This window comes from Caballeronia sp. dw_19, assembly GCF_018449515.1.
Taxonomy (GTDB): domain Bacteria; phylum Pseudomonadota; class Gammaproteobacteria; order Burkholderiales; family Burkholderiaceae; genus Caballeronia.
The window spans coordinates 1-57,671 of the sequence record NZ_JAAVUQ010000039.1 but is presented as its reverse complement, the minus strand read 5'-3'; the positions used below and the strand labels follow the sequence as shown (position 1 = coordinate 57,671).

Genomic DNA, 57,671 nt, shown 5'->3' with positions numbered 1-57,671 from the left:
TGATGAGGATCAAGCCCCACCAGAAGATCGGCATGGAATAACCGGTGAGCGCGGTGCCCATCACGCCATGATCGACGACCGTGCCGCGCTTCAACGCAGCGGCCACGCCGGCCGGCAATCCGATCACCAAAGCGAAAATCATCGCGCAGATCGCGAGTTCGAGCGTCGCCGGAAAGCGCGCCATGAATTCGCCCATCACGCTCGTATTCGTGATGATCGACATGCCGAGGTCGCCTTTCAGCGCGTGTCCGACATAGTGGAAATATTGAACAGAGAGCGGCAGGTCAAGCCCGAGCCGCTTCATTGCTTCGGCGTGCATTGCCGGGTCCACGCCGCGCTCGCCCATCATGACTTCAATGGGATCGCCCGGGATCAAGTGGATCAACGCGAACGCCAGGATCGTGATGCCGATGAACGTCGGGATCACCATGCCTATGCGCCGCAGAACGAATCGGAACATGGTTCGTCTCTTTGGGGAGGAAAAACGCGACCGGCGACGCGGGCTTGTGACCCTTGTCGCCGGACCTTTTCGACTAGTTTTAGTTTTGGTGCATCAAGCGAAGCGTACTGCTACCAGCTTACTGCACGCCGACACCGTCGAAACGCAGGTAACCCAGCGGCTCGATCTTCATGCCGATGACCTTCTTGCTCGTCGGCTGATACACCGTGGAGTGAGCGATCGGCGAAAACGGCAGTTGGTCAGCGAAAATTTGCTGCGCCTGCATATAAGCCTCCGTGCGCTGCGCCTGGTCGGACGTATTGCGGCCCTTGATGACCAGGTCATTGAACGGCTTGTAGCACCAGTGCGAGAAGTTGCTGCCGTTCACCGCTTCGCAGCCGAGCAGCGTGCCGAGCCAGTTGTCCGGATCGCCATTGTCGCCCGTCCAGCCGATCAGCATGGCGTCGTGTTCGCCTGCGTGGCCGCGCTTGATGTATTCGCCCCACTCATACGACACAATATTCGCCTTCACGCCAATCTTCGCCCAGTCGGCCTGGATCATTTCGGCCATCAGACGTGCGTTCGGGTTGTACGGACGCTGGACCGGCATGGCCCACAGGTTGATTTCGAAACCGTTCGGGAAACCAGCCTTCGCGAGCAGCGCCTTGGCCTTCGCAGTGTCGTACGCCTGAACCTTCAGGTTCTTGTCGTAGGACCATTCGGTCGGCGGAATTGGCGCAATCGCGGCCTGACCTGCGCCTTGATACACCGACTCAATAATCGCCTTCTTGTTGATCGCCATGTCCAGCGCGCGGCGGACATCGACGTTATCGACGTTCTTCTTCGTCGTGTTGTACGCCACGTAACCTTCGTTGAAGCCCGGTTGCGACGGCGTGTCGAGGTTCGTGTCGGCCTTCAGCGGTGCAATATCAGCCGGACGCGGATAGGCCATCACCTGGCATTCGTTGTTCTTCAGCTTTTGCACGCGCACGGCGGCATCCGGCGTGATCGAGAAAATCAGCTTCGAGATTTTAACTACGCCGGGCTTCCAGTAATCAGGATTGCCGTCGAAACGGATGGTCGCGTCTTTCGTATAGCTGCGGAAAATAAACGGACCCGTGCCAACTGGCTGCTGATTGATGTCCGACGCCTTGCCCGCTTTCAGCAGTTGCTGAGCGTATTCATCCGACTGGATCGACGCGTATTCCATCGCCATGTTCTGGATAAACGGCGCGTTGACTTCTTTCAGCGTGAACTTGACCGTGTACGGATCGACTGCTTCGATCTTCGTGATCAGCTTGTCCAGGCCCATGTCCGTGAAGTACGGGAACGACGTCGGGTAAGCCTTGCGGAACGGCTGGTTCGGATCGAGCATGCGGTTGAACGTGAAGAGCACGTCGTCCGCGTTGAATTCGCGTGTGGGCTTGAAGAATGAGGTGGTCTGGAACTTCACGCCATGACGGAGATGGAACGTGTAGGTCAGGCCATCGGCCGACACGTCCCACTTTTCCGCGAGGCCCGGTTCTACTTTCGTGCCGCCGCGCTCGAATTCCACGAGGCGGTTATAGACCGTGAATGTATTCGCGGTGAAATCGGTGCCCGTGGTGTATTGCGCGGGATCGAAACCGGCCGGACTGCCTTCTGAGCAGTAGACGAGCGTTTTGTTGGGAATGGGTGCTGCATGAGCGACGCTCGCGGTTACGAGCGACGCCGCGATGGCGGCGCTTAAAGCCATCGACAGACGAGCGCCTCGTAACAGGCCAATTTTCTTCATGTTTCCTCCAGGATCGATGCCGGCTAAAACCAGCGTAGCGCGATATTACTGAGCTTTGCCGGGGGGAACAAGGCGACGAAATTCCCTATGGGAATTAGCTTCCGCGCGCGTGTCCGGCAAGCCAGGCAACAGGGTTGAAAAGGCCGTGTTTTCGCTTAACTTCTACGAGTCGGGAGATTTTGGGGCGATTCAGCGCGGTTTTCATCGATTCACGCTTTGTCGGCAAACTCACGCGCGACGGCAAATTCGGGCGCTACCGTAGCACGAAAGAAATGTAAATTTAAGCTAAAGATCAGGATTGTTGCGCGCCGAAAACATGAGTCCATCATGTTTCGTTATGCACCTTGTTTCAAGGTGATTGAGCGAGGGACGGGGAAATACGAAAAGCACAGAAGAACCGCGCGGCGAATGCCGCGCGGGTTATTCGATCTTTAGCGCGTTTTGCAGTTGCACTATGGCGATAGTTAAGACGCTCACGACTCCACGTCGACCCGTACTTCGTAATCGAGTACTGGATATGGGGCTCCATCGATCAGCGCTATTTCCAAGGCGGGCGAGCGCGACGCCCATTCCAATCGGCGAGTCACCGGCTTGAGATCGGGCGCGCCAAACACATAGCGCTCCTCATACCGTAAATAGAGCGCCTGAAAAAATTGCTCGATCCGAAGCGGACTATCTTGAGGCGGGAAATCGCCCAGAATGTAGCCGGCGCGGCCTTCCGCCATATCGACCATTGCTAATGTGACTGCTTCATACCCGCTCACATCATCTCGAATGCCACGACGGCCCGTTAGTTCTCGCAGTGCCGAATGAAAGCGGAAGATTGATTCCACAGGTTCGCCACCTTCGCGAACCGCGATGTCATTGGCAAGAAGTTGACGCGCTGGGGTCTCTTCCGACTCGAGACCTTCCGCTAAAGCAACCATCGTACGATTTGCACGTATCACGAACATGTAACCGAACACCATGGCGGGATACGTGATGTGAAGGTTCGTGCATTCCCCGATAGTCTCTTCCATGCGATTGGTCAGGTTGCGAAACGCACCCATCATCCCTTTGCACGAAATCGCCAGGACCGGACCAATCCCGTCCTTAGTCACGACCACATCGACATTTTTGGTCTTCAAGCCCCCGAGAATCGTTCTTTCAGAACCCGTCGCCAAGGTCGGATCAAAATGCAAATAAGACCTGCCGCTCCGCGTGACAACGGAAAATGGCGGGCGAGGCGTGATGTCGTCTGGATGGAAGCCCCCTTCAAGGACCAACCGACATGCGACATACCAATGCAAAGGTTTTATATGCTGCTGACTTTGCGTCTTGCCGTCATAAGTCGCAAAGTGATGAAGCGCTTCCCGCTGGTTTATCCATTGGCAAATGCGTGAGTCACCATCGATCGCATCTCTACGCAGTGGCATAGTGCCTCCACTCGCGCAGCGTCGTCAGCGCCTCTTCCACGATGGCAACATCTACATGCTCAAGGGTCGTTTTCTCTGGAAAAGCAATTTGGCTGGCTTCGCGCGGTTCAAGTTTCAGCATGCCGCCACCGAGCGGATGCCCCTCGATCTCGGAACTCAATTTGATAAACGGCGACTCCCAGATATCGAGAAGGTGCGACGAATCCACCCCCTGCCGCAATCGAACGCTATGAACGGAGTTCGTGCAGGTGCACCCTGCTTCATTTCGGACCAGATTGGCTTCCAGCCCGGACATGTACGAAAGGAAGAAATCGGGAACTTGCACATCGGGCACGGAATACCAAGGATCACGAACTCTGCATTTGTAGGCCTCGCGCGCTTCGACGCCGGCATCGGAGTCAAGGTATCGCGCTACCGAGGCCGGAACCGGTCCCGACTTCGGCATACGCAGCAGAAGAATTGGCTCGTCGTTTTCCTTCCACATCCCCACTGTGGAGGCGGTGAGCCGCTGCTTCGGAAGTGCACGACCATTGCGAACAGTTGGATGCAACAATTGCTTCGGAATGCGAAGACGACTTGCCTCCGACGGACGTAGGTGAAAAAAACTGTTGGCTCCTGTTACGTAGCCGATTCCGATGTTCGCCAACTCACCAAAGCGCTTCGTTTGGTCGTCCTCCACCACACCGCGGTATAGCTTGCGAGCGTTGGCCTGCATCAAGAAGGGACGAAGCCGACAGCCCCAGGCACGCCAGTCGATCATTGGCACGCGAATAAACGTCTTTGGGGGTACTCCCATCCGCTTGAAACGCGGCATGGATGAGAATCGAATTTCCGCCGTGCTCTGACCGAAGCCTTCGGCGAAAATCAGCCAGCAGTCTTCCGAAAGCTCAGGGAAAAGCTTGTCCCTTACGGCGACGATATGCAGCACCGCAAAGTGCGATGCAAAATACTCGATCAATGGCGCCGAGTATGGCGCGTGCCCGATTTCCGCAGGTACGACAAACGCCATCCGGCCACCGGGTTTCAGTAAGGTTGCCGTTGCGACGAGAAAAGGCGCCCACGACGAGCTCAGGCCGCTAAAGCGGGCTCCGGCCCGTGCACAAAGTGCTGTCGCCCGGTTTCGAACTTCACCTTTGAAAGTTTGATACCGAATGAACGGCGGATTACCCGCCGCGCAGTCGAAGCGCTCTTTCGCGGTCGACGCCCAGTCGAAAAAATCACCCTCGTGAATCGATGCCCACGGAGCACGCTGAGAGGCTAGTTTTCCCGCAGCCGAGTCCTGCTCAATGCCAACACTATTACGATGTCCGGCAATGAATTGTCCGTCGCCGCAGGATGGATCAAGCAGCCGATCACTTTCGCTGCGTATCGCCCAATGAAGTAGAGTCTCGGCGACTCCGTCGGGGGTGTAATACGCACCCGAATCCTTTTGGGACAGGGGCTTTGCGGATGGTTGTTCTTCCACGTCATTGAGAGGGACGCGGGTTGAGTGGGCAGCGTCGCGCTTGCGCCCGCCTGCTGCTGATTTTTGGTTGGTAACGGTAAGTTGCAAGGTGCAATACGCCTCGGTTAATAAATCGGCAAGCTAGTTCAGCAAGCATTGCCCCTTCAGCGTTTGTCCAGCCGAAAAATCGGCTGGACGGCCTGACTTGACCGGTACTTTACAACACAAAAATGGGTCTGGTCGTCGCCTTGAGTAGTCAAAGTTTCTGATACCCCGTAATGACAATTGCTCGTCAATTGGCGCCTCACGAGCGCATCTACCCGCACGTGAAGATCGTTAGTTGCCAACGGCTTTCGTTTCAACAAAAAAGCGATCGCGATTTGCGAGTCGCGATCGCCCCACTTTCAAATTGCGCTCCACCTGCAGCGGCACCCGAGAAGCCCAGGCGTCGTTATTGCCCCTGCAACGCCAACCGCTCGCAAATCGTCTTGCTCGCGGCCGCGCCATTCAGCGTATAAAAATGCAGCCCCGGCGCGCCTTCCTTCACCAGCCGCTCGCACAAACCGGTCACTACATCCAGTCCGAATGCGCGGATCGCTTCTTTATCGTCGCCATAGCTTTCCAGCCGGCGCGCAATCCACTTCGGCACTTCCGCGCCGCACATCTCGGAGAAACGCATCAGCTGCGAGAAGTTCGTGATCGGCATGATGCCCGGCACGATAGGAACCTCGACACCCAGCTTGCGGGCGTCATCGACGAAACGGAAATACGCGTCCGCGTTGAAGAAGTACTGCGTGATCGCCGAGTTCGCGCCGGCCTGCACCTTGCGCACGAAGTTTTCCATATCGGATTTGGGCGAGCGCGCCTGCGGGTGATATTCCGGATACGCCGCGACTTCAATGTTGAACCAGTCGCCATGCTCGGCGCGAATGAAGCCGACCAGTTCCGACGCGTACCGCAACTCGCCGACTTCACCCATGCCCGAAGGCAAATCGCCGCGTAACGCGACAATATGACGAATGCCATGCTCACGATACGCGCCGAGAATGGCCCGCAGACTCTCCTTCGACGATCCGATGCACGACAAATGCGGCGCCGCTTCGAGTCCCTGCTTCATCATCTCGACGACGGTATCGAGCGTGCCTTGCTGCGTGGAACCGCCCGCGCCGAACGTCACGGAGACGAACTTCGGGTTGAGCGCCTTGAGCTGCGCGCCAGTCGCGCGCAATTTCTCGATTCCTTCCTGCGTTTTCGGCGGGAAAAACTCGAATGAGAGTTCGATCGGTTTCATGGGAGGAGTGGAACGCGCGCGCAAGGCACTCGCGTTCTTAGAAGTTGCGCTGACCGAGGATCAACGCCGACAGCAGCCAGGACACGATGCTGTACAGAATCGAGCCGAAGAAAGCCGACCAGAAACCCGACACCTCGAAGCCCTTCAGCAACGAAGCGCACAACCAGAAACACAGCGCATTCACGACGAGGATGAACAACCCGAGCGTGAGAATGGTCACCGGCAGCGTGAGCAGCACCAGCAACGGACGCAGGAACGTATTGATCAGCCCGAGCACGATCGCGACGATCAGCGCGGTGCCGAAACTGCGGATGTGAATCGATGGCACGAGGTAAGTGATGATCAACAGCGCGAGCGCGTTGATCAGCCAGGTCAGCAGCACGGACATCGATGGTCTCCTGGTACTTGAAGTTTCATGCGCATGGGCTTGTTAAAACCCATGCGCACGCGCTGAGTGCTACGACACTACCGCCGCAATCAATAACGGTAGTGATTCGGCTTGAACGGACCCATCTTGTCCACGCTGATATAGCTGGCCTGATAGTCGGAAAGCACGGTCAGTTCAGCGCCGATACGGCCCAGATGCAGACGCGCAACCTTTTCATCAAGGTGTTTCGGCAACACGTAGACCTTGTTTTCGTACTTGTCGCCGTGCACGAACAATTCGATCTGCGCGATCGTCTGGTTGGTGAACGATGCCGACATCACGAACGACGGGTGGCCCGTCGCGCAACCCAGGTTCACCAGGCGGCCTTCAGCCAGCAGGATGATGCGCTTGCCGTCAGGGAAAATGATGTGATCGACTTGCGGCTTGATGTTGTCCCACGTGTACTGGCGCGTGGAGGCAACGTCGATTTCCGAGTCGAAGTGACCGATATTGCAGACGATTGCGTTGTTGCGCATCGCCTTCATGTGGTCGTGGCCGATCACGTGGAAATTACCCGTAGCGGTCACGAAAATGTCGGCCTTGTCGGCGGCATATTCCATGGTCACTACGCGATAACCTTCCATGGCTGCCTGCAACGCGCAGATCGGGTCGATTTCCGTGACCCACACCGTCGCGCCCAAACCGCGCAGCGATTGCGCGCAACCCTTGCCCACATCGCCGTAACCGGCGACGACCGCGATCTTGCCGGCGATCATCACGTCGGTGGCGCGCTTGATACCGTCCACCAGCGACTCACGGCAGCCGTACAGATTGTCGAACTTCGACTTCGTGACCGAGTCATTCACGTTGATGGCCGGGAACGGCAGGCGCCCTTCCTTTTCCATCTGATACAGACGATGCACGCCCGTGGTCGTTTCTTCCGTCACGCCCTGAATGTGCACGAGGCGCTTGGAATACCACGTCGGGTCGATGTCGAGGTGAGCGGCAATCGACTTGTACAGCGCGATTTCTTCTTCGTTTTCCGGCTTGGCAATGACCGAGCGGTCCTTTTCCGCCTTCGAGCCGAGGATCAGCAGCAACGTGGCGTCGCCGCCGTCGTCGAGGATCATGTTGGCGAATTCGCCATTCGGCCATTCGAAGATGCGGTGGGAGAATTCCCAGTATTCGTCGAGCGATTCGCCCTTGAACGCGAACACCGGCACGCCGCCTTGCGCAATGGCCGAGGCTGCGTGATCCTGCGTCGAAAAAATATTGCACGATGCCCAGCGGACGTCCGCGCCCAGTGCGGTCAGCGTTTCGATCAACACGCCGGTCTGGATGGTCATGTGCAGCGAACCGGCAATACGCGCGCCCTTCAGCGGCTGCGATACCTTGTATTCCTCGCGCGTTTGCATGAGGCCGGGCATTTCCGTTTCAGCGATGTTCAGTTCCTTGCGGCCCCAGGCAGCAAGCGACATATCGGCGACGACGAAATCTTTGTTGGTGTTTGAATCGAGAACTGCGGCGTTCATCACGCCCTCCTTTCTAAATGGAAATATAGAAATTTGACGTGAGCGCCGTTCGATGCGGTGGTTCAACAAGCGCTTACTTCTCTGAAAGCGCCGGTCACTCCGTCCGATTGAATGCTTCGAGCCTGGCGGCCTTCGTTGTTGAAAGCCGTCGCAACGCTCCTCGAAGCGAGTTGGGATTGTAGCAAATTGGGATGGAGGAAGCGCGTTTGAGCGCGGGCTTTGTTTTGCCCGCGTTCGTAGTAGTTCGCCGGGCGCGGACCACAATCCCGGCGCGCCTTAGAACGGTAAAAACGCCAATGCCGGCGCCAGTAACACCATGACGACGCCGGCGATCATCATCGTCAGGCTGGCGACTACGCCCTCTTCGCTGCCGAGTTCGCGCGCTTTCGCCGTGCCCACGGCATGCGCGGCCGCGCCAAAAAGCGCACCGCGCGCCAAGCGTGATCTTAAAGGTACAAGCGCCAGCACGATTTCACCAAACAGCATGCCAACCACGCCCGTCGCGATCACGAACAACGCGGTGAGATCCTTCGGCGCATGAAGCTTGTCGGAGACAGCGAGCGCAAAAGGTGTCGATACCGATCGAGTAGCGAGGCTGCGCTGCAATTCCGGCGACAAATGCAGCAATTTCGCCAGCATCAACGACCCGCCGACCGCCACCAGAATCCCAACCGCCACCCCCACCGATAACGACAACCAATGCTTTCTCAGCAATTGGCGGTATTCAAAAATCGGCACGGCGAACGCAACGGTAGCGGGCCCGAGCAGCCACATGAGCCAGCGGGTATCGGCGAAATAAACAGGGTATGGAATGCGTGCGCACAACACCACGGCGACCAGCGCCGCCGGAACTGTCAGCAAGGGCGAAAGCCACGGGCGCGGGAAACGAGCGTAAAGCCGCTTCGACGCGAAATACAGCAACACCGTCAGCACGAAACATCCCGCCGCGATTGGGCGCGCGGCGGCATCGGCGAACAGGAAGTCGTAGAGAGGGGTCATCGCGATGGCAGTAAACATTAAACGTCAGGCGCGGGCGGCGTGGCGCACACTCCGCGCACCCCGCACGTCCATCAGGCGGCGCAATTCCAGCCAGCGTTCAAGCCTGGAAGCCCGTTCCACGGCAAACGCGACGGCGACCATCACCATCAGCGTGCCGAACACCACGACCAGTGCCAGGCGCCAGCCGTCTTCCCGGAACAAGCCACCGTATTGAACGGCGGCAACCGCGGCCGGAATGAAGAACAGCAACATGTCGGTGAGCAGCCAGTCCGCGCCGGCCTTGACCCAGCGCGGCGCAACGCCGCCGCAGAACAGCAGCGCGAGCAAGATCAGCAATCCGACGACACCGCCCGGCACCGGCAAGTGGAAGGTGCGCGCAACGAAATCCGCGACCAGCCAGATTGCCGCAAGTCCGGCGCTCTGCAGCGCGATGCGCGCAAAGCGGCTGAACGCGCCGCGTGACTGAGCCACAACGCCAGCATTAGCGGATTGTCTCGATGAAGGCAAAACATCGGCAGGAAGGGGCATGACAGATCTTTCAGCTCATTGATAGGGTTAACCTTTAGCCAAATATAGCGCGCGCCACACCATAATCAAAGTGACTTAAACTTATCAAATGCATTCCAATTTGGAATTCGAGGGGTTTGTATGGAATTGCGATCGTTGCGGTATTTCGTCGAGGTCGTGAAGCAGAAAAGCTTCACCGCTGCGGCGGAGAAAATGTTCGTCACGCAGCCGACCATCAGCAAGATGGTGAAGTCGCTCGAGGACGAAATAGGTTCGCCACTGCTGCTGCGCGAGAGCCGCCAGATGGTGCTCACCGACGCCGGCCAGATCGTCTATCAGCGCGGACTCGACGTACTGGCGGCGCACGCGCAACTCGAAGCTGAACTCAACGATCTCGGCAAACTCGGGCGCGGCACCCTCACTATCGGGATTCCGCCCATGGGCGGAACGCTGTTCACCCCGGCCATCGCCACATTCAAGAAGCGCTATCCGAAGGTGGAGTTGAAGCTGTTCGAGCGTGGCTCGAAGGCGATCGAGGCGGCGCTGATCGATGGTGAACTGGAGCTTGGCGGTGTGCTGCAACCGGTCGATCTCGCCACGTTCGACGTACTGCCGATCAGCCGCCAATTACTCTGGCTCGTTGCGCAGAAAGGCTCGCGCTGGGACGCGCTGGTGGACGTGCCGCTCGCCGATCTCGCGCGGGAACCGTTCGTGTTCTACGGCGAAAGCCTCGCGTTGTCAGATCTCGTGCTCAATGCCTGCCGCGAAGCGGGGTTCGCGCCGGCTATCGTGGGGCGCAGCGGCCACTGGGATTTCATGGCGGCGCTGGTGCAGGCGGGCGTCGGTATTGCGTTGCTGCCCGCGCCGTATTGCCGGCGGCTCGATGTCAACGCATTCACCTGCCGGCCGGTGATCGCGCCGGAAATTCATTGGGACATGGCCGTGGGCTGGCGGCGCAACGGCTATTTGTCGAACGCGGCACGCGCGTGGCTGGAGGTCGTGCGGGAAACACTGCCGGCCAATCTCGGCGATGACTTCCTTCAAGGCCCGGCTGAACGATTTCCTGCTCGCGTGCGCAACCCTGCACCGAGATAACGCGTCGGGTCGCGACTCAAGGTCGTGACTCACCAAGCGCCAAAAGAAAACCCCCTGTCCCGCTCGCGCGGGACAGGGGGTTTTCGTTGCTACGTCGATACCGGACCTTCGTAGCGTCCGGTCAATCGATTATTGCTGCACAGCGAAGTCGATCCGGCGGTTTGCGAAACGTCCGCTGGCCGTTGCGTTGTCAGCGATCGGATTAGCATCGCCGAAACCTTGCGCCGTCAGCGAATCAGCAGAAACGCCATGCTTCACGAGGAACGCGCGCACTGCTTCCGCCCGCTTCTTCGACAACGCCAGATTCGTGCTTGCCTGGCCGACATTGTCCGAGTAACCACCCACGGTCAACTTCACGGCCTTGCCCTTTCCTTCGCACGTCTTCAGCACTTGTGCCGATTTTGCCAACGCCAGTTGCGCGTCTTGCGGCGGCACGTCAGAGCCCGTGCGGAAGTTGATGACTTGCAGGTTCAGCACTTTGGCGATATCTGCCGCAGAGCAATCATCGCTCAACGACGAGAACGCGCTCATGAACGAGTCTTTCGCGCTTTGGACTGCTTGCGTGACATTGAAGGTGCCGATGGTAAAGCCCGCGCCGAACAACGTCTTCAGCTTGTCCATCCAGCCATTGCGCACATCTGCAGCGGTACCGCTCAACTCGATCTTCTCACCCGACAACTTGGCTTCCGCGCCCGGCAATTGCATCAGCGGCAACAGGCCGTCGAGCTTGTCGAGCCAGCTAGCCGGCTTGGTGTCCGGGTCAACGGTAATGGTCGCGTTCAGATGGTCCGCGCCGAACTTCGCCGTCAGGGCGGCGAGCAGCTTGGCCTTCTCTTCTTCGCTGCCGACCGTTGCGTGAATGGTCGGTGCGCCCAGCTTGTCGACGGTGAACGTCAGCAGTGCGTCCTTCGTGGGCGCCGGAGCAGCAGCAGGCGCCGAGGCCGGAGCGGCTTCCGAAGCCACTGCCGAAGCCGCTTCAGCAGCAACCACCGGAGTCGATGTAACCACGGGCGCTGCGGCGGACGCTGCAACAGGAGCCGCAGCGGGTGCCGGCGCCTGTGCCTGCTGGTTGACGCAGCTGCGGCCGAACAGCAATGCGAGCAGCGCGAGAGCAGCGGCGACAGCAAGCCACCACCATTTCTTCGATCGAGCCTTCTCTTCCACCACGATCCGGTCGAGCGAAGGGTTGATGGCCGCCGATGCGCCGCCGACCATTGACGGGTGCTCAAGATGCGACGACACCGCTTTCATCTGCGCGGCCACGCCGGACAGGAAACTGGCGGCGCCGCCCAGACCCAGCGCGCTGGCGACTTCTTCGGTCATGCTTGCCTTCACCATCGGCAACTGATGGCCGAGGAGCGTAGGCAACTGGCCGACATTGCCGCCCGACTTCGTGAAGTAATGCTTTAGCACGCCGAACAATGTGGTCGTGACGATGCCGCCCAATGCATGCGTGGCGCCAACCGATACGCCGGTCTTCGATGCCACCGCGTTGCTCAGCGCGTTCACGCGTTCTTCTGACGCCACACCGCTCGCGAGCCGCGTACCCGACGCGAGCAACGATTGCAGGCCGTCGCCGTGGACGAGTTGCGGCAGCATATCGACGATATTGGCGTTCGCATCCGGTGACATGATCGATGCGAACAAGCTGCGCGCGCCTTCAGGCGATGCGGCTTTGTTCATCAGCGACCCGACGAGTGCGGGCGCGATCATGCCGACCACGCGCTTCGCCGCTTCGGGAGCGACGCCCAATTTTGTTGCGAGTTGTTGCAACACGCTTTCGGTCAAAGCGCCCTGTACTAGCTGAATAACATTGATGCTCATTTAAATTGCCTTTTCCTTACTTGCGTGATTGCGCTAATCGCCCAAAGTGAGCGATGCAGATTATAGATTCGGCATTGGAGAAGCAAGGACTGCGGATTAAAAATCGGAAATACCTCAAAGCGGAAAATTTGAGACGATTCTTGAAATATCTCGAATTACTAATTAATTTGATTGCATCGATGCAGTAACCGAAGCGCAAATTTTGAATGAACGTTAAATCGCACTATCCATTTCATTTAACGAAGCCGAGGAACATGACGGTGATCAAGGTTTTTGCAAAAATTGAGATGAGCGGGCAAACTGAATAAATGCATGAGGGAGACAAACGATGCGCTCATCCACTTACGGCCAAACACACGAAGTCACAAATCAGGCTCCGCCGCTCGAGCGCTACAACGCGCTCTCGAGCGACCCGGCGCTAGTCAGCGCCATCCAGCGCGAAGGCGCGGCGTGGCACCTCGATGCCCTCACCCGCGACGGTCTGGCGCTCACCCATCCCGATATTCTTGCGCTCGCCGATCTGGCCAACCGGCATACGCCCGAACACCATCCGTTCAGCGCGCGCGGGGAGCGAATTGATGCAATCGAATTCCATCCCGCCTGGCACACCCTGCTTTCGATGCTGCGCGAGCAGGGCCTTCATTCGCTGCCGTTCGAAACGGCTTCGCCGAAAACCGGTTCGATGGCTGCGCGCGCCGCCGGATATTTTCTCCACGCGCAACTGGAAAGCGGTTCGTTGTGCCCGCTGACCATGACCTTCGCCAGCATTCCCGTGCTGCAGCAGGAACCCGCGCTGTACGCGAAGTTGAAAGCGCAATTGCTCTCGCGCCAGCACGATCCACGCGATATTCCGCTTGGCGCCGGCAAGCAGTCGATGATGATCGGCATGGGCATGACCGAGAAACAGGGCGGCTCGGACGTGCGCAGCAACCGGACCCGCGCGGTCCCGGAAGATGCGGGCGGACGGGGCGGCGAGTATCGGCTGATCGGCCATAAATGGTTCTTCTCGGCACCGCAATGCGACGCCCATCTCGTGCTCGCACGCACCGGTGACAACGCCCAGGAAAACGGCCCGGTTTCCTGCTTTTATGTCCCGCGTTTCGCGCCGGATGGATCGAAGAACGCCGTGCAGGTCCAGCAACTCAAGGACAAGCTCGGCAACCGCTCGAACGTCAGCAGCGAAGTCGAATTCCTCGACGCCTACGGCATCATGATTGGCGACGAAGGGCGCGGTGTACCGACGATCATCGAAATGGCGAACTTCACGCGTCTCGATTGCGTGATCGGCAGCGCCGCGTTGATGCGCGCCGCGCTGATCCAGGCGGTTCATCACGCGCGGCATCGGCGGGTGTTCGGCGCAAAGCTCATCGACCAGCCGCTGATGCGCAACGTTCTCGCCGATCTCGCGCTGGAATCTGAAGCGGCCACCGTGCTGTTCATGCGGCTTGCGGGCGCCTTCGAGAATTCAGCGAAGCCGGAAGAACGCGCGTGGCGCCGTATCGTGACGCCGGCGGCGAAGTTCTGGGTCTGCAAGCGCGCGCTGGAATTTACCGGCGAGGCAATGGAGGTCTGGGGCGGAAACGGTTACGTCGAAACGGGACCGATGGCGCGGTTTTATCGGGAGGCGCCGGTGAATTCGATCTGGGAAGGATCGGGGAATGTGATGTGCCTGGACGTGCTGCGTGCATTCGAGCGCGAACCCGATGCGGCCCATGCGCTGTTCGATTCGTGGCAGGCGGTGGCGGGTGAACATCGCGTTCTCGGCGATGCGTTGAAAACGCTGCACGTCATGCTGCAAGGTGACCCGGCTACGCGGGAAGCATCGGCGCGGGGGATCGCGCAGCAACTGGTGCTCGTCGCGCAAGGGGTTCTGCTCGCGCAGCACGCGCCGCCGGACGTGGCGGCGGCGTTCATGGAAACCCGTCTCGACGATGCCCGTGGTTCTGTCAATCGCGTGTATGGAACGCTGCCGGCCACGTTCGATTTCAACGCAGTGATCGAGCGCGCGTTCGCGGAGTAGGGATGGTGCTCGCGGATCAGGTCCGTGGCGTGCACGCCGCCGCCATGGAATTTGCGGCTCCGGCCAGCAGCGGTTGATGAGCAAAAGGCTTGGGGATAACGCCGAAAACGCAGCGCTCGATGAATCAAGCCGGGCGGCGGCGGCCCTTGCGCACCGGAATTGCAGGGTCCACTTCGGGCGGCGGACCCGCCTCCACCCCGTTCTCCAGCCGATACAACCACGCGAGCAGTTCCGCCACGGCCTGATAAAGCGCCGGCGGAATGCGCGAGTCCAGGTCGACCTGCATCAGCAGCGACACCATCTCCGGCGATTCATGCACATACAGCCCCGCGTCCTTCGCGCGCTGCACGATCATTTCCGCGACCAGCCCGTAGCCCTTCGCGACCACACGCGGCGCGGCGTCGGCGTTTTTGGTGTCGTAGGCGAGCGCGGTCGCCTGCTTGCGCGAATCGTTGCGCGGACTCACGTGTCGCTCCCAGCCGATGGCAATGTCGATGCCGGTGGCGGCACCGCCGGGCTAGCAGCATCGATGAAATGGGGGAACGCCGGGTCAGCGGCCAGGTCAGCCAGCGCGTCGCGGGCGTGCACGGTCAATCCTGCGAGCTGCAATCCCGCCGCGTCGAGTTGTTGCTGGAAATGATGACCATCGGCGGCAAGACGGGCGGCGCCGCCCTCGCTCGCATTCAGGCGCACCACCAGTTGCTGGCCGGTGAGCACGAGATCGGCATCCACATTGCCGAGCGTGGGCAAGCTCAGCGTGACACGCGTGTGCCAGGCGCGATCCGTATCGGTGGAACCGGCGCCCGCGCCGCTCTCCTGGAACGCATCGCGCCCATAGGGAGCGCGGTTCTGCGGCTGGATTTCCCACTCGAACTTCGCGCCCGGCCACGCTTCGCCGGACCAGCGAAACTGATCGGAAGCGAGCACGTCGAGCTGTTGGCGGACCAGCGGAATAGTCGATGGATGAATGCCGGAGGCAATCGCCGCCTGCACGGCCGAATCCTGCAGATGCGCGGCCGAAGGCGGCGCGCTTATTCCGCTTCCCTGCGCCGTCGATGAAAACAGGCTCGTGGGCATCGCGCGCACCGATGCCGCCAGCGCCGCCGCCTGCTGCGGCGTTTGAGGCGTAGGCACGGGACGCATGGGATTGGGCGCGTCGGGGGTATCGGCGGCGGCGAAGGTGGGCGGCAGCAGCGTTTCATCGATCCAGGCGTCAGGCGCACCGTCAGCCGCAGCCAGGAAAGAATCCGACGGCAATTCGCTTGCCAATTTGTCCACCCGCCCCTGGGGCTCATTTCGCAGCGACGCGAGCGAACGCTGTCCGCCCAGCCAGAGCGCGATATGGTTTTCGTAGAAAAGGCCGCTGTCCGCGACGGTCCGGGCCAGCATTGCCGCCAGCACGGGCGCGGGCAAAGGCGGCGCGGGCGGGTTGACCGCGCTCGCGGCATTCGCCGAGCTGGAGGAAAACAACGACCCGGACAGGCTCTCGAAGGCGCTCGCGGCCACGACCAGGCGCGGCGCGGTCGGCCACAACGGCACGGTGCCAGGCAAAGCGGGCGTCGTGCTGCCGCCGAACCGCGAAATGATGTCGAGCGTGCGCGCGATCTCGCTCAACGCGGTCTGCGTCGACGGGCCGGACACGGCATACGCGCTGATAACGGCCGCGGGCGTGGCGACCTTGGGGGTATCGACTAAAAGTTGCGAGGTATTGGCTTGGGGCGCGGTCGAACTGGTCTGCGTATTGAGCGCGGACAACAGCATGTCAGTGCGGCTGGCAAGCAGCGCAGCGACGGCGGAGTCCAGTCCAGTCATGCCAGTATCCTCGGGTCAGCAGTCCAGCCGAACGGCCGGCCACCGGTTTCAACGAGCCGCGAACGCGTCAAACACGCCCTAGCGGAACCCGATCATCTTCTTCAAAACTCGCACTGGCCTGTTCACGGTGAATAACGCTGCGGACAAACGCGCGAGGCTGGGGGTGCTGAGATCGCGAATGGCGGCGTCGTCGGCAAGAATCCGGCGCACCAGTTCGAGCTTGCGGGCACGCGCGGTGTCGTCCAGTTCGGAACGGGGATCGACCTCTCTCAAGCCGTCGACCAGATCCCGGTACGCGCCCTGCATCGTCTTCAGTTCACCCCATTCTCCACTGCGTGCTGCGGCCAGCATGCACGTAGAAAGTGCGGCAATCGCTTCATAATGAGCGAAATATTCTTGTGTGGTTTTCATTATGGGCAAGCATGTTTCGCGGCTTCACGCCGCAGCCATTTTTGCTGCATCGGGTGCAATCGCCATCCAGGCTTCCTCCAGGGTCGCCAGCAGGCCATCGATCTCCACCAGCACCTCTTCGCTCTGACGCACATTCGCTTCCAGCAAACGATGCGACATGTACGTGTACAACGCATCCAGGCGGGCCGCGATGTCGCCGCCCACGTCCATGTTGAGCGACTGCTGCAAACCGCTTTCAATAATGCTGATCGCTTTCGTGATCGCTTCGCCGCGTGCCGGGATATTGCCTTGCTGCAGGTACATCCGCGCTTGGGCAATGGCCTGTCGCGCACCCTGATACAACATGGCGACCAGCCTGTGCGGGCTCGCGCCCATTACCCCTGTCTGAACGCCGACGCGCGCATAAGCGTTAGCCCCACCGTGTGCCTGGGAAAACATCCGACCCTCTCCTTACTCTGGTCCCATGCAAGTTGGTTGCCGTGGGCGTTTCGCGCACAACGCGCTGCCCGCCGGCGCACTTATTGACGGTAACCGTGATGAACCGATGCCGATGAACTGATCGAGACCCTTCTATTTGTCTGACCGTTTATCGTGCTGCTATCCGGGTTATCGGAGAAAGCGGCAAAAGCTTTAGGCGTGCTTTGCGTCACAGCGAATTCCAGGAGGGGAAATAGTCGGCGGATCGACGATGCGGAAAAACCGGCGCAGCGCTCAGACCGCGATGTTCATGATGTCGCTATAAGCCGACACGAGCTTGTTGCGGACCTGCAAACCGAACTGGAATCCCACGTTCGCCTTCTGCATGTCGATCATCACGTCGTTCAGCGAAACGTTTGGCGCGCCCACTTCGAACGCCTGCGCCTGGTTGATCGCGTTGTTCTGGCTGCTGCTGATGCTGTCGAGAGACGACTTCAGCGCGTCGGCGAAACTGCCGGCGCTCGCTGCACCCGATTCGGGCACGACGCTGCCGCTCGCGACTTGGCCGGCGCCGCCTGCAGCCTGCGTCGCCATGACCTGCATTTGCTGGAGCGCCGAACTCAACGGGCTGATAGGAGCATTCATAGGGTCTCCAGAAGGAACGGAAAGGAACTGAAAATCGGTGAAACATAGGGATTGCAGCACTTCTGGGACAATTCGAACCGGAGCCTGTCCCGGGCCTCAGGCCGGCGTCTGCGCCGGAACCTGAGCGGTTCGCCATATGGCCTGACCGACTAGGAAAAAGTCTAGCAGCAGCGTCATTTCGCAAAGCGGTGAAAGGAAACCAAAACTCGCTTCTGTTCGCTGAATCGACTTACCTCTCCTTACGGATAATTCCTCTCATGAAAGTGCCTGTAGTGCGCACGGCTATCGCCGGTGCGCGCTGCAGAAAACGCAAGACTCGGAGAGTTTCGAAGCATGGATTCCACAACCAACCTGATCAACCCGGACGCCCGCATGGGTCTGACTGGCGCGCAGCCAGGCACCGCCGGGTCGATCGCCGCAGGTGCGGGCGGAGCCGGCTACGCGGGCGGCGCGGACTTCGGCGGCAGCGGCGGCTTCAGTCCGCGCATACCGACGCTCAACCAGTTTCGCAACAACCCGCGCATGCCGCTGATCATCGCCGTGGCTATCCTGGCCGTGGTGGTAGCGGGCCTCGTGATGTGGTCACGCCAGCCGGATTACCGGGTGTTGTTCAGCAATCTCTCCGACCGCGATGGCGGCGCGATTGTCGCTGCGCTGCAGCAAGGCAACATTCCCTACAAGATCGCCGAATCGGGCGGCGCGATCCTGGTTCCCAGCGACGCGGTGCACGAAACCCGCCTGCGCCTCGCGTCGCAAGGTCTGCCGAAGAACGGCTCGGTCGGCTTCGAATTGATGGATAACCAGAAGTTCGGCATCAGCCAGTTCGCCGAGCAGGTCAACTATCAACGCGCGCTGGAAGGTGAGCTGGAAAAAACCATCGGCTCGATTTCCTCGGTGCGCGAAGCCCGCGTCCATCTCGCCATTCCGAAGCCCACCGTGTTCGTGCGGGAAAAGGAACTGCCGACCGCGTCGGTCATGCTGAATCTCTACCCCGGCCGCGCGCTCGATGAGGGCCAGATCATCGCGATTCAGCACATGGTGTCGTCCAGCGTGCCGGATCTGCCGGTGAAGGGCGTGACCATCGTCGATCAGGACGGCAACCTCCTCACGCAGCAAAGCTCGGCGAACGGCCTGGACGCGTCGCAGCTCAAATATGTGCAGCAGATCGAGCGCAACACGCAGGGGCGTATCGACGCCATCCTCGCGCCGCTGTTCGGCGCCGGCAACGCGCACTCGCAGGTGAGCGCGGATATCGACTTCTCGAAGCTCGAGCAAACCGCCGAAAGCTACGGCCCGAACGCCAACCCGCAAAACACGGCGATCCGCAGCCAGCAGTCGAGCGTTTCGAATGACACCGCGGGCGCGAACGTGGGCGGCGTGCCGGGCGCGCTGTCAAACCAGCCGCCGGCTGCGGCGTCTGCACCTATCGACGCAGCCGCCAGCGGCGCGGACGCCGGGAAAGCCGCGCCGATCAGCATGCGCAAGGACACCACGACCAATTACGAAGTCGACCGGACCGTGCGCCACTATGAGCAGCCGATGGGCGGCATCAAGCGCTTGTCGGTTGCGGTGGTGGTGAACTACCAGAAACAAGTCGATGCCAAGGGCGCCGTGACCATGCAGCCGCTGCCTGCCGACAAGCTCGAGCAGGTGCAGCAACTGGTGAAAGACGCAATGGGCTACGACGAAAAGCGCGGCGATTCGGTGAACGTGGTCAACAGCACCTTCCTGGTGGATTCGACCGTGATTCCCGACGTACCGTGGTGGCGCACGCCAGACATGATTGCGCGCGCCATCCAGCTCGCGAAGTACGCGGGGATCGGTGCAGTGGCGTTGTTCCTGTATTTCAGCATGGTGAAGCCGGCGCTGCGCCGCGCGTTCCCGCCGCCGCCTCCGCCGCCAGCGCTCGCCTCACCGGATGACCTGTCGCTGCTCGACGGGCCGTCCATGCCGAAGTCGCAGCTAGAAGACGAAAAGGATGCCGAGGTCAGTTTGCTCGGTCACGAAAGCAACAAGGCCAAGTTCGAACGCAATCTCGACTACGCGCGCATGGTTGCGCGCCAGGACCCGAGAATCGTCGCGACGGTCGTCAAGAACTGGGTGTCCGATGAACGCTGAAGGCCTGAATAAAGCCGCTCTCCTGCTGATGTCGATTGGTGAATCGGAAGCGGCGGAAGTGTTCAAGTACCTCGGACCGCGCGAGGTGCAGAAGATCGGCGCGACCATGGCGACGTTGAAAAACGTGACGCGCGAACAGCTCGATAACGTGATGACCGAGTTCGTCCAGGAAGCCGAGCAGCACACCGCGCTGTCGCTCGATTCGAGCGAATATATCCGGGCGGTGCTGACCAAGGCGCTCGGCGAAAGCAAGGCGGGCGCGCTGATCGACCGGATCCTGCAGGGCAGCGATACCAGCGGCATCGAAGGCCTGAAGTGGATGGATTCAGCCGCTGTGTCCGAGCTGATCAAGAACGAGCATCCGCAGATTATCGCGACCATTCTGGTTCACCTGGACCGCGACCAGGCGTCCGAGATCGTGGCGCTGATGAGCGAGCGGTTGCGCAACGACGTGTTGCTGCGCATTGCCACGCTCGACGGCATCCAGCCGGCCGCGCTGCGCGAACTCGACGACGTGCTGACCACCCTGCTCTCCGGCAGCGACAACCTGAAGCGCGCGCCGATGGGCGGCATCCGCACGGCGGCGGAAATCCTCAACTTCATGTCGACGGCGCACGAAGAATCCGTGATCGAAAACGTGAAGGAATTCGATGCGGAACTCGCGCAGAAGATCATCGATCAAATGTTTGTGTTCGAGAATTTGCTCGAACTTGAAGACCGCGCAATCCAGTTGCTGCTGAAAGAAGTGGAATCTGAAACGCTGATTGTCTCGCTGAAAGGCGCCCAGCCGCCGCTGCGGCAGAAGTTCCTCGCGAACATGTCGCAGCGCGCCGCCGAACTGCTGGCCGAGGATCTCGACTCGCGCGGCCCGGTGCGGCTCTCGGAAGTCGAAGCACAGCAGCGCAAGATCTTGCAGATCGTGCGCAACCTGGCGGAATCGGGTCAGATCCAGTTAGGCGGCAAGGCCGAGGACGCGTATGTCTGACGCCGCCGAAGCCGCCAAGAAGGCTCACGCTACCGACGCGGCCAAGAAGGCTCACGCTGCCGATGCGGCCAAGAAGGCTCGCATGTCCGCTTATCAGCGCTGGGAGATGGCGTCGTTCGATCCGGTTCCGGTCGATCGCAGCGCCGCCGATCAGGCCGCGCTGGCACAGCACTTGCGCCGTGTTCGCGATGAAGCGCACGCGCAAGGGTTGGCGTCGGGCCATGTGGCGGGTCAGGCAATGGGCTACAAGGCCGGTTACGACCAGGGTTACGAACAAGGTGTGGAAGAAGGCCGCCGCGACTCGCGTGCGGAAGCCACGCGGCTGGCGCAGATGGCCGATACCTTCAAGATCGCGCTGCAAGCCGCAGACGCGGTAGTCGCCGAGGCGCTGATGGCGCTGGCGCTGGACATCGCGCAACAAGTCGTTTCGCAACATCTGACACTCGATCCGACCGCGGTGCTGGCCGTCGCGCGCTCGGTGATCGCGGCAGAACCGGCATTGGCGGGAGCGCCGTATCTGACAGTGAATCCGGCGGATCTGCCGATTGTCGAAGCGTATTTGCTGGAAGAACTCCAGGCGGCGGGATGGTCGGTCAGGACCGATCCGGATATTGAGCGTGGCGGTTGCCGGGCGCATGCGGCAAGCGGTGAAATCGATGCAACCAATGTCACGCGCTGGGAGCGCGTAGCGGCGGCGCTCGGGAGATCACAACCATGGTGAATTCAACCCATGTCAATGCAAGCGCCACGCGCCGCGTCACGCAGGAAGGGTTGAGCGAGCTCGAACAGGAACTGGCGCGCGCGTCGTTCGGTCCGCTCGCCGCGGACGACGACGCCGAACCGACGATCGAAGAAATCGCGGCCCGGACCATCGTCGATCTCGCCGATATGGCGAACAACCCGCATCTGGATGGCTGGCGCGCGCAACTTGAAGCCAGCAAGGCACGCAGCCAGATATCGAAACCGTTGCGTGCGTGCGGGCGTCTCACGCGTGCAGCCGGCCTGGTTCTGGAAGCCGTGGGATTAAAGCTGGGCGTGGGCTCGGAATGCATGATCGAGTTGCCCGCCGGCAGTTCGATCCCGATGGCCGAGGCCGAAGTCGTTGGTTTCTCCGGCGACAAGCTGTTCCTCATGCCGACCACCGAAGTCTCCGGCCTGTTGCCCGGAGCCCGGGTGTATCCGCTGGAAAGCGCACCAATCAATGATCCGATGGCCGGCGCCAAGCGTCTGCCGGTCGGCTGGGAAATGCTCGGCCGTGTGGTCGACGCGTCGGGCAGGCCACTCGACGGGCTTGGGCCCCTTGGCTCGAAGATCGATGCGCCGCTGACCGCGCCGACCATCAACCCGCTCAATCGCGAGCCTATTCACAAGGTGCTCGATGTCGGCGTGCGCGCGATCAATGCGTTGCTGACCGTGGGACGCGGCCAGCGCATGGGCCTGTTCGCGGGCTCGGGCGTGGGCAAGTCCGTGCTGCTCGGCACCATGGCGCGCTATACGAGCGCCGAAGTGATCGTGATCGGGCTGATTGGTGAACGGGGCCGCGAGGTGAAGGAATTCATCGAACAGATTCTTGGCGAGGATGGGCTGGCGCGCTCGGTCGTGGTGGCGGCGCCCGCCGATGTGTCGCCGATTTTGCGGATGCAGGGCGCGACCTACGCGACCTCTCTGGCCGAATATTTTCGGGATCAGGGCAAACACGTACTGCTGCTGATGGATTCGCTCACACGCTATGCCATGGCGCAGCGCGAGATTGCGCTCGCGATCGGCGAACCGCCCGCCACCAAAGGATATCCGCCCTCCGTGTTCGCCAAACTGCCGGCGCTGGTTGAACGGACCGGGAACGGCCGGGAGGGTGCGGGATCGATTACCGCTTTTTATACGGTCTTGACGGAAGGGGACGATCAGCAAGATCCTATCGCCGATTCAGCGCGCGCCATTCTCGACGGCCATATTGTGTTGTCGCGTTCGTTGGCCGAAGCGGGGCATTACCCGGCCATCGACATTGAAGCGTCCATCAGCCGGGCGATGACGGCGCTGATCGACGACAAGCATCTCGACCGGGTGCGTTTATTCAAGCAGATGTTGTCGCGCTACCAGCGCAATCGCGATTTGATCAATGTAGGCGCGTATTCCACGGGGCGGGATGCGTTACTCGATCGGGCGATTGCGCTGTACCCGCGCATCGAAGCATTTTTGCAGCAGGGATTTCGTGAGCAGGCCATGTTTGAACCGAGCCTGGCCCAACTCGATGCATTGTTCGAATAAAGACAATTTAGGAATCTGACGTCCATGTCCAAGCATCTGCCGATCAAGACCTTGATCAACCTCGCGGAAGAAGAACTGGAGGCCGCCACGAAAAAGCTTGGCAAGCTCCAGCAAGAGCGTGACGAGGTGGAGACGCAGTTGAACTCGCTGATCACGTATCGCGACGAGTATCACGCGCGTTTTACGGCATCGGCGCAGGAAGGCACGACCGCGCAGACGCTGCGCAATTTCCAGGCATTCGTCGATACCCTCGATTCCGCCATCGGCCAGCAGCGCATCTTGCTCGTGGGCGCGAACCAGCGGCTGGAAGCGGCCAAGCCGGAATGGCAGCAGCGCAAGCAGAAGCTGGGTTCATACGAAGTGCTGGCTGCGCGCGGCGAAGCCGTGAAGGTCAAGCAGGAAGCACGGATTGAACAACGTGATTCCGATGAGCACGCCTCCAAGATGTTGCGGATGCGCGCCGAAAAGGCATGAAGTTTTTAGCGATTTTTATCGTGTACAAGATACAAGAGGCCATGTATGTCGACCGTTAATTCTGCCAGCACGATGCTTAGCTTGAGCGCTGCCCAATCGCGGAATGCGGCGGCAACGTCGGCAAGCGATAGTGCGGCGGCATCGTTTGTTTCGACGCTGCACAACATAACCACCAAGGCAAACGAGGAAGCGGTGGCCCAGGCGCGAGTGCAAGCACAAGCGCAGGCGGCGAAAGCTGCGGCGGCGGCATCGGCGGCGCGTGGCAGTGTTCACGACGCACCCAAGCCCGACGACGCTTCAACTGCGCAGGCTAAGGCGGCGGCGGAGCAGGCCGACAGCGCGGACCAGGCGGCGGGGGCGAGTTCTACGGCTTCATCGGCGTCATCAGCTTCATCCGCGGCCGATCAAGCGCAGGCTGCGACTGCATCTACGACGGCGGCTGACGCGAGCGCTGCGGACGAGGCGGCTCAGACGGATGCGGCGACGGCACGGCCCGAAGCCACAGCGACGGCAGCGGCCGCGACTGCGGCGGCGACCGCAGCGGCCATGTTGAGGGCACGGGGTGGTGCGGCCGCCGATCCTGCGACGGCTGCGACTGATCCGGCGACTGCCGCGACGGATGCGGACGCAACGGACGCGACCTCTTCCACGCAGTCGAAGGACAAGTTGAGCGACGCGCAGGCTGCAGATGCGCTTCACGCCGGGCTCTTGCAGATGGCGAATACGCAGGGTGCTGCGACGCCATCGCCCGATGCGGCAGTAGCGGCAGCCGCAGCCGTGGCGAATGGAGCGAATGCGGCCAACGGTGCGAATGTGGCCGTGGGTGGCAAGGGTGGTGGTTCGAGGGCATCGAACCGGGCGATATCGATGACGTCGTCGGCGGGTGATGGGGGGAGCCGTTCATCGACGACGCAGCAAGCTGGCGCGACCTCGGCGGCGCAACAAGCCGATGCGCCGGCTCAGGCTTCCGCGACACCGGCTGATGACGGCAGTGCTGCTTACAAAGCTACTGCTGAGACTGCTGCGCATTCGGCTTCGATGCAGGCGTCCGCGACGACGGGAAGCGCGCCGGCCCAGAGTGCGGCGACGGCTGCGGGCAGTGCGGCGATTGCGCCGCATGTTGGGTCGAGTGGATGGGATGAGGCGTTTAGCCAGAAGGTGGTGTTTCTGTCGAACGGTCATCAGCAGAGTGCTGAATTGACGTTGAACCCGAAGGACCTGGGGCCGTTGCAGGTGGTCTTGCAGGTCACGGACAACCATGCGCACGCGTTGTTTGTGTCGACGCACGCGCAGGTTCGGGCGGCGGTCGAAGCGGCATTACCGACTTTGCGTGAAGCGATGCAAGGCAGCGGGATATCGCTTGGCAGTACGAGCGTGAGTGATGGTTTTGCGGGTCAGCAATCGGGTCAGCAGGGAGATGGAGCGTCATCGAATGGGGGGCGAGGCGGCCGCGGCTCGGGCGAAATTGGCGGTGTTGATAGCGGGGGGAGCGTGGATGTGCTGAGCACGATCAGCATGCCGGTGCGCAGGCAAGTTGGGTTGGTGGATACGTTTGCTTGACGCGGGGGCGAGCGCAATGCTTGCCGCGCGAGCTATAAGCGGGGCGTTTTCCGGTCAAACCGAGACTTGCCGACTTTAGCGCGGTGATGGTCTGAAGAACCGTAAAGGTCATTGAGCGCTGGTGCTTGCCCGAGAGCGTTGGGGGCGAAGCGTGTTCGTGTCAGGATTCGCGAGAAGGAGGGTTTCAACCATCCGTCGCTCTGGCGAGCACCGTGCTTTTGGGGCACCCATGAATCAAAACTGCACGCTGTGGACACTTAGGGTAGCGTGGTTAAAAGCGCTTTCTTTGCTTCGTTTCTTTGTCGCTTTGGACAAAGAAATGACGTGCCGCCACGCACAGTGGCTAATAGTGATAAAGAGAAAATCCGACTCTCGCAGACCACCACGGCCGAAAGCAGCAACCCAGCATAGACCCCGACCGCTAACCCCAAAACCTGGCAACCCGGCATACCCCCCGCCTCCACCCCCAAGCAACACCCAAAAACCGCCCCCCAGTGCCAACACCCCCCAAACTCACGAGTTAGCCCTAATAACCCCTTCTGTTCGACCCATCGCAAAACCTCACTTTCGCCAACAATTCAGGCTACAGAAAGAGGTTCGCAACCATGGCAAGCACCACCGCAACTCAACAACCCATAGTCACCGTGAAGAGCGGCAAGATGAAGCGCATCTTGCTGATCGCGGCGGGTCTTATCGTTTTGCTGGGCGCCGGCGGTGCCGGTGTGTATTACTACCTCCTGCACAAGCCCGATTTGGGCGCATTAACAAAGGCGTCGCTCTCCGCGCCCCCGGTGTTTTTCCCGCTGGAGTCGATGACCGTCAACCTCCAGTCCGACGACACCATGCATTACTTGCGCATCGGCTTGACGTTGAAACTGCCGGACCAGAAGGCACAAGCAGCACTGGGCGAACGCATGCCGGAAGTACGCAGCCACATTCTGATGTTGTTATCGGCGAAACGGCCGGAGGATCTGGCGGGCATCGACGGCAAGCGTGAGCTCGCGAAAGAGTTGCTGGAGACGGTCCAGAAGACCGGCGGCACGCCTGACAGTCCGGCGCGTGTCCAGGAAGTGTTGTTCACGGAATTCGTCGTTCAATAATCCGCGCGGCAACCCTCGCCTTCAGCCGCTTTCGCAAAAGCCAACGCAGAAGCAAACGCAGAAGCAAACGTTCAAGCCAACTGCAAGAAGCGCGACCGCCAAACATCAAGCAACCGCGCACAGGAACCAAGGAACACTCATGGGCCACGAAGAGTTCATGTCGCAGGAGGAGGTGGACGCCCTGCTCAAGGGCGTCACCGGGGAAGTCGACGCAGTCGCCGACGAAACACGCTTCCACGGCGTGCGCCCCTACAACCTCGCGACGCAGGAACGCATCGTCCGGGGCCGGATGCCGGGCCTGGAAATCATCAACGACCGCTTCGCGCGCCTCTTGCGCGTGGGCATCTTCAACTTCATGCGGCGCTCGGCGGAAATCTCGGTCGGTCCGGTGAAGGTGCAAAAGTACAGCGAATTCACCCGCAACCTGCCGATCCCGACGAACCTGAACCTCGTCCACATCAAGCCGTTGCGCGGCACGTCGCTGTTCGTGTTCGATCCGAACCTGGTGTTCTTCGTCGTCGATAACCTCTTCGGCGGCGACGGCCGTTTCCACACGCGCGTGGAAGGCCGCGAGTTCACGCAGACCGAGCAACGCATCATCAGCAAGCTGCTGAACCTCGTGTTCGAACACTACGCGGCATCGTGGAAAAGCGTGCGTTCGCTTAACCTCGAATACGTTCGCTCGGAAATGCACACGCAATTCGCGAACGTGGCCACGCCGAACGAGATCGTGATCGTCACGCAGTTCTCCATCGAATTTGGTACGACCGGCGGCACGCTGCACATCTGCATGCCGTATTCGATGATCGAACCCATTCGCGACATCCTCTCCTCGCCCATTCAAGGCGAAGCGCTCGAAGTCGATCGCCGCTGGATCCGCGTGCTGTCGCAGCAAGTGCAGGCGGCCGAAGTGGAACTCACGGTGGATCTGGCGGAGATCGGCACGACCTTCGAAAAGATTCTCAACATGCGAGCGGGCGATGTCCTGCCGATCAACGTGCCCGAAGTCGTCACGGCAAAAGTGGACGGCGTGCCGGTGATGGAATGCGGCTACGGAATTTTCAATGGTCAATACGCGTTGCGCGTCCAGAAGATGATCAGCGCAAGCGACACGATGAAGGAAGGTGGATATGAGTGACGTAACTGAACCAGGCACGCTGCCGTCCGATCCGCTCAAGGGCGAGGACTTTGGCATGGACGACTGGGCGAGCGCGCTGGCTGAGCAGAACGGCAATGAAACGCCGGCGGCGGCTTCATCGGCGGGATTGTTCCAGCCTTTGTCGAAAGTCGAAGCGCCCTCGACGCGCAATGACATCGACATGATTCTCGACATCCCCGTGCAGATGACGGTGGAACTCGGGCGTACCAAGATTGCGATCCGCAACCTGCTGCAACTGGCGCAGGGTTCGGTGGTGGAACTCGACGGCCTGGCGGGCGAACCGATGGACGTGCTGGTCAACGGCTGCCTGATCGCGCAGGGCGAAGTCGTGGTGGTCAACGACAAGTTCGGTATCCGTCTCACCGACATCATCACGCCGTCCGAACGCATCAGGAAGTTGAATCGATGAAACGCTTCGCCGTCGCTTTCACGACGCTCGCCACGGCATTCGCAGCTCACGCCGCCGACATGAACGCCGTCAATCACGCGGCGCAGATTGCATCGGGCGTTGGCGCGGGCACGGCCGTGCCGTCGCTTGGCGTGGGCGCGGTGCTGCAGACGCTGCTCGGACTGGCGATCGTGATTGCGTTCGTGTTCGGCTGCGCGTGGCTTGCGCGCAAGTTCGGCGTGGCAGGCACCAAGCGCACGGGGCTGGTGAAGGTGATTGGCGGGGCGTCGCTTGGCAATAAGGAGCGCGTCTCGGTGGTGGAGATCGGCGACACATGGCTCGTGCTTGGCGCGGCGCCCGGCAATGTGCGGCTGCTGCACACCATGCCGGCGGGATCGGTGGAACTCAAACCCGACGGCCTCCCCACCGAGGGCCAGGCGCTGCAAGGCAGTTTCGGTCAACGTTTTCGCGATGCCCTTGCCGGTGAAGCGACCAAACGTCTGCAAAAATTCGCAGGCGGGAGCAAGTAATGCAGGTTCGTTTTTTTGCACGCTGCGTGAGACTGGCGAAACTGTTGCTACCCGTCGTCATGCTGGCCCTCCCCTACACCGCTTTCGCCCAAAGCACGGCAGGACTTCCCGCGTTCAACACCAGCCCTGGCCCGAACGGCGGCACGACGTATTCGCTCAGCGTCCAGACGATGCTGCTGCTCACGATGCTGTCGTTCCTGCCGGCCATGCTGCTGATGATGACGGGCTTCACGCGCATCATCATTGTGTTGTCGCTGTTGCGGCAGGCGCTGGGCACGACCAGCACGCCGCCTAATCAAGTGCTCGTCGGACTCGCGCTGTTTCTCACGCTGTTCGTGATGTCGCCGGTCCTCGACAAGGCTTATGTCGACGCGTACAAGCCGTTCTCCGACGGCACCATCACGATGGATCAGGCCATGACGCGCGGCGTTGCGCCGTTCAAGCAATTCATGCTGCGCCAGACCCGCGAGGCCGATCTCGCGCTGTTCGCAAGGATCGCCAAGGCGCCGCCGATGAACGGTCCCGAAGACGTGCCGCTCTCGCTGCTGGTGCCGTCGTTTGTGACGAGTGAGCTTAAAACCGGCTTCCAGATCGGCTTCACCATCTTCATTCCGTTCCTGATCATCGACATGGTGGTGGCGAGCGTGCTGATGTCGATGGGGATGATGATGGTGTCGCCCACCACTATCTCGTTGCCGTTCAAGCTGATGTTGTTCGTGCTGGTGGACGGCTGGCAGTTGCTGATCGGCTCGCTCGCGCAGAGCTTCGTATCCTAAAGTCAGAGAAAGAGAACGAGACTCACACGATGACCCCAGAATCCGTCATGTCGATCGCGCACCAGGCCATGTACGTGGCGCTGCTGCTCTCGGCTCCGCTGTTACTGGTCGCACTGGTGGTCGGCCTGGTCGTGAGCCTGTTCCAGGCCGCCACGCAGATCAACGAAAGCACGCTCTCGTTCATTCCGAAATTGCTCGCCGTGGCGCTTACGCTCGTGATCGCCGGACCGTGGATGATGGAAATGCTGCTCGACTACATGCGCCACGTTTTCACCATCACGCCCGCCATCACCGGCTAGCCATGTTCTCCGTCACTTACGCGCAGCTCAATATCTGGCTGACGTCGTTCCTCTGGCCGTTCACGCGGATTCTCGCGTTGATCGCGACCGCGCCGATGCTCAGCCACCAGGCCATTCCGATTCGCGTCAAGGTGGCGCTCGCGGGATTCCTGGCGCTGATCGTGGCGCCGACTATTGGCGCAGTGCCGCAAGTGACGGTGTTTTCCGCCGATGGCGTGCTCATCCTGATCAATCAGTTCATGATCGGCGCGGCGCTCGGCATGACGATGCAGATTGCTTTCGCTACCATCGATGCCGCCGGCGAGTTCATCGGCATGCAAATGGGCCTGAGTTTTGCGATGCTTTACGACCCGCGTGCCGGCGGGAATTCGGTGGTGATATCGAGTTATCTGAACACCATCGCCATGCTCGCGTTCCTTGTGTTCGACGGCCATCTGCAAATGATCAGCGCCCTTGTGCAGACATTCCAGAGCGTGCCGGTGAGCGCGAATGTGCTGGGCTCTGCGGTGCATGCTCGTGGCTGGCAGACGCTTGCGACCTATGGCGTGAGCGTGTTTTCCACGGGCTTGCTGCTCTCATTGCCGGTGGTCGCCGCGTTGCTGATTACCAACCTGGCGCTGGGCATCCTGAATCGCGCGGCGCCGCAGATCGGGATTTTCCAGGTGGGTTTTCCGGTCACCATGCTGGTCGGATTCCTGCTGCTCCAGTTGATGATCCCCAACATGATCCCGTTCTTTCAGCGCATCTTCGATAGCGGTATCGACCAGATGGGGCGCGTGGCGGCCGCGCTTTAGATTCTCGTCGGCACGTAACAAATCAACCTCACGCGCTTGGCTGTTCCGCCGCGCGGCTATCATTCAGTTATTTCCCCTCCCATTTCCGTTGGCCGGCGGTCACGCGCTTCGCCCATGAACCTCGACTATTTCACCCTCGACCAGTTGCGCCAGAATCATCCGGCGTGGCGCCTCCTGCGATCCGATCACGCCCCCCTTGTAGCAAGCTTCCTGCAACGGACCTTCATCGCGCCCAACGTGCGGGTCATGTCGCAAGCCGATCTTGCCGAGGCGCTGGAGGACGAACTGTTCGGCCTGCGCGAACAATTGGGATCCGCGGCCTTCCCGAAAACGGCGCAGAGTTATCTGGACGACTGGGCCGCCAACGACAAAGGCTGGCTGCGCAAGTTCTATCCTCAAGGTTCGGACGAACCTCACTTCGATCTCACCCCCGCCACCGAGAAAGCCATCGCGTGGCTGGGGACGCTGGTGGAACGCAGCTTTGTCGGCACCGAGTCCCGGCTGCTCACCCTGTTCGAATTGCTCAAGCAAATGAGCCAAGGAAGTGAAAGCGACCCGCAGGCCCGGATCACGGGGTTGCAGAAACGGCGCGACGACATCGACGCGGAAATCGCCCGAGCGCTGACAGGCGATATCGCACTCCTCGATGCCACCGAGCTGAAAGACCGGTTCCAGCAGTTCATCGCGTTAGCGCGGGAACTCCTGACCGATTTTCGCGAGGTAGAGCAGAATTTCCGTGGCCTGGACCGGCGCGTGCGCGAGCGCATTGCGTTATGGGACGGCGCCAAAGGTGCGCTGCTGGAGGAGATCCTTGGCGAGCGCGACGCCATTTCCGACTCCGATCAGGGGCGAAGTTTTCGCGCCTTTTGGGATTTCCTGATGTCGAGCAGCCGGCAGGAAGAGTTGTCGATGCTGCTCGAACGCGTGTTGGCGTTGCCGCCCGTCGCAGAACTCAAACCCGATGGCCGCACGCGCCGGGTGCATTACGACTGGCTGGAAGCCGGTGAGCATACGCAGCGAACCGTGGCCACGCTTTCGCAGCAGTTGCGACGGTTTCTCGACGATCAGGCGTGGCTGGAAAATCGCCGCATCATGGACATCCTGCGCGGCGTGGAGATGCATGCGCTGGCTGTGCGAGAGCAGCCGCCACCCGGTCAGATAATGACTATCGCCGACACGGCGGCCGACATTGAGCTGCCTATGGAAAGGCCGCTGCACGTCCCGTCTTTCAAACCGCGCCTCGCCGATATCGCACTGGAAGCCGGTGACGCCAACGTGGACGCTGGCGCGCTCTATTCGCAGGTCGTGATCGACCGCGAAAAGCTTGCGCGGCACATCCGTCATGTCCTGCAGGATCGCGCTCAAGTGACGTTGCGTGAGCTATGCGACACGCAACCGCTTGAACACGGTTTGGCGGAACTGGTGGCCTACCTGCAACTCGGCAGCGACTCTTTCACGACGGTGGTGGATGAAAAAGCGGTCGATATCGTGACTTGGCAAGGCAAGGCGCCAAGCGGCGAGCAACACACGCGGCAGGCCAGCTTTCCGCGCGTCATTTTTGTGAGGTAAGCATGCCGGATCAAGATTCAGACGTAGCTACAACCTCCACAGCCGGTCTCTCCAGCGTGGTTATTCCGCTGCTCAAAGGCGTCTGCTACCGGGACAGCGACCCCGCTCTCTGGCAAGCGTTGCTCGAACTGCAAGCCCGCGTGCGCGACTATGTTTCGGTACTGGGCCTCACGCTGGTGCTGGACGAAGCGGAGGGGTACGCCTTTTTACGCGCGCGTCCGGAGGAAGACGGGGCAGATGACGAACCCAAACTGCCGCGTCTCGTCGCACGGCGGCCGTTGTCGTTCCCGGTCAGCTTGCTGCTTGCGTTGCTCAGAAAGAAGCTCGCCGAATCTGACGCGGGCGGTGCGGATACTCGCCTCATCCTCACGCGCGAACAGATCACCGAACTGATGCGGGTATTTCTGCCCGCCGGCAGCAACGATGCAAAAGTGGTCGATCAGATCGAGACGCATGTCAACAGAATCGTCGAACTGGGATTCTTGCGACGGCTCAAACCTGGGGCAGGTAAACAGGAAGGTCCGGCCGCGTTCGAGGTGCAGCGCATCCTGAAAGCGTTCGTGGACGCTCAGTGGCTCGCTGATTTCGATGCAAGGCTCGCGGCCTACCGCGCTCAACTCGATGGTTCAGCGGAGGCAGACGCCCATGACTGACATGCAACTGCCAGGTCTCGACTTCGTGGCCGACGACGCGCTGTCGGGTTTCCGCCTTCAGCGCCTGGAGGTCTACAACTGGGGCACATTCGACGCCCGCGTATGGGTGCTGAATCCGCACGGCGAGAACGCGCTGCTGACGGGCGATATCGGCTCGGGCAAATCGACGCTGGTCGACGCGGTCACCACGCTGCTCGTTCCGGCGCATCGCATTGCCTACAACAAGGCGGCCGGCGCGGACAACAAGGAAAGATCGCTTCGTTCGTACGTGCTCGGCCACTACAAATCAGAACGCAACGAGGTGAGCGGCAACGCCAAGCCTGTCGCGCTGCGGGATCACAACAACTACTCCGTCATCCTGGGCACCTTTCATAACGCCGGTTATGACCAGACCATCACGCTCGCCCAGGTCTTCTGGATGAAGGAGCCGCACGGCCAGCCCGCAAGGCTTTTCGTCGGCGCCGAGCGCGCATTGTCGATAGCCGCGGACTTCGCGAACTTCGGCACGGATATCCCGGCATTGCGCAAGAAGCTGCGCGGCCTCGGAGCAGAAGTATTCGATAGTTTCCCCCCGTACGGCGCGTGGTTCCGCCGTCGCTTCGGGATTGAAAACGAACAGGCGCTGGAACTGTTTCACCAGACCGTATCGATGAAGTCCGTGGGCAATCTCACCGACTTCGTGCGCAGCCATATGCTCGAGCCCTTCGAGGTCGCGCCGCGCATTGCCGCCTTGATTGCCCATTTCGACGACCTGAATCGCGCGCACGAAGCGGTGCTCAAGGCCAAGCGGCAAATGGACCGTCTCACGCCACTCACCGACGACTGCGACCGATACGCCAAGCTATTGCTCCAGGTGGAAGGACTGCGCGCATGCCGTGAAGCGCTTCGCTACTACGCCACAGGCCTGAAACTTGGCTTGCTTGACAAACGCATCGCGGGATTGACGGCGGACTGGGAAAGGCAAGACGGCCAGATCAGGCGGCTCGAAGCCTTGCGTGACGATCAGCGCGTGGAAGAAAGCGAACTCAAGCGCAACATCGCCGAGAACGGCGGTGACCGCCTGGAGCGGCTTGACGCCGAAATACGCAAGAAGGACCTCGATTGCGACACCCGCAAACGCAAGGCGCAGCATCATGCCGAGCTGGTGCGTGCCGTCGGCGAGCATCCGGCGGAAGACGAAGCCGCGTTCCAGGCGTTGCGCCAACGCCTGTCCGCCCTGTCCGAGTCCGCTCAGGAAGCAGACGTTCGCTATCAGAACGATCTGACCGAGCACGGCGTCAGCCTGCTTCAGGGGAAACAGCAGCACGACGCGTTGTCGGCGGAAATCGACAGCCTGAAAAGCCGTCGAAGCAACATTCCCGCGGAACAAGTCGCCATGCGCGTGGCATTGTGCGAGGCGCTCGATCTGCCTGAGGCGTCACTCTCGTTTGCCGGCGAACTGCTCCAGGTCCGCGAAGACGAGCGCGATTGGGAAGGCGCGGCCGAGCGGCTGTTGCGCAGCTTCGGCCTGTCATTGCTGGTCCCTGACACGCATTACGCGGCGGTCGTGGAATGGGTCGACAAAACCCACCTCCGGGGACGGCTCGTGTTCTTCCGGATCCGGTCGGGCGTTCGTGGCGAACTGCCCGCGCTGCAGGCCGATTCCCTCGCCCGGAAGCTTGCGATCAAGCCGGATTCGCCCTTCTACGACTGGCTCGAACGCGAGGTCGCACACCGCTTCAACGTGGTTTGCTGCAGCACCCAGGAACAGTTCCGCCGTGAAACGCGGGCAATCACGCGTGCAGGCCAGATCAAGGCGCCGGGTGAACGCCATGAGAAGGACGACCGTCATCGCCTGGATGATCGCAGCCGATATGTACTGGGATGGACCAACGAAGCCAAGATCGCGGCCCTTGAAGCCAAAGCCCGGCAGTTGGCCGCTCAACTGAGCGAACTGGGCAGTCTTGTCGCCAAGATCCTGGCCGATCAGAAAGCTTGCAAGCATCGGTTGACGGTACTTTCGAAGCTGGAGGAGCATGCCGAGTTCCGTGAACTCGACTGGAATTCACTCGCGGTTGAGGTAGCTCAATTACGCGATGAAAAGCGGCTGCTCGAGTCGGCGTCGGACATGCTCGCGCAACTGACCGCGCGGTTGAGTGAAGTCAGCGCGGCGCTGAAGAGCACGGAAAGCCAGCTCGACGAGCACAAGGACGCGCGTTCCCGAACCGGCGAAAAGCAAAGCATCGCGGAAGAATTGCGCACGCAGACCCGCGCCATTCTCGATGACCCCGGCTACGAAAGCTACACGGCTTATTTCGGGCAACTGGAATCGACCTGGCACGAAGTGCTGGGCAAACATCAGCTCACGGTGGAATCCTGCGACAACCGCGAAAGCGATCTGCGCGGATTTCTTCAGACCACTATCGACGCCGAAGACAAGAAAGTCTCACGCCAGCGCGACAAGATCGTCCAGGCAATGAGCGCCTATAACCTCGCTTTCCCGCTGGAAACGCAGGAAGTGGACGTTGCCATTGAATCGGCGGGTGAATACCGGATGATGCTGGACAAGCTGAAGGGCGATGATTTGCCCCGGTTTGAAAATCGCTTCAAGGACTTGCTGAACGAAAACACGATTCGGGAAGTGGCCAACTTCCAGTCGCAACTGGCGCGAGAGCGAGAGACGATCAAGGAGCGCATCACGCGCATCAACGAGTCGCTCACGCAGATTGACTACAACACGGGGCGCTACATCGTGCTCGAAGCGTTGTCGACGCCCGACGCGGATATTCGCGACTTCCAAAGCGAGTTACGTTCTTGCACCGAAGGCACGCTGACGGGTTCCGACGACGCCCAATATTCGGAGGCCAAGTTTCTACAGGTCAAACAGATCATTGAACGCTTTCGGGGACGCGAGGGTTTGGGTGAACCGGATCGCCGCTGGACCACCAAGGTCACCGACGTACGAAACTGGTTCGTATTCGCCGCCAGTGAGCGTTGGCGTGAGGACGATACGGAACACGAGCATTACTCGGATTCCGGCGGCAAGTCGGGCGGTCAGAAGGAGAAGCTCGCCTATACCATTCTCGCGGCCAGCCTCGCTTACCAGTTTGGCCTTGAATGGGGCGCGGTGCGTTCCCGCTCGTTTCGCTTCGTGGTGATCGACGAAGCGTTCGGCCGTGGTTCCGACGAGTCCGCGCAATACGGCCTGCGCCTTTTTGCGCAGCTCAATCTGCAACTGCTGATCGTCACGCCCTTGCAGAAAATCCACATCATCGAGCCCTTCGTCGCGAGCGTGGGTTTCGTCGATAACAAGGAAGGGCGGGAATCGAGATTGCGCAATCTGTCGATCGAAGAGTATCGCGAGGAAAAAGCAAGGAAGGGCCAATGAGCTGGACCACGCCAGCCGATCTGCGCAAACAGGTCATGCGGCTTTGGGAGAGGGGAGAATTGCTCGGCAGCCTGGCCAGGGGCGAGTCGCTTTTTCCCAGGCGACTCATGCTCAAGGGTCCTTCATCCGCCGAGATTGCCGATCGATTCGAGGAGATCCGGCAATGGATCATCGAGCTTCGGGCGATGACCCACTGCCGCGTCGAAATGAGGGAGTTCAGGCATCGGGTATTCGGCGCCAATGCTTTGCCGGACGCCGTATGGCTCGATTCGCTCGAGTACGCGGTGGCCTTTATCGGCAAGCAACGGGAAACGGCCCGCTTCGCAGCGTTGCTGGAAACGACGCGCACGCGGGAAGCGCGTTTGCTGCCGTGGCTTGCCGAGCGGCCGCTGCGCGCGCTCGAGCTTGCCGATGTGTGGAGCAAACTGCTGGATATCTGTGAGTGGTTCCAGGCTCATCCGCGTCCCGATGTCTATCTCCGGCAGGTAGATATCCCCGATATCCACACCAAGTTCATCGAGGGTCATCGCGGCGTGCTGGCGGAGTTGCTCGATCGTGTCTTGAGCCCGGAGGCGGTCGACCCGTCGCGCTCCGGCGTGAATCAGTTCGCCAGCCGTTTTGGCTTGCGCGAAAAGCCGTTGCGCATCCGCTTTCGCGTGCTCGACGCGGACAAGGCCCTGTTCCGGACGACGCACGCCACGCAAGACATTACGCTCGATGCCGCGAGCTTTATCGAACTCAACCCTGATGTTGGCCGGATTTTTATCACCGAAAACGAAATCAACTTCCTGGCCTTTCCGCCAGTCAAGGACGGCATGGTCATCTTCGGTGCGGGATATGGCTTCGAGATGCTGGCCAACGCGCAATGGCTTACACGTCGCCAGATTTATTATTGGGGCGATATCGACACCCACGGCTTCGCGATCCTCGATCAACTGCGCAGCCGGTTCGATCATGCGGAGTCGTTTCTGATGGACCGCAAAACGTTGCTGGCATTTGCGTCGCAATGGGATCGGGAGGAACAGCAAACGCTGCGCGATCTGCCGAGACTCAACGAGCAAGAGCAGGCCCTGTTCAACGACTTGCGCGATAACCGGCTGCGTAAAAACCTGCGTCTTGAACAGGAGAGGATTGGCTTCGGGTGGGTCGAGGCAGCATTGGCTGCGCTGGCGTAGCCCGAGATGTTCGCGCGGCGTTGTGGCGTTGATGCGTTGCGGCATGGATTTGGATTCGGCCTGCGATCGCGGACGGACGGGACAACGGGAACGCGCAGGACTTCAATCAGCCAGTTCGTACGCCGTGCTGCGCCCGCCCGACACCGATCTGCGCAGCGCCCCCAACGCCACCAGTTCGCCGATGTCCCGTAACGCGGTATCCGGCGAACACTTCGCGATTGCCGCCCACTTGCTGCTGGTCAGCTTGCCATCGAAACCATCCAGCAGCCGGTTCAGCAGCTTGATCTGCCGCTCGTTGAACGGCGCGGCAGCCCAGCGCTGCCAGAAACGCGTCTTGACCAGCACCGCGTCCACCGTGTGCTGAGCGTTGTCCACCGCGCGATGCAGCGCGTCCAGGAACCACGCAAGCCAAGCGGTGACATCGAGCGATCCGCGCTGCGTCTGCTCAAGGATGTCGTAATAAGCGCTGCGCTCCGACTGGATCTGCGCCGACAGGCTGTAGAAGCGCTGCGGACTGCCGTCGGCGCGAGCGAGCAGCAAGTCGCCTATTGCCCGGGCGATACGGCCGTTGCCATCGTCGAAAGGATGCAGTGTGACGAACCACAGATGCGCCAACCCGGCCTTGATCACCGGCGCCACGGCCGAGTCCTGATTAAGCCAGTCGAGAAAACGCGTTGTCTCGGCGTTGAGGCGATCGGCCGGCGGCGCCTCGAAATGAACCCGCTGACGGCCGATAGGACCGGAGACCACCTGCATGGCGCCATTTTCGTCGTTACGCCATGCGCCGATCTGGATCCGTGACATACCGCTGAAGCCGGTCGGGAACAACGCCGCGTGCCACGCAAACAAGCGCTCGCGGGTCAACGGGGCATCGCAGCGGGTGGTGGCGTCGAGGACCATTTCAACCACGCCCTCCACGTGCCGGTCGACCGGTGCAAGCGCGCCGATATCCACCCCAAGCCGGCGCGCGATAGACGATCGGACCGAATCCGCATTCAGCCTTTCCCCTTCGATCTCGCTGGTCTTGAGCACGTCCTCGGTGAGCGCGGCCAGACTCGCCTGATTGCGCAGGGTCAAACCGACATCGGCTAGCCTGCCGTGTAGCAACCCCTGGGCGCGACTGACCGCGGCCAGCGGCGCGGCGATCATCGACAGATCGTAGCGCCAGACCGGCCAGTCAGGATCCTCCCAGATAAAAGTCCATTCTCCGCGTTTCATGCGGTGATTATGAGGCGTAATCACCGCAAAGGGCAATTTATTCTCCGCATAAAATGCGGTTAATAAGGCGGCTATTCACCGCATTGGTTCCCACACGGCGTTCAACGGGCATCTACATGCTCCCCATGACCCAATAAAAAGGGCCGCCCTTCAAACCGGCGGCCCAAAACACATCCTACAACCCACATCAATTCCTTCCCGCTCGCCCCCCGGCGCTTAACTGCTCAAATAGTTGAACAACGACATCTTCTGGATCTGCGCAAACGCCTGTTGTGCGGCCTGCAGCGAGTTCTGCGTCAGTTCGTACTGGCTGATCGCACTGACCAGATTGACGCTCACCAGGTCCGACAGGTTGCTGGCGGTCTGGGTCGAGGTCGTTTGCGTCGAGAGCTGCGTCGCCGAGACTTCCTGTTCGCGGCCACCCACGGCTGTCTGCGTCGTCAGCACGTTGTTGTACGTGTTGCTGATTTTCGAGCCCGCGGTGGTCAGCGCGTTTTGCAGCGTCGCCTGCCCGGCCGCCGTATCTGCCGGCTGTTTCAGTGCATTCACCAACGAATCGAGCGTCGTGAAAATGTCCGTATCGCTGATATTGCCGGTGTTCGCCGGCGCCACGGTGAACGTATCGCCCGATGCCGGCGTGCCGGAAATAGCGACGGTCTGCGAACCCAGCGTGATGTTGTCGCCGGCCGTATAAGGCGTCGGCGGAGTCACGGTCGTGGTTATGCCTGTCGCCGGATCTTGAGCCGTGACCGAATACGAACTGACTGTCGTGGGCGGCGTGCCGGTGGTCGTGGTCCCGAAGGTGATGGCGTAGGTCGACGAGTTGGCCGGGTCGCTGCTGTCGGTCACGCTGACCGGACCGATCGTGCCCGAACCCGTATTGGCGGCCGATCCCGCCGAAACCGGCGTGCTTTCGTTCGACGAAACGCTTTGAAATATTGCTGAACCCGGATCGGCTACGTTGATCGTGCGGGTGTCGGAAATCTGCACCTGCCGCTGCCCGGGGCCGCCCGCGTAGGTCGCGCCAACGCCCGAGGCGTTGTCGACGAAAGGCTGCGAGCCGCCCTGGAAGCCGGCAAAGATGTAGTTGCCGTTGCTGTCGGTGGTGTTGGCAAGCGTCATCAGCGTACTGCGATAACCCTGGAGCTGGGTCGCAAGCGAGGTCCGATCGGTGTCGTTGAGCGTGCCATTGCCGGCGTTTACCACCAGCGACTGGATGCTCTGCATCACGGTCGTCACGCTGGTGAGCGTGGCGTCTTCCTGCTGCAGCGAGGTCAGCGCGGACGACTGGTTGGTCGTGTACTGCGCGAGGTTGGACGCCTGCGCGGTCAGCGCCACGGCCTGCGCGGCGCCGAGCGGATTGTCTGCAGCGGTCTGCAAGGCCTTGCCCGATGAGATCTGCGCGTACATGTTGGCGAGCGATGCCTGCTGATTGCTCATCGTCTCGACGTTCATCGTGAAGTACTGGGAGCTGGAGATGCGCATCGTGAAAGCCTCAGTTGAAAATGCCGAGCAGCGTCGTGAACAGCGTGGAGGCGGTCTGGATGACCTTGCTGTTGGCCTGGTACAACTGCTGGTACTGAATCAGGTTGGCGGCCTCTTCATTCAGGTTCACGCCCGACACCGACTGCTGCGCCGACGTCGCCTGCGTGAGCACGGCGGTCGCCGACGTACTCGAACTCTCCAGATTGTTGGTCTGGTTGCCGATCTGGTTGACGTAGTTCGCATACGCGCTCGTCAACGAATCCGTGCCGCCGTTCAGCGACTTCGCCGACCCCAGATTCGCCATCGCGAGTGCGTTGCTGCCGTCGCTGCTGCCGCCCTTGTTCGCGCCGATGGTGAAGGTATCGCCGTTTGCCGGCGTGCCGGTGATCGTTGCGCTGACGTTCGTGCCGTTGGATATGGTGAGACCCTGGGCAGGGTCGTAGGCGAACGGCACGCCCGCCCCAACCGTCGTGCCGTCCGGCAACGTGACCTGCAGGTTTGACGTCATCTGCTGGGTGGTCGCGTTGTACGTCAGCGTCATGGCGCTCGGGATCGAATAACCCGCGGTCACCGTCGCCGCCGAGATGTTCGCGGTGCCAGCGTTACTCGCTCCCGCCGATGCCACCGCCGGGGACGCCGCCGCAATTGCGGTCGGGTTCGTGGTCACCAGCGAGAAGGCGGCGAGCGCGCCGCTCGTCGGCTGGATGTTGAACGAATCGCCGGCCTTCATGGTGCCGCTGGCCACCGAGATATTCAGGCCCGCAATCGTGCCGCTGACCGCGCCGGTCGTCGGATCGGGTGTGATGGTGCCGAGCGACGCGCCGCTTGCGCTGTCGGTGAGCGTGTAGTTCGTGCCGTTGTAGGAGAGCGTGTAGTTGCTGCTCGGCGGCTGGGTCGGATTTGCAATCGATACGCTTAGCTGAGCACTGCCCGTATTGCGCGCATTCGCATAAATGACCGGGCTGCCGGTCGAGAACAGCGCGGTGCCGGGATTGCCGTTCAGGTCCACGCCCAGCGCGTTTTGCTGGTTCAGTTGAGCGGCGAAACTGGTCGCGAGCGAACCAAGCTGGGCTTGCGCGGGATCGAGCGACTGACTGCGGAACGCGAGCAATCCGCCTACCGTACCGCCGCCGAAGGTAGAGTCCGGCAGATATTGCGTTTGCGCGGGCGTCTGCGGCGAGCCGTTCGGCGATGCATACGCGATCGACAACTCGCTCGGGTCGGACGCCGACGTCACCGCCTGCAGCTGATACGCCGTGGTACCCGAGACCAGCGGCTGACCGGTGCCGATCGACACGTTGTATGCGCCGTTGACGGTGGTGACCTGCACGTTCGTCAACTGGCTCAGGTTCGATACCGCCTGATCCCGTGCATCGAGCAACTGGTTCGGCGGCTGCCCCTGTGCGCTCGCGGACGCAATCTGGCCGTTCAGCGTGGCGATCTGGTTGGTGTAGCTGTTGATCTGCGTGACCGCGCTGGTGAGCGACTGGTTAACGCCGGAGCGGAGCTGGTTGTAGTTCGCGGCGGCGGCGTTCATCTGGTTGACGAGCGATTGCCCGGCGCTCATCAGCGACTGGCGCGTCGACGTCGTGGCGGAACTGTTCGCCACCGACTGCAAGCCGGTGAAATAGCTCGTCATGCCGGCGCCAATACCCGTGGTCGGATCGCCCACGAGGTTGTTCAACTGCGACAACATCGAGTAGTAGGTGTTCAGCGAACTGCTGTTGGACTGCGCGTTATTGAGCTGCGTGGTCAGGAACGAGCTATATGAACGCGCGACGGTCGCCGTATTGACGCCGGAGCCGAGATAACCCGAGGTCGTGTATTGCCCCGACGCTTCCTGGTACACCGGCTTCTCCAGGGTGTAACCGGGAGTTGCGGCGTTGCTGATGTTCTGTCCGGTGGTCGTCAGACCCCATTGGGCTGCATTAAGACCACTGACGCCGATATCGAATAGGGACATGCAAGGAATCCTGGTAAAGGCACGAAGCCCGGGCCGCCGCTGTTTGACGACAACTGGTGTATATCGGCCGATTGCAGAAAAAGTTGAATCCCGGCGCGGTGAATCGGAGCGCGGGTGAATTTCATCGCAAAGTGGGCGCCGTCCGGCTCAAGCCCCGATGAAATCCGTGCGCGCACTGCGCCATGACGGATTATTCAACGGCGTGGATCGGGGCAATTGGTGAAGCAGCGAGGAGATTGGGCGTCAGTTCGCCGGATGGACGGAGTACTGAAGAAGCGTTGAAGCGCGGGCGCAGCGAGCACGGGGCTCGCCGCCGTATCAAAGTTACCGCGCGAGCGACCGGCGTTTCATCTCGAGTTGGGTAATCAGGCGCTGCAGCGTGTTTTCGGCTGACCCCGGCAAGCTCATGAACTTGAAACCGAGCGTATAACGCAGATCGCCCCGTGTATTCACGGTCTGCCGGTTCGACATCAGCTGCAGGTCGAGGACCACTTTACCCGGGTTGCTGAAGTGCAGTTCCACGGAATGCAGGATCAAGCCGACTTCCATCGATGCAACCCGCTCGTCCATGGTCCGCAGCGCAACGCCGCCCAGCGAGAGGTCGTTCACCTCAAAGCGAAAACGCTCGCCACTCGGCAGTTCGCCGCTGCAGATGTACGGATCGAGCACGGGCGCTTCCACGCGGAAATACTCGCGCCGCTGCATGTAGAACAACACCGGCGGAAAATCCGCTTCAAACGCCGGGCGCCCTTCGAAGGCGATTTCACGCGGCGTGCCGGTGGCGAATTCAACACGGATGCCGTCGGGACTCGCGTGGAACATCAGGTTTTCCGTGCGCAGCATGGCCTGGTTCTGCTCGGGGATGCCACCCCAATCGAAGACAAAGGTGCGCCCCGCCGGATTCACGTCGAGCAGGCGGGTAACGATCTGCCCCGTGCCGTGACCGACGGTCAGAAAATCGGCTCGATTAACGAGGTTGCGCAGGGAGACGCCGATTTCCAGCGGGTTGCGCCGGCCGAAATCGGGAAGGTCGGACTCGTCGTCTGCGATGTCGGAACCGTTTGGCGGATTCATGTTCATGGTGCTTGCCGTGTTCGTTTGCTCGCTCACGTCACGATCCCCGAGACAGTTCGAGCGTCCAACCGGACCCGGTGGGTCCGGCACTTCGATGTTTCATTTAGCGGCAACCGGGATCGAATATTTAGGGTTGGCTGTAAAAAAACTTTCCTAATCTCGTATCCGGCGGCCGAAAACGTTCGCAAAGCGCGCAAATCGAAACGAACCAGCACGTTCTCTCTCCATTTCGATGCGTCCCGGCCGACTGCCGTCCGGGCGCACCATGCACCCGTTCCTCGCCGTCAGCCTGCATCGTCTTTTATTGCGACATTGGCCCCGTCGCTTTTCACACCTTACTCGTAATACGTTTCGTCCACTTATATTAGATGCTGCAAAAGGTGCGCCAGTTCGCACTCAGTCCGCACCCATCAAGCAATGTGCCGCATGATCGAAATCAACTTTTTAGCGTATTGCGGGTCGGTTGCGTAGCCCGCTTTCTGCATTCCGTGCGCGAAACCGGCGGCATCGCGCGACGCTTCCACGACTGGCGCGTAGCGCGGATTGCTCTTGAGCACGCTGGCGTAGTCGGTGAGTGCGTCCTCGTACGAGTCGTAGGAGCGGAATTTTTCCACCACTTTCTGCGGCTTGCCGTTCACGTATTCCGTGGTCACCGCGCTCGTGGTCTTGCCGCTCCAGTCGCTGGTCGCCTTGATGCCGAACACGTTGTGGCTCGAGCTGCCGTCGGTGTTCTTGATCTGGCGCTTGCCCCAGCCGGACTCGAGCGCCGCCTGACCGATGATAAACCGCGCCGGAATCCCGGTCGCCGAGCTGGCGGCCTGCGCCGGCGCGGCGAGACGGTCGACGAACGCGGCGACCTTGTCCGAGCCCACACCGCGCGCGGGCGGCGTCAGCGCGCTGTCGGCGCTGTAGCCGTTGCCGGCAAGCGATGCTTTCGACGAAGCCGTCGACGACCCCGCCGCGTTCGCATACGCCTTCGCCATCGCGTTCATCGCAGCCATGTTGCCGGCGTTCGCGCTGGTGTCGCCGCTCGCGCCCGCGCCGTCCGCCTGCGTTCCCGCGCTGGCCCCGGCGTTGCGCATCAGTTGCTTGAGCATCATGTCGGCTACGCCAATGCCCTTCGCGCCCATGTTTTGCGCAAGCTGCTGGTCGAGCATCGACGTGAAAGTCGCGCTGTCGTGCGAATCGAAGGGACCGTCCGACGGCGTGGCGTCCCGCATGCTCTTGAGCATCATCTGCGTGAAAACGGCGTCGAACTGCTTGGCCGCGGCCTTCAACCCCTGTTGCGGCGCGGCGTTGGCCTGGGCGCGCATGGCGTCGAAGCCCTGCACGTCGAGCGCAAACCGGTTCGACAACGAACCCAGGCCGCTCCCCGTGTCGGTTGTATTCATTGCTGCGAGCGCGTTGCTTGTCGTACCGGTCCCGTTCGCGTTCATGACCTGTCGCCTTTAAATAATTTCAAGATCGGCGCGCAACGCACCCGCCGCTTTCATCGATTGCAAAATCGAGATCAAATCCGCCGGCGTCGCCCCGAGGGCATTCAACGCCTTGACCACGTCCGCGAGCGTCGCGCTTGCCGCTACCGACTTGAGCGCGCCCGTGTCCTGCTTCAACTGGATACTTGATTGCCGCGCCGCCACGGTTTGACCGTTGGAGAACGCGCCCGGCTGGCTCACGGCGGTCTGCGTGTTGATCACCACGGACAAGTTGCCATGCGCGACCGCGCAGTTCTGCAGCGTGACCATCTGGTTCATCACGATAGAACCCGTGCGCGCATTGACGATCACCTTCGCCGCGGCCTGCGACGGCCTGACATCGATATTCTCCAGCTGCGCCATGAACGACACCACTTGCGATGGGTCGCTCGGCGCGCGCAACTGGATCGTGCGGCCGTCGAGCGCGATCGCCGTGCCCATGCCGAAATCGTTGTTCACCGCCGCCACGATCTTCTGCGTGGTGTCGAAGTCGAGCGTGTTCAGTTCCATCGTCATGACGCCGCCGGCTTGCGTCACGGCCGCGGGCACGGCCCGTTCGACCAACGCGCCGCCCGGAATGCGGCCCACCGCAAGCTGGTTGACCTGGACCCGGCTGCCGTTGGCGCTGGCGCCCGCGCCGCCGACCGCGAGATTGCCCTGCGCCATGGCGTAGACCTGGCCGTCGGCGCCTTTGAGCGGCGCCATCAGTAGCGTGCCGCCGCGCAGGCTCTTGGCATTGCCGAGCGACGACACCGTCACGTCAATCGCTTCGCCCGGCCGCGAAAACGGCGGCAGCACGGCTGTCACCATCACGGCGGCGACGTTCTTCAACTGCATGTTCTGGGTGGTCGACGAATTCAGCGTAATGCCGAGGTTGCCGAGCATGTTTACCAAGCTTTGCGTGGTAAACGGCGTCTGGGTGGTCTGGTCGCCGGTGCCGTCGAGCCCGACCACGAGGCCATAGCCAATCAGCGGATTGTCACGCACGCCCTGGAACGAAACCAGGTCCTTGAGGCGCTCCGCTTGAGCTGCCTGCGGAAGTGCGGCAACGAGCGCGGCAACAAACCCCAGCGCAATGAAAGCGAAGCGAGGAATGAGTTTCATGATCAGAAGGGCGCCACGTTGAGAAAGAAGCGCTGCAGCCAGCCCATCTGCTGCGATTCATCGATATAACCCTTCGCCGAATATTCGATCTTCGCGTCCGCCACCTGGGTGGAAAAGACCGTATTGGTGCCGGAGATGGTCGTCGGATTGACGACACCCGAAAAGCGCACGAATTCGTTGCCCTGGTTGATGAGCATCTGCTTCTCGCCGCTCACTTCCAGGTTGCCGTTGGGCAGGACGCCAGTGACGGTAACCGTCAGCGTGCCGTTGAAGGTATTGGCCGCGCTCGCGCCGCCTGCGCCGTTGAAACCGTTGGAACCGCTGGCGCTCAAATTGGTGTTGTGGAACAGCCCGCCGAAGATGCCCGGCGTGACCGGCACGGCGAACGCCTCGCTGGCGTTGCGCGCCGCATTTGCTGCCGATGACTTCGTCGCGTTGACGTTTTCGGCGATCACGATGGTGATGATGTCCCCGGTATTGCGCGGCCGCTGGTCCTCGAACAGCGGCCGTCCCGCGTAGCCCGCGTTGTAGATTGCGCCGGGCGATGCCGAATTGAGCGGCGGCGCCGGCGGGCGCGCGGTCATCGGCTGCTGGGTGATCGGCTCTTTGGGCACGAGGGCGCAGGCCGCCAAGGCGACCAGCGCGACCATCGATACGCTGAGAGTCCGTGAAAATTGTGATGACATCTTCGTGATCCTTCGGAATTACGCTGCTGCGGGTGATGCGGTTGGTGCAACTTAAACCTGCATCTGGCTCAGCGTCTGCAGCATCTGGTCCGACGTGGTCACGGCCTTGCTGTTGATTTCATAGGCGCGCTGGGTCTGGATCATGTTCACCAGTTCCTGGACCACGTTCACATTCGACGCTTCCACGTACCCCTGCTGCAACTGTCCCGCGCCGTTCAAACCCGGCGTGACGACGTTCGCATTACCGGACGAAGCCGTTTCCGCGAACAGATTTTCACCGCGCGCGTCGAGGCCGGCCGGGTTGACGAAGGTCGCGAGCTGCAACTGGCCGACGGTTGTGTTGGCCGCATTGCCCTGCTGCGTCACCGTGACCGTGCCGTCCGAGCCGATGGTGATGCCAGTCGCGGTCGTGGGGATCGTGATGGCCGGGGTCACCTGATACCCGCTCGACGTCACGAGCTGGCCTTGCGCATTGGTCTGGAACGAGCCGTCGCGGGTGTAGGCGGTCGTGCCGTCGGGCATCGTCACCTGGAAAAAGCCGTTGCCGTTGATGGCGACGTCCTTCGAATTGCCGGTCTGCGACAGGTTGCCCTGCGTGTAGAGACGTTCAGTTGCGACCTGCTGCACACCGGTGCCGATCTGGCTGCCCGACGCCAGTTCGGTCTGTTGCGTGGAATTCGCGCCCGGCTGGCGGACGGTCTGGTACAGCAAGTCCTCGAACACCGCGCGCGAGCCCTTGAAGCCGTTCGTGCTGACGTTGGCGAGATTGTTCGAAATCACGTCCATCTGCGACTGCTGCGCGTTCATGCCGGTTGCGGCGATGTAAAGAGAGCGGTTCATGTCTTTTATCCTGGTACTGCGGATTAACTGAAGTCGAGCAGCTTGTCAGCCGCCTGGTCGTTCGTGCTGGCCGATTCGAGCAACTTGGTCTGCATCTGGAACTGGCGGGCGTTGGTGATCATGTCGACCATCGCGGCCACCGCATTCACATTGCTGCCCTCAAGCGACGCGGGCGCCACCGTCACCGTCGGATCGGCGTCGGCGGGCTGGTTGTCGGCGGTGCGGAACAGGCCGTCGTCGCCGCGCGTCAGAGTCGCCGAATCGGGATTGACGAGCTTCAATTGGTCGACTATTGCGATCGATGTCGGCGGATCTCCCGGCATCAGCGCAGTCACCGTCCCGTCCTTGCCGATGGTGACCTCCGCGCCCGGCGGAATCGACATCGGACCGCTGTTGCCGATCACCGGCAGGTTGGTCGCCGTGACCAACTGGCCGTTGGCATCGACATGGAGATTGCCGGCGCGCGTGTACGCCTCGCTGCCGTCGTCGGTTTGCACCGACAGCCAGCCCGGACCCTGGACAGCGACATCGAGAGGATTGCCGGTCTGCTGGATCGGACCGGGCGTGTAATCGGCGGTCGGCGTGGACGACAGCACGAAAGTGCGCGTGGTCGGGTCGCCCGACGCGCTGTTCTCGAAGTTCATCGGCACCTGTCGAAACGCGGAAAGCTGCGCACGAAATCCCGTCGTCGATGCATTCGCGAGGTTGTTCGCCGTGACGCTCTGCTGCTCGAGCGCCTGCGCGGCGCCGCTCATCGCGGTGTAGATCAGACGGTCCATTTATGACTCTCTCGTGCGCGGCGTGGGCGGCTCTTACAGGTTGATGAGCGTCTGGTCGACGGTTTGCTGGGTCTTGATCGTCTGCGCGTTCGCCTGGTAATTGCGCTGCGCCGTGATCAGGTCCACGAGCGAGCTGGTCAGGTCGACGTTCGAGTTTTCCACCGCGCCGCCTTGCAGCGAGCCGTGGTTGGTCGAACCCGGCACCGACACCTGCGCGAGGCCCGAAGCCGCGGTCTGCTGGAAGTTGTTGCCGCCAAGGTCCTGCAAGCCATTCTGGTTGGCGAACGTTGCCAGTGCGATCTGACCGAGCGCCTGCGTCTTGCCGTTCGTGTATGTGCCCGTCAGCGTGCCGTCCGGGCCGACCGAAAAGCCCGCCAGTTCGCTCGACGAATAGCCGTCCTGGCTACTGCTCACGAGGCCGGTTGTGGCGCCGTACTGGGTCGTGCCGGCGAATGACATCGACATGGTCTGCACGCCGCCGGTGTTGGACGCGCCATCGGGAATCGCAAAGGAGAACGGCGTAATGCTGGTGGCGGGCGGCGTCGGGATCAGGTTGCCCGACTGGTCGAACGAGACCTGGCCCAGATCGCCGGCCACGCCGGTCGACGTGCCCGTGACGGGGGTGTTGTCTGCGCCGGTGGTCGCATACGCTTCCCATGAACCCGTCGCCTGCTTGACGAAGAACACGTTGACCGGATGCGTGCCGCCGAGCGTGTCGTTGACGTTGATCTGGCTGGTGGCGCTATAGGTATTCGCGTTGGTGGGATCGAACGGCGTCTGGGTCGGGAGGGCCTGCTGCGAATTCAGGTTGAACTGAAAACTCACGTTCTGGGTGGCCGACGGCGGCAGGTTCGAATTCGGCACGACCAGCGGCACGGTGCCCGAGCTGTTGATCACGCCCTGCGCATTGGCGGCATAGCCCATCAGCGTCTGGCCGGCGGCGTTGACGATCGTGCCGTTGGACGCGAGGTTGAACACGCCGTTGCGCGAGTACACGTTCGCGCCGTTACTCGACATCTGGAAGAAGCCATTGCCGTTGATCGCGACATCCAGCGCCTGGCTGGTCGTGGTGATCGTGCCCTGGCCGAACTGCTGCTGCACTTGCGACATCTGCGTGCCGATGCCGATCTGGTTGTTCACCGAGGTGGCCACCGAATTCGCGTACATATCGGCGAATTGCGCCTGGCCTTGCTTGAAGCCGACGGTGTTCGCGTTGGCAATGTTGTTGCCGATCACGTCGAGATCGTTCGACGCGCCCGACAAACCCGATAAACCTTGTTGGTAACCCATGACGGTCTCCGCTTCTAGAAGAATGCGCTAATGAATAAAGGCTTAGAGAATCGATGCAATGCTGGTCAACGCGACCGTCTTGCCGCTCGTCAACAGGACGCCCGTGGTGCCGTCGGCCTGCTGCACCACGCTTTGCACCTGCGAGGAGGACAGCGCGGTCGCCGTGGCCGCGGCGCCGTTGATCGTGCCCGCCGCCGTGATGGTGTACGTGCCGTCGGGCAGCGTCGCGCCGGTCTTGTCGGTTGGCGTCCAGCCTGAGATCGGCACCGTGCCTGCCGCCTGCGCCCCGAGGTCGATGGTCTGCACCACCTGGCCGGCGCTGTTCGTGATGCTCACCGTCATGTCGCTGAGCGCGTTGGCCGTCTGCGCGCCGAAGGCGCTGGCCTTGCCGCCGCTCACGGTCATGGTGTTGCCCGGCGCAAGCACGGTCGCACCGATCAGCGATGCAGCCTGTGCCGACTGTCCCGCCGACAATTGCGTCGCAAGCGAGCTCAGCGACGTGTTCAACTGGCCGATGCCCGACACCGTGCTGATCTGCGCGAGTTGCGAGGTCATCTGCGAGCTGTCGGTCGGGTTCGTCGGGTCCTGGTTCTGGAGCTGCGTGACGAGCAGCGTCAGGAAGGTGTTCTGCAGGTCCGCCGGCGACTGCGCGCCGGTCGCGCTGGAGCTCGAGCTGGCCGACGATGAACTCGATGAACTCGACGTGCCGTTCATGGTGTTCAGCAGCGTCTGCGACATCGGCGTGCCGTTGTTGCCGATCGAAGTATTGGTTGTCACGGGGTTGTCCTCAGGTTCCGATCGTCAGGGTCTTAAGCATCAGCTGCTTGGCGGTATTGAGCGTTTCCACATTCGCCTGATACGAACGAGACGCTGAAATCATGTTGACCATTTCCTGCACGGGATCGACGTTCGGCAAGGTCACGTAGCCGTCCGGGTTGGCTGCAGGATTGGTCGGGTCGTAGCTGGTTTTCATCGGCGTCGGGTCGTCGATCACGCCCGTCACCTGCACGCCGCCCACTTGCTGGCCGGACGCCGTGCGCGCGCCGCCGAGCGGATCGACGGCGAATACCACCTGCTTCGCCTTGTACGGCTGGCCGTCCGGGCCCGTCGTGCTGTCCGCGTTCGCCAGGTTCGAGGCGGTCACGTTCAGGCGCTGCGCCTGCGCGGACATCGCCGAACCGGCAACGCTGAAGATGTTCATCAAAGAGGGCATTGCTTCTCCTCGTTAGCTTGGCTGCCGCGCGCTGTGCGCGTTCAGTGTTCAGTTCAGTTCGACGTGATCGCGGAAAGCATCGTCTTGATCTGCGACGACACCACCGTCATGCCGGATTCGAAATGCAGCGCGTTGTCCGCGAACTGGACCCGCTCCGAATCCATGTCGACGGTATTGCCGTCAAGCGCCGGCTGGCTCGGAATCCGGTATGCGAGCCGGCCGTAGTCGTCGGTGCTGCCACCGCTGGCGGTAAGCGTGGTGTTGCCGGACATATGTCCAGCCGATGTCGTCGCGAGCGCCGCGCCGGTCGACACGCTCACCGGTTGCGCCATCTGCAGCGGCGCGGTGCCGGAAGCCGTGGTGTTCGCGGCCGCGCCGGTCTTTTTCAGCGCGCCTGCGAGGGCGCTGGAGAAATCGACGTCGCGTGCCTTGTAGCCCGGGGTATCGGCGTTCGCAATATTCGACGACAACAGTTCCTGCCGGTACGCGCGCACATCCAGCGCTTCACGGCCAAACGCAAATTCCTGGTCGAGCTTGTCCAGCATGGCGGTCCTCCTTCAGCTTCGGATCTTGTCTGCGGTGCTTCGCGTGTCTTCGCGCGTTTCGCGGCCAATGGCGCCGGGCAATCGGGCAAGCGCCGGGTTGTCATCGGTCATTGGCCATTGGCTAACGAAGACTTTTGCATGAGACGAATCTTAGGAGGGAGACGCAAGATGCAATCAGACGAATAACAGGGAAAGCCGGCCTCTATTCGACGCTTGCCTTTAGCCGCCGAAATCTAGAATTCGTCTCGTGAGTTGATCTTTTGAGGAATTCACCGACTTTGGATGAGGGGTTGCCCGTTTTTGGTTGGCCGGATTTGCTGGATTTGTTTGGGAGAAACACAATGCACAGCTTCACTGCGCCTGCTCGCAAGCCGGCGGTTCATCGCCTGGCCGCGAACGGCCTGGTGAAAGCCCGCGCTCACCTGGCTCGCCGTGTTGTGCCGAGGGCTCCGGTTGCGCTCTGCGTGCTTGCATTGACTCTCATGACGGCAGGCGTGACAACGGCGCGCGCGCAGGATAATGGCGGCACGATCATGATTGCCGGTCCCGCCGAAACCAATCCGGCGGCCGTCGTGACGATGGCGAAAGACGCCGGCATGACAGTGGACGCAAGTGCAAGCCCGCCCGCGAGCCCCGCTCAGCCGGCGCGTACCTCGCGTCCCGCGGGGTACGCCGCGGCGGCCCATGCAGCCGATGCCGCCATGCGTGCCGCCGCGCAAGCACTCGATGCCCACGCCGACGCCGCCGATGCGTCCTCCTCTTCCGCCGATACCAGCGGTTTCATCGTGATTCCCGGGCCGGGCGAAGCGAAGGCAGCGAAGCCCACGGCTACGGCGCCCAGGCTGGCGATGACGCCGAGCCGGAGCGCAGCGGCATCGAACAATGCCCCCGATGCCGGCGCAATGATCGAGATCCCCGGTAATGGCGAGCCGAAAGCGCCTGCCAGTATCAGTAACGCTGGAAACAACGCCACCGATACCCTTCCCCGCGTCACCACATCCTCGCGCGACGTAATGCCCGTGGTTGTCGCGACGGACGGCAGCGCATCGGCCCAGGGCACCTCGCGAGGCTTCCAGGTGAGGCCGATCGCGGCTGCGCCTGCCACGCCGGTCGCCGGCATGATGCCCGTTTCGATGCGCACCGCCGCGCCCATCCGCGCCCCGCTCCAGCCCGTGCCCGCAATGGCCGGCGCGCCCAACCAGCAGACCCAGGACGGCGACTCGGTGCGCGCCGCTGCGCTCATCTTCCTGACCCAGCAGGCGGCGGGGTTACCCGGCAAGGCCGACATCACCGTTACGCCCGTCTTCCCGCGCGGCCTCGCGGCCTGTTCGACGCTCGAGCCGTTCCTGCCGGCGGGTTCGCGTCTCTGGGGCCGCACCACCGTCGGCGTGCGTTGCTCCGGCGACCGGCCGTGGACGCTCTACCTGCAAGCACGCGTCTCGGTAATGGCCACGTATTACCTTGCCGCCCGTGCGGTTGCGCCCGGCGAAGTGCTCACCGCTGCCGACCTGATTCCCCGCGACGGTGATCTCACCAGCATGCCGCAAGCCATTGTCACGGACCCGTCACAAGCCGTCGGCGCGGTGACGTTGTCGCGGCTCGCGGCGGGCCTGCCGCTGCGCACCGACATGCTGCGCGGCGCCGGCGCCGTGGTGATCGGACAGAGCGTACGCGTGGTGACCGCCGGAACGGGCTTTTCGATATCAGCGGAAGGCAGCGTCATGAATAACGCCGCGCCGGGTCAGCAGGTCCGCGTCAAAACGGCGGGGGGACAGATCATTTCCGGCATTGTGAAAGACGGCTCGACCGTGGAGATCCAGCTTTGAAAAATGGTCCGGAGGCGCCCTATGTGGGTTATCCCTCACCTGTTTCAAATTGTTGCAATTCCTTATCGGGCTTATCCGGTAAGGCTGAGCGGAAGATAGAGCTGACTGGCGCGTGGTCTGGGCGGCGGGAGGGTTAAAGTTTTTACGTAGGTCCGCCGATAAAGGGATCACATCGTCAGGGAAGACCATCGTGAAAATCGATACCAGCAACACCAGCCAGATCGCAGCTTTGCAGGAAGCTGCACAACAACGTGCGGCGCAAGCCGACGCGCAAGCCACCAGCACGACCGGCGGCACGGCCAGCAGCACCGGCGGCTCGAATTCGACGGTGAGCTTGTCGGCGTTATCGACGGATTTGCGCACGTCGGGCACGTCCGACATCGATACGGCGAAAGTCGCGTCGATCAAGGCCTCGTTGAACGACGGCAGCTACAAGGTCGATTCGGGCAAGGTCGCCGACGGCATGCTCAGCAGCGCACGTGAACTGATCCAAACGAACACCCCGCCGGCCGGCGGCTGAGCATAACGGCTACGTGTTGCAGGCGACGCCCAGAGCGAGCCCGCGGCACATGGACGATAGGTTTCAGATAGACGCATCGTTTCCACGATGCAGCGCCGGGCGGCTTTTTTTGACCTTGGCACCGCTATGAATGCGGGCCGGAGTTTTTAGCGAGTCGCCCATGAAAGACGCCCTGCTTGCCACTGTTATCGACGAAACCGCTGCCGTCCAGGCGTTCGAGTCGCTCCTTGCCCACGAAGAAAAAGCGCTCATTGCGGCCGCGCCGCTCGATACGCTGCCTTCGATCATCGAACAAAAAACCGCGTTGACCGAGCAGCTTGCCGTACTGGAACGCCAGCGCGACGAGCAACTTGACGCGCTCGGATTGCCGAAGGGTTTTGCCGGCATGGAACAAGCCGTTACCGGCGACGAAGCGCTGGCCTCGCATTGGCAGGAATTGCTCGCAGCGGCGGGACGCGCGCGGCAAGGCAATAACACCATCGGCGTGCTGATCCGCTCGCGCATGGAATACAACCGTAATGCGCTTGCCGCGTTGACCATGGCGCCGCCCAAGTCATCGTTCTATGGTCCCGATGGCCGCGTGCCCGGGATCTACGGGGTGTAAAAGCGGTTCTGCCCGACCGATTCAAAACACTGCACTGCGCGCCGCTTCCCACCCTGGGACCGGCGCATTTTTCATTTTGTTCGGCCGCGCGTGGTTTGCGCCGATTCCATCGCCCGAATTACCCCGGTTTCTCCACCCTGATCAAGCAATGGCCGCTTGCTGCTTTTCGCAATAATCGCTGCAGTGGATCAATGCGTCGGGGTTTCGTTGAAGCCCTGCAGGACTGGAGCACAGCGAAGTGGCAGAAGAGAGCGACGTCGAAAAGACCGAATCAGCCACTCCCAAGCGCCTTGAAAAGGCGCGGGAGGAAGGTCAGGTCGCGCGCTCGCGGGAACTCACGTCGTTCGCCCTGCTGGCGGCGGGATTCTTCGGCGTCTGGGGAATGTCCGGTCCCATCAGCCAGCATATGCAGGCCCTCTTGCGCGGCGCGTTCACGTTCAATCACAACACCGTTCTCGATACCAACCAGATGCTGATTGGCGCCTCTGCGGCAAGCAAGGAAGGGTTCATGGCCCTGCTGCCCGTGCTCGCGCTGACGGCCCTGGCCGCCGTCGCCGCACCCATGGCGCTCGGTGGCTGGCTGCTCAGTCTCAAGCCCATCGCGCCTAATTTCGGCCGCCTGAACCCTATCAGCGGGCTTGGCAAGATCTTCTCGGTGCAAGGACCGATTGCGCTCGGCATGTCGATCCTGAAGACCCTGGTGGTCGGTGGACTCGCCGGCTGGGCGATGTGGAGCCGCAAGGAAGAAGTGCTGGGCCTCGTCACGAAACCGCTGAACCTCGCGCTCGCCGACACCATGCATCTGCTCGTGGTGTGCTGCGGCACGGCGATCGCCGGACTGTTCCTCGTCGCCGCAATCGATGTCCCCTACCAGCTCTGGACGCACGCGAAGAAGCTGCGCATGAGCAAGGAGGAAGTGAAGCGTGAGCATCGTGAAAGCGATGGTGACCCAGCGGTCAAGGCCCGCATTCGTGCGCAGCAACGCGCCGCTGCCCGCCGCCGGATGATGACCGCGGTGCCCACAGCCGACGTGATCGTCACCAACCCAACCCACTTCGCCGTCGCACTGAAATATGCCGATGGCGAAATGCGCGCGCCGAAGGTCGTAGCGAAGGGCGTGAACCTCGTCGCCACGCGCATCCGCGAAATGGCGCTCGAACACAACATACCGCTGCTCGAAGCGCCGCCGCTTGCCCGGGCGCTGTATCACAACGTCGAGATCGATCGTGAGATTCCGGGCGCGCTGTACGGCGCCGTGGCGCAAGTGCTGGCGTGGGTGTACCAGTTGCGCAAGTTCAAGAAAGAAGGCGGCACGAGGCCGGACGAACCCGAGAACCTCGAGGTTCCTCCCGAACTCGATAAAGGCGGCGTCCCCGAATCAGAAGCCGACCAGGAAGCCGCCGAAGCGTTCGCGGCTGAACAAGCCAGCAACGGCCCCAATGGCACTAATGGCCCAAATGACCCGATGAAAGGAAGCACAGCATGAACGCGCGCGCCGGATTTTTCTCGAAGCGCCCCGACGCATTGGGATCGCAGAACTTGCGGGCCCTCGCCGGGCCGGTGCTGATCTGCATGATCCTCGGCATGATGATCTTGCCGTTGCCGGCCTTTTTGCTCGACTTGCTGTTCACGTTCAACATCGCGCTGTCGGTGATGGTCTTGCTGGTCAGCATGTACACGCAGAAGCCGCTCGACTTCGCCGCGTTCCCCAGCGTGCTGCTGTTCTCCACGCTGCTGCGCTTGTCGCTGAACGTGGCGTCCACGCGGATCGTCCTGCTCGAAGGCCATACCGGTCCCGATGCCGCCGGCCAGGTGATCGAATCATTCGGCCACTTCCTGGTGGGCGGGAATTTCGCGGTCGGTATCGTGGTGTTCGTGATCCTGATGATCATCAACTTCATGGTGATTACCAAGGGCGCGGGCCGGATTGCTGAAGTGGGCGCGCGCTTCACCCTCGATGCCATGCCGGGCAAGCAGATGGCCATCGATGCCGACTTGAACGCCGGTCTCATCAACGAAGACCAGGCGCGCAAGCGCCGCTTGCAGGTCGCGCAGGAAGCCGAGTTCTACGGCTCCATGGACGGTGCGAGCAAGTTCGTGCGCGGCGACGCGATCGCGGGCTTGATGATCATGATCATCAACATCGTGGGCGGCTTGATTGTCGGGATGCTCCAGCACGACATGGACTTCGCGCACGCGGCCACGAACTACACGCTGCTGACTATCGGCGATGGCCTCGTCGCGCAGATTCCCTCGCTGATCATTTCGACGGCAGCGGGTGTGATCGTGTCGCGGGTGGCGACTGAAGAGGATATCGGCACGCAGTTGACGGGGCAGCTCTTCAACAACCCGCGCGTGTTGATGATTACTGGCGTGATCATCGGAATCATGGGTCTTATTCCGGGCATGCCGCATTTCGCGTTCTTGCTGCTGGGCGGTGGTCTGATATACGCCGCGCGTTCGATGAACCAGCGCATCCAGGCGAAGAAAAAAGCGTCGCTGGTCACCGACGTCGTGCCCACCGCCGCCGCGCCGATCGAAAATACCGAAGCGAGCTGGGACGACGTCGCGATGATCGATCCGCTCGGGCTGGAGGTGGGGTATCGGCTGATACCGCTGGTCGACCGGAACGCGGATGGTGAGTTGTTGAAGCGGATCAAGGGTATCCGCAAGAAGTTCGCTCAGGAAATCGGTTTTCTGCCGCCGGTGATCCATATTCGCGACAACCTGGAGTTGCGTCCGAATGGTTATCGGATTGCGTTGAAGGGCGTGGAAGTGGGCGTAGGGGAAGCATTCCCGGGCCAATGGCTTGCGATCAATCCGGGGCAGGTTTCGGCAGCGCTGCCGGGGAATCCGACACACGATCCGGCGTTTGGTTTGCCGGCGGTGTGGATCGATACGAGCCTGCGTGAACAGGCACAGGTGTACGGCTATACCGTGGTCGATGCCAGCACGGTCGTGGCGACTCACCTCAACCATCTGGTGGTTACGCACGCGGCGGAATTGCTGGGTCGTCAGGAAGTGCAGGCGTTACTTGAGCGCATTGGCAAGGACACGCCTTCGTTGACCGACGATCTGGTGCCGAAGACGATGGCGCTGACTACTTTGCAGAAGGTGCTGCAGAATTTGCTGGAAGAAGGTGTTCCTATCCGCGACATGCGCACGATCCTGGATGCATTACAGGAACATGCACCGAAGATATCCGATGCATACGACCTGACGGCGGCGGTACGACTTGCGTTGGGGCGTGCGATCACGCAGCAATGGTATCCGGGGAGTGGCGAGTTGCAGGTGATGGGACTGGACCCGGCGTTGGAGCGCGTGTTGTCGCAGGCGCTGGCGACGGGGGCGAATCCGGGGCTGGAGCCGGGCTTGGCGCAGACGCTGTTGAACTCGACGCAAAATGCGATTCTGCGTCAGCAGAACATGGGATTACCGCCGGTGCTTTTGGTGCAGCATGCGTTGCGCGCCATGCTTGCTCGTTTTTTGAGGAGGAGCTTGCCGCAATTGAAGGTCCTGTCGTATGCGGAGGTGCCGGATACGCGGAACATCAAGGTGATGAATTTGATCGGGGCGCAAGGGTAAGGAGGGAGGTTTGCTGGCGAAGGGAGGTTTGCTGGCGCGCGGTCTGGGGGCGGGTCTTATGGGTGGTGATTTTGGTGTTAGTGGGTGGGGCCAGTGCTGGGTTGCTAGGTTCTGGGGTCAGCGGTCGGGGTCAGTGCCAAGGTGGTGCTTTTGGCGTTAGCGGTCGGAGTCAATGCCGGGTTGCTGCTTTCGGCCGTGGTGGACTGCGAGAGTCGGATTTTCTCTTTATCACTGTTAGCCACTGTGCGTGGCGGCACGTC

General features: G+C 61.4%; 52 protein-coding genes and 1 riboswitch (1 of these 53 running past the window's edge). Of the genes, 24 read left to right on the top strand and 28 right to left on the bottom strand.

All coding sequences use genetic code 11. The features are described 5' to 3' along the window. From HB376_RS33420 to HB376_RS33380, 9 genes are all read right to left on the bottom strand, one after another. A protein-coding gene (locus tag HB376_RS33420) for an ABC transporter permease subunit (RefSeq protein ID WP_213767932.1) crosses the window boundary here: on the bottom strand, window positions 1-460 show its 5' portion. The gene continues 551 nt to the left of window position 1, outside the view; only the first 460 of its 1,011 coding nucleotides appear in the window; its start codon is at window positions 458-460; its stop codon lies beyond the left edge, outside the window. 118 nt (window positions 461-578) lie between these two features. After that, a complete protein-coding gene (locus HB376_RS33415; protein WP_213767931.1) occupies window positions 579-2,213 on the bottom strand; it encodes an ABC transporter substrate-binding protein in 1,635 nt (544 codons plus the stop codon). A 473-nt stretch (window positions 2,214-2,686) separates the two neighbouring features. After that, window positions 2,687-3,628 (bottom strand): hypothetical protein, encoded by a 942-nt coding sequence (locus HB376_RS33410; RefSeq protein ID WP_213767930.1) that lies wholly within the window; start codon window positions 3,626-3,628, stop codon window positions 2,687-2,689. Further along, complete coding sequence (locus HB376_RS33405) at window positions 3,615-5,180, bottom strand: N-6 DNA methylase (RefSeq protein ID WP_213767929.1); 1,566 nt, start codon at window positions 5,178-5,180, stop codon at window positions 3,615-3,617. The genes HB376_RS33410 and HB376_RS33405 overlap by 14 nt, the downstream gene beginning before the upstream one ends. Window positions 5,181-5,523: 343 nt before the next feature. Beyond that, window positions 5,524-6,363 carry a methylenetetrahydrofolate reductase [NAD(P)H] gene (metF, locus tag HB376_RS33400; RefSeq protein ID WP_213767928.1) on the bottom strand — a complete coding sequence of 280 codons (840 nt, stop codon included), beginning with the start codon at window positions 6,361-6,363 and terminating at the stop codon, window positions 5,524-5,526. Between the two features lie 37 nt (window positions 6,364-6,400). Then, the gene (locus HB376_RS33395) at window positions 6,401-6,751 is read right to left on the bottom strand and encodes a phage holin family protein (protein ID WP_031364155.1); all 351 of its coding nucleotides are present in this window, start codon (window positions 6,749-6,751) and stop codon (window positions 6,401-6,403) included. Window positions 6,752-6,840: 89 nt separating this feature from the next. After that, on the bottom strand, window positions 6,841-8,262 hold the full coding sequence (gene ahcY, locus HB376_RS33390) for an adenosylhomocysteinase (protein ID WP_213767927.1): 1,422 nt from the start codon (window positions 8,260-8,262) through the stop codon (window positions 6,841-6,843). Between the two features lie 33 nt (window positions 8,263-8,295). Then, a riboswitch (S-adenosyl-L-homocysteine riboswitch) is annotated at window positions 8,296-8,430 on the bottom strand. A 108-nt stretch (window positions 8,431-8,538) separates the two neighbouring features. Then, the gene (locus tag HB376_RS33385; RefSeq protein WP_213767953.1) at window positions 8,539-9,261 is read right to left on the bottom strand and encodes an LrgB family protein; all 723 of its coding nucleotides are present in this window, start codon (window positions 9,259-9,261) and stop codon (window positions 8,539-8,541) included. Between the two features lie 24 nt (window positions 9,262-9,285). Beyond that, window positions 9,286-9,789: a CidA/LrgA family protein gene (locus HB376_RS33380; protein ID WP_213767926.1), complete on the bottom strand. Its 504-nt coding sequence runs from the start codon at window positions 9,787-9,789 to the stop codon at window positions 9,286-9,288. 120 nt (window positions 9,790-9,909) lie between these two features. On the opposite strand from HB376_RS33380, the gene HB376_RS33375 reads away from it, so the two are divergent. Further along, the gene (locus HB376_RS33375) at window positions 9,910-10,863 is read left to right on the top strand and encodes a LysR family transcriptional regulator (protein WP_213767925.1); all 954 of its coding nucleotides are present in this window, start codon (window positions 9,910-9,912) and stop codon (window positions 10,861-10,863) included. 129 nt (window positions 10,864-10,992) lie between these two features. Here the strand turns inward: HB376_RS33375 and HB376_RS33370 are convergent, their stop codons facing one another. Then, window positions 10,993-12,687 (bottom strand): OmpA family protein, encoded by a 1,695-nt coding sequence (locus HB376_RS33370; RefSeq protein ID WP_213767924.1) that lies wholly within the window; start codon window positions 12,685-12,687, stop codon window positions 10,993-10,995. A 328-nt stretch (window positions 12,688-13,015) separates the two neighbouring features. Here HB376_RS33370 and HB376_RS33365 point away from each other — a divergent pair, with 328 nt between their 5' ends. Next, the gene (locus tag HB376_RS33365; RefSeq protein ID WP_213767923.1) at window positions 13,016-14,707 is read left to right on the top strand and encodes an isovaleryl-CoA dehydrogenase; all 1,692 of its coding nucleotides are present in this window, start codon (window positions 13,016-13,018) and stop codon (window positions 14,705-14,707) included. Between the two features lie 124 nt (window positions 14,708-14,831). Here the strand turns inward: HB376_RS33365 and HB376_RS33360 are convergent, their stop codons facing one another. From HB376_RS33360 to fliE, 5 genes are all read right to left on the bottom strand, one after another. Then, window positions 14,832-15,173: an EscU/YscU/HrcU family type III secretion system export apparatus switch protein gene (locus HB376_RS33360; protein WP_213767922.1), complete on the bottom strand. Its 342-nt coding sequence runs from the start codon at window positions 15,171-15,173 to the stop codon at window positions 14,832-14,834. Beyond that, complete coding sequence (locus HB376_RS33355; protein ID WP_213767921.1) at window positions 15,170-16,519, bottom strand: flagellar hook-length control protein FliK; 1,350 nt, start codon at window positions 16,517-16,519, stop codon at window positions 15,170-15,172. Before HB376_RS33355 ends, HB376_RS33360 begins: the two co-directional genes overlap by 4 nt. A 78-nt stretch (window positions 16,520-16,597) precedes the next feature. Further along, entirely contained in the window at window positions 16,598-16,930 is a 333-nt protein-coding gene (locus HB376_RS33350) for a flagellar protein FliT (RefSeq protein ID WP_213767920.1), read from the bottom strand. Window positions 16,931-16,954: 24 nt separating this feature from the next. Then, window positions 16,955-17,368, bottom strand: a complete 414-nt coding sequence (gene fliS / locus HB376_RS33345) for a flagellar export chaperone FliS (protein ID WP_213767919.1) — start codon at window positions 17,366-17,368, stop codon at window positions 16,955-16,957. A gap of 273 nt (window positions 17,369-17,641) precedes the next feature. Then, on the bottom strand, window positions 17,642-17,992 hold the full coding sequence (gene fliE / locus HB376_RS33340) for a flagellar hook-basal body complex protein FliE (protein ID WP_213767918.1): 351 nt from the start codon (window positions 17,990-17,992) through the stop codon (window positions 17,642-17,644). A gap of 333 nt (window positions 17,993-18,325) precedes the next feature. Here fliE and fliF point away from each other — a divergent pair, with 333 nt between their 5' ends. The 17 genes from fliF to HB376_RS33255 all read left to right on the top strand — a co-directional run bounded on the left by fliF (window position 18,326) and on the right by HB376_RS33255 (window position 37,204). Then, entirely contained in the window at window positions 18,326-20,110 is a 1,785-nt protein-coding gene (gene fliF / locus HB376_RS33335) for a flagellar basal-body MS-ring/collar protein FliF (RefSeq protein ID WP_213767917.1), read from the top strand. Then, window positions 20,100-21,095 (top strand): flagellar motor switch protein FliG, encoded by a 996-nt coding sequence (gene fliG / locus HB376_RS33330; protein WP_213767916.1) that lies wholly within the window; start codon window positions 20,100-20,102, stop codon window positions 21,093-21,095. Before fliF ends, fliG begins: the two co-directional genes overlap by 11 nt. Window positions 21,096-21,177: 82 nt before the next feature. Further along, window positions 21,178-21,816 (top strand): flagellar assembly protein FliH, encoded by a 639-nt coding sequence (gene fliH / locus HB376_RS33325; protein WP_255631704.1) that lies wholly within the window; start codon window positions 21,178-21,180, stop codon window positions 21,814-21,816. Further along, the gene (gene fliI, locus HB376_RS33320) at window positions 21,810-23,360 is read left to right on the top strand and encodes a flagellar protein export ATPase FliI (RefSeq protein WP_255631702.1); all 1,551 of its coding nucleotides are present in this window, start codon (window positions 21,810-21,812) and stop codon (window positions 23,358-23,360) included. Before fliH ends, fliI begins: the two co-directional genes overlap by 7 nt. Before the next feature lie 24 nt (window positions 23,361-23,384). Next, entirely contained in the window at window positions 23,385-23,834 is a 450-nt protein-coding gene (fliJ, locus tag HB376_RS33315) for a flagellar export protein FliJ (protein WP_213767914.1), read from the top strand. 45 nt (window positions 23,835-23,879) lie between these two features. Beyond that, window positions 23,880-25,394 carry a flagellar hook-length control protein FliK gene (locus HB376_RS33310; protein WP_213767913.1) on the top strand — a complete coding sequence of 505 codons (1,515 nt, stop codon included), beginning with the start codon at window positions 23,880-23,882 and terminating at the stop codon, window positions 25,392-25,394. Window positions 25,395-25,999: 605 nt separating this feature from the next. Further along, window positions 26,000-26,494 (top strand): flagellar basal body-associated protein FliL, encoded by a 495-nt coding sequence (gene fliL, locus HB376_RS33305; RefSeq protein WP_213767912.1) that lies wholly within the window; start codon window positions 26,000-26,002, stop codon window positions 26,492-26,494. Between the two features lie 139 nt (window positions 26,495-26,633). After that, on the top strand, window positions 26,634-27,632 hold the full coding sequence (gene fliM / locus HB376_RS33300; protein ID WP_213767911.1) for a flagellar motor switch protein FliM: 999 nt from the start codon (window positions 26,634-26,636) through the stop codon (window positions 27,630-27,632). Beyond that, entirely contained in the window at window positions 27,625-28,062 is a 438-nt protein-coding gene (gene fliN, locus HB376_RS33295) for a flagellar motor switch protein FliN (RefSeq protein ID WP_213767910.1), read from the top strand. The genes fliM and fliN overlap by 8 nt, the downstream gene beginning before the upstream one ends. Continuing rightward, a complete protein-coding gene (gene fliO, locus HB376_RS33290) occupies window positions 28,059-28,571 on the top strand; it encodes a flagellar biosynthetic protein FliO (RefSeq protein WP_213767909.1) in 513 nt (170 codons plus the stop codon). Before fliN ends, fliO begins: the two co-directional genes overlap by 4 nt. Continuing rightward, window positions 28,571-29,347 carry a flagellar type III secretion system pore protein FliP gene (fliP, locus tag HB376_RS33285; RefSeq protein ID WP_255631700.1) on the top strand — a complete coding sequence of 259 codons (777 nt, stop codon included), beginning with the start codon at window positions 28,571-28,573 and terminating at the stop codon, window positions 29,345-29,347. Before fliO ends, fliP begins: the two co-directional genes overlap by 1 nt. Window positions 29,348-29,376: 29 nt before the next feature. Further along, window positions 29,377-29,646, top strand: coding sequence for a flagellar biosynthesis protein FliQ (gene fliQ / locus HB376_RS33280; protein ID WP_213767908.1), 270 nt, complete (start codon window positions 29,377-29,379; stop codon window positions 29,644-29,646). Window positions 29,647-29,648: 2 nt separating this feature from the next. Next, on the top strand, window positions 29,649-30,440 hold the full coding sequence (gene fliR / locus HB376_RS33275) for a flagellar biosynthetic protein FliR (RefSeq protein ID WP_213767907.1): 792 nt from the start codon (window positions 29,649-29,651) through the stop codon (window positions 30,438-30,440). Between the two features lie 114 nt (window positions 30,441-30,554). Next, window positions 30,555-32,009 carry a DUF3375 domain-containing protein gene (locus HB376_RS33270; protein WP_213767906.1) on the top strand — a complete coding sequence of 485 codons (1,455 nt, stop codon included), beginning with the start codon at window positions 30,555-30,557 and terminating at the stop codon, window positions 32,007-32,009. 2 nt (window positions 32,010-32,011) lie between these two features. After that, window positions 32,012-32,662 (top strand): DUF4194 domain-containing protein, encoded by a 651-nt coding sequence (locus HB376_RS33265; RefSeq protein WP_213767905.1) that lies wholly within the window; start codon window positions 32,012-32,014, stop codon window positions 32,660-32,662. Further along, complete coding sequence (locus HB376_RS33260) at window positions 32,655-36,029, top strand: ATP-binding protein (RefSeq protein ID WP_213767904.1); 3,375 nt, start codon at window positions 32,655-32,657, stop codon at window positions 36,027-36,029. Before HB376_RS33265 ends, HB376_RS33260 begins: the two co-directional genes overlap by 8 nt. Continuing rightward, window positions 36,026-37,204 (top strand): Wadjet anti-phage system protein JetD domain-containing protein, encoded by a 1,179-nt coding sequence (locus HB376_RS33255; RefSeq protein ID WP_213767903.1) that lies wholly within the window; start codon window positions 36,026-36,028, stop codon window positions 37,202-37,204. Before HB376_RS33260 ends, HB376_RS33255 begins: the two co-directional genes overlap by 4 nt. Window positions 37,205-37,306: 102 nt before the next feature. On the opposite strand, the gene HB376_RS33250 is transcribed toward HB376_RS33255, so the two are convergent. From HB376_RS33250 to flgB, 13 genes are all read right to left on the bottom strand, one after another. Continuing rightward, window positions 37,307-38,422, bottom strand: a complete 1,116-nt coding sequence (locus tag HB376_RS33250; RefSeq protein WP_213767902.1) for a Fic family protein — start codon at window positions 38,420-38,422, stop codon at window positions 37,307-37,309. Between the two features lie 216 nt (window positions 38,423-38,638). Then, window positions 38,639-39,907, bottom strand: coding sequence for a flagellar hook-associated protein FlgL (flgL, locus tag HB376_RS33245; protein ID WP_213767901.1), 1,269 nt, complete (start codon window positions 39,905-39,907; stop codon window positions 38,639-38,641). Window positions 39,908-39,917: 10 nt separating this feature from the next. After that, window positions 39,918-41,870, bottom strand: a complete 1,953-nt coding sequence (gene flgK, locus HB376_RS33240; protein ID WP_213767900.1) for a flagellar hook-associated protein FlgK — start codon at window positions 41,868-41,870, stop codon at window positions 39,918-39,920. 324 nt (window positions 41,871-42,194) lie between these two features. Next, window positions 42,195-42,950: a flagellar brake protein gene (locus HB376_RS33235; protein ID WP_213767950.1), complete on the bottom strand. Its 756-nt coding sequence runs from the start codon at window positions 42,948-42,950 to the stop codon at window positions 42,195-42,197. 404 nt (window positions 42,951-43,354) lie between these two features. Next, window positions 43,355-44,335, bottom strand: a complete 981-nt coding sequence (gene flgJ, locus HB376_RS33230; RefSeq protein ID WP_213767949.1) for a flagellar assembly peptidoglycan hydrolase FlgJ — start codon at window positions 44,333-44,335, stop codon at window positions 43,355-43,357. 57 nt (window positions 44,336-44,392) lie between these two features. Continuing rightward, a complete protein-coding gene (locus tag HB376_RS33225; RefSeq protein ID WP_213767899.1) occupies window positions 44,393-45,523 on the bottom strand; it encodes a flagellar basal body P-ring protein FlgI in 1,131 nt (376 codons plus the stop codon). 2 nt (window positions 45,524-45,525) lie between these two features. Beyond that, complete coding sequence (locus HB376_RS33220) at window positions 45,526-46,209, bottom strand: flagellar basal body L-ring protein FlgH (protein ID WP_213767898.1); 684 nt, start codon at window positions 46,207-46,209, stop codon at window positions 45,526-45,528. Window positions 46,210-46,260: 51 nt separating this feature from the next. Further along, on the bottom strand, window positions 46,261-47,049 hold the full coding sequence (gene flgG / locus HB376_RS33215; RefSeq protein WP_213767897.1) for a flagellar basal-body rod protein FlgG: 789 nt from the start codon (window positions 47,047-47,049) through the stop codon (window positions 46,261-46,263). A gap of 23 nt (window positions 47,050-47,072) precedes the next feature. Beyond that, window positions 47,073-47,828 (bottom strand): flagellar basal-body rod protein FlgF, encoded by a 756-nt coding sequence (flgF, locus tag HB376_RS33210; RefSeq protein ID WP_213767896.1) that lies wholly within the window; start codon window positions 47,826-47,828, stop codon window positions 47,073-47,075. 33 nt (window positions 47,829-47,861) lie between these two features. Continuing rightward, window positions 47,862-49,118: a flagellar hook protein FlgE gene (gene flgE / locus HB376_RS33205; protein WP_213767895.1), complete on the bottom strand. Its 1,257-nt coding sequence runs from the start codon at window positions 49,116-49,118 to the stop codon at window positions 47,862-47,864. Between the two features lie 42 nt (window positions 49,119-49,160). Continuing rightward, window positions 49,161-49,895, bottom strand: coding sequence for a flagellar hook assembly protein FlgD (locus HB376_RS33200; RefSeq protein ID WP_213767894.1), 735 nt, complete (start codon window positions 49,893-49,895; stop codon window positions 49,161-49,163). Window positions 49,896-49,905: 10 nt separating this feature from the next. After that, window positions 49,906-50,331, bottom strand: a complete 426-nt coding sequence (flgC, locus tag HB376_RS33195; protein WP_213767893.1) for a flagellar basal body rod protein FlgC — start codon at window positions 50,329-50,331, stop codon at window positions 49,906-49,908. Window positions 50,332-50,384: 53 nt separating this feature from the next. After that, on the bottom strand, window positions 50,385-50,876 hold the full coding sequence (flgB, locus tag HB376_RS33190) for a flagellar basal body rod protein FlgB (protein ID WP_213767892.1): 492 nt from the start codon (window positions 50,874-50,876) through the stop codon (window positions 50,385-50,387). A 341-nt stretch (window positions 50,877-51,217) separates the two neighbouring features. Here flgB and flgA point away from each other — a divergent pair, with 341 nt between their 5' ends. The 5 genes from flgA to flhA all read left to right on the top strand — a co-directional run bounded on the left by flgA (window position 51,218) and on the right by flhA (window position 57,411). Beyond that, entirely contained in the window at window positions 51,218-52,702 is a 1,485-nt protein-coding gene (flgA, locus tag HB376_RS33185) for a flagellar basal body P-ring formation chaperone FlgA (RefSeq protein ID WP_213767891.1), read from the top strand. Between the two features lie 190 nt (window positions 52,703-52,892). Further along, entirely contained in the window at window positions 52,893-53,222 is a 330-nt protein-coding gene (gene flgM / locus HB376_RS33180) for a flagellar biosynthesis anti-sigma factor FlgM (protein WP_213767890.1), read from the top strand. Between the two features lie 160 nt (window positions 53,223-53,382). Next, window positions 53,383-53,826: a flagellar protein FlgN gene (locus HB376_RS33175; protein ID WP_213767889.1), complete on the top strand. Its 444-nt coding sequence runs from the start codon at window positions 53,383-53,385 to the stop codon at window positions 53,824-53,826. A 238-nt stretch (window positions 53,827-54,064) separates the two neighbouring features. Then, entirely contained in the window at window positions 54,065-55,312 is a 1,248-nt protein-coding gene (gene flhB / locus HB376_RS33170) for a flagellar biosynthesis protein FlhB (protein ID WP_213767888.1), read from the top strand. Continuing rightward, complete coding sequence (gene flhA, locus HB376_RS33165; RefSeq protein WP_213767887.1) at window positions 55,309-57,411, top strand: flagellar biosynthesis protein FlhA; 2,103 nt, start codon at window positions 55,309-55,311, stop codon at window positions 57,409-57,411. Before flhB ends, flhA begins: the two co-directional genes overlap by 4 nt. Window positions 57,412-57,671: the final 260 nt, after the last annotated feature.

What these genes read in the sequence shown, in the direction of transcription:
- fliL (WP_213767912.1), top strand. Translation starts at nt 26,000, where the DNA reads ATGGCAAGCACCACCGCAACTCAACAACCCATAGTCACCGTGAAGAGC.
- HB376_RS33260 (WP_213767904.1), top strand. Translation starts at nt 32,655, where the DNA reads ATGACTGACATGCAACTGCCAGGTCTCGACTTCGTGGCCGACGACGCG.
- fliM (WP_213767911.1), top strand. Translation starts at nt 26,634, where the DNA reads ATGGGCCACGAAGAGTTCATGTCGCAGGAGGAGGTGGACGCCCTGCTC.
- fliF (WP_213767917.1), top strand. Translation starts at nt 18,326, where the DNA reads ATGGATTCCACAACCAACCTGATCAACCCGGACGCCCGCATGGGTCTG.
- flhA (WP_213767887.1), top strand. Translation starts at nt 55,309, where the DNA reads ATGAACGCGCGCGCCGGATTTTTCTCGAAGCGCCCCGACGCATTGGGA.
- HB376_RS33385 (WP_213767953.1), bottom strand. Translation starts at nt 9,261, where the DNA reads ATGACCCCTCTCTACGACTTCCTGTTCGCCGATGCCGCCGCGCGCCCA.
- flgE (WP_213767895.1), bottom strand. Translation starts at nt 49,118, where the DNA reads ATGGGTTACCAACAAGGTTTATCGGGTTTGTCGGGCGCGTCGAACGAT.
- HB376_RS33265 (WP_213767905.1), top strand. Translation starts at nt 32,012, where the DNA reads ATGCCGGATCAAGATTCAGACGTAGCTACAACCTCCACAGCCGGTCTC.
- metF (WP_213767928.1), bottom strand. Translation starts at nt 6,363, where the DNA reads ATGAAACCGATCGAACTCTCATTCGAGTTTTTCCCGCCGAAAACGCAG.
- fliH (WP_255631704.1), top strand. Translation starts at nt 21,178, where the DNA reads ATGTCCGCTTATCAGCGCTGGGAGATGGCGTCGTTCGATCCGGTTCCG.
- fliS (WP_213767919.1), bottom strand. Translation starts at nt 17,368, where the DNA reads ATGTTTTCCCAGGCACACGGTGGGGCTAACGCTTATGCGCGCGTCGGC.
- HB376_RS33250 (WP_213767902.1), bottom strand. Translation starts at nt 38,422, where the DNA reads ATGAAACGCGGAGAATGGACTTTTATCTGGGAGGATCCTGACTGGCCG.
- flgG (WP_213767897.1), bottom strand. Translation starts at nt 47,049, where the DNA reads ATGAACCGCTCTCTTTACATCGCCGCAACCGGCATGAACGCGCAGCAG.
- fliQ (WP_213767908.1), top strand. Translation starts at nt 29,377, where the DNA reads ATGACCCCAGAATCCGTCATGTCGATCGCGCACCAGGCCATGTACGTG.
- fliO (WP_213767909.1), top strand. Translation starts at nt 28,059, where the DNA reads ATGAAACGCTTCGCCGTCGCTTTCACGACGCTCGCCACGGCATTCGCA.
- flgJ (WP_213767949.1), bottom strand. Translation starts at nt 44,335, where the DNA reads ATGAATACAACCGACACGGGGAGCGGCCTGGGTTCGTTGTCGAACCGG.
- HB376_RS33410 (WP_213767930.1), bottom strand. Translation starts at nt 3,628, where the DNA reads ATGCCACTGCGTAGAGATGCGATCGATGGTGACTCACGCATTTGCCAA.
- HB376_RS33255 (WP_213767903.1), top strand. Translation starts at nt 36,026, where the DNA reads ATGAGCTGGACCACGCCAGCCGATCTGCGCAAACAGGTCATGCGGCTT.
- HB376_RS33355 (WP_213767921.1), bottom strand. Translation starts at nt 16,519, where the DNA reads ATGACTGGACTGGACTCCGCCGTCGCTGCGCTGCTTGCCAGCCGCACT.
- HB376_RS33365 (WP_213767923.1), top strand. Translation starts at nt 13,016, where the DNA reads ATGCGCTCATCCACTTACGGCCAAACACACGAAGTCACAAATCAGGCT.
- HB376_RS33220 (WP_213767898.1), bottom strand. Translation starts at nt 46,209, where the DNA reads ATGTCATCACAATTTTCACGGACTCTCAGCGTATCGATGGTCGCGCTG.
- flgC (WP_213767893.1), bottom strand. Translation starts at nt 50,331, where the DNA reads ATGCCCTCTTTGATGAACATCTTCAGCGTTGCCGGTTCGGCGATGTCC.
- fliG (WP_213767916.1), top strand. Translation starts at nt 20,100, where the DNA reads ATGAACGCTGAAGGCCTGAATAAAGCCGCTCTCCTGCTGATGTCGATT.
- fliN (WP_213767910.1), top strand. Translation starts at nt 27,625, where the DNA reads ATGAGTGACGTAACTGAACCAGGCACGCTGCCGTCCGATCCGCTCAAG.
- HB376_RS33380 (WP_213767926.1), bottom strand. Translation starts at nt 9,789, where the DNA reads ATGCCCCTTCCTGCCGATGTTTTGCCTTCATCGAGACAATCCGCTAAT.
- HB376_RS33395 (WP_031364155.1), bottom strand. Translation starts at nt 6,751, where the DNA reads ATGTCCGTGCTGCTGACCTGGCTGATCAACGCGCTCGCGCTGTTGATC.
- HB376_RS33235 (WP_213767950.1), bottom strand. Translation starts at nt 42,950, where the DNA reads ATGAACATGAATCCGCCAAACGGTTCCGACATCGCAGACGACGAGTCC.
- fliP (WP_255631700.1), top strand. Translation starts at nt 28,571, where the DNA reads ATGCAGGTTCGTTTTTTTGCACGCTGCGTGAGACTGGCGAAACTGTTG.
- fliI (WP_255631702.1), top strand. Translation starts at nt 21,810, where the DNA reads ATGGTGAATTCAACCCATGTCAATGCAAGCGCCACGCGCCGCGTCACG.
- HB376_RS33225 (WP_213767899.1), bottom strand. Translation starts at nt 45,523, where the DNA reads ATGAAACTCATTCCTCGCTTCGCTTTCATTGCGCTGGGGTTTGTTGCC.
- flgL (WP_213767901.1), bottom strand. Translation starts at nt 39,907, where the DNA reads ATGCGCATCTCCAGCTCCCAGTACTTCACGATGAACGTCGAGACGATG.
- flgK (WP_213767900.1), bottom strand. Translation starts at nt 41,870, where the DNA reads ATGTCCCTATTCGATATCGGCGTCAGTGGTCTTAATGCAGCCCAATGG.
- fliR (WP_213767907.1), top strand. Translation starts at nt 29,649, where the DNA reads ATGTTCTCCGTCACTTACGCGCAGCTCAATATCTGGCTGACGTCGTTC.
- HB376_RS33370 (WP_213767924.1), bottom strand. Translation starts at nt 12,687, where the DNA reads ATGAGCATCAATGTTATTCAGCTAGTACAGGGCGCTTTGACCGAAAGC.
- HB376_RS33375 (WP_213767925.1), top strand. Translation starts at nt 9,910, where the DNA reads ATGGAATTGCGATCGTTGCGGTATTTCGTCGAGGTCGTGAAGCAGAAA.
- flgF (WP_213767896.1), bottom strand. Translation starts at nt 47,828, where the DNA reads ATGGACCGTCTGATCTACACCGCGATGAGCGGCGCCGCGCAGGCGCTC.
- flgB (WP_213767892.1), bottom strand. Translation starts at nt 50,876, where the DNA reads ATGCTGGACAAGCTCGACCAGGAATTTGCGTTTGGCCGTGAAGCGCTG.
- HB376_RS33310 (WP_213767913.1), top strand. Translation starts at nt 23,880, where the DNA reads ATGTCGACCGTTAATTCTGCCAGCACGATGCTTAGCTTGAGCGCTGCC.
- HB376_RS33350 (WP_213767920.1), bottom strand. Translation starts at nt 16,930, where the DNA reads ATGAAAACCACACAAGAATATTTCGCTCATTATGAAGCGATTGCCGCA.
- fliJ (WP_213767914.1), top strand. Translation starts at nt 23,385, where the DNA reads ATGTCCAAGCATCTGCCGATCAAGACCTTGATCAACCTCGCGGAAGAA.
- ahcY (WP_213767927.1), bottom strand. Translation starts at nt 8,262, where the DNA reads ATGAACGCCGCAGTTCTCGATTCAAACACCAACAAAGATTTCGTCGTC.
- HB376_RS33270 (WP_213767906.1), top strand. Translation starts at nt 30,555, where the DNA reads ATGAACCTCGACTATTTCACCCTCGACCAGTTGCGCCAGAATCATCCG.
- fliE (WP_213767918.1), bottom strand. Translation starts at nt 17,992, where the DNA reads ATGAATGCTCCTATCAGCCCGTTGAGTTCGGCGCTCCAGCAAATGCAG.
- HB376_RS33175 (WP_213767889.1), top strand. Translation starts at nt 53,383, where the DNA reads ATGAAAGACGCCCTGCTTGCCACTGTTATCGACGAAACCGCTGCCGTC.
- HB376_RS33415 (WP_213767931.1), bottom strand. Translation starts at nt 2,213, where the DNA reads ATGAAGAAAATTGGCCTGTTACGAGGCGCTCGTCTGTCGATGGCTTTA.
- flgA (WP_213767891.1), top strand. Translation starts at nt 51,218, where the DNA reads ATGCACAGCTTCACTGCGCCTGCTCGCAAGCCGGCGGTTCATCGCCTG.